The 46,065-nt window shown below is 56.1% G+C and carries 40 protein-coding genes and 1 pseudogene; 10 read left to right on the top strand and 31 right to left on the bottom strand.

The features are described from left to right. Positions 1 to 71: 71 nt before the first annotated feature. Positions 72 to 200 (bottom strand): hypothetical protein, encoded by a 129-nt coding sequence (locus tag MJ257_RS24830; RefSeq protein WP_275693868.1) that lies wholly within the window; start codon positions 198 to 200, stop codon positions 72 to 74. Positions 201 to 464: 264 nt separating this feature from the next. On the opposite strand from MJ257_RS24830, the gene MJ257_RS16935 reads away from it, so the two are divergent. Next, a complete protein-coding gene (locus tag MJ257_RS16935) occupies positions 465 to 1,376 on the top strand; it encodes a transposase (protein ID WP_240270345.1) in 912 nt (303 codons plus the stop codon). 306 nt (positions 1,377 to 1,682) lie between these two features. Here the strand turns inward: MJ257_RS16935 and MJ257_RS16930 are convergent, their stop codons facing one another. The 7 genes from MJ257_RS16930 to MJ257_RS16900 form a co-directional block, all read right to left on the bottom strand. Further along, the gene (locus tag MJ257_RS16930; RefSeq protein WP_240270344.1) at positions 1,683 to 2,321 is read right to left on the bottom strand and encodes a ThuA domain-containing protein; all 639 of its coding nucleotides are present in this window, start codon (positions 2,319 to 2,321) and stop codon (positions 1,683 to 1,685) included. 19 nt (positions 2,322 to 2,340) lie between these two features. Then, positions 2,341 to 3,318, bottom strand: a complete 978-nt coding sequence (locus tag MJ257_RS16925; protein ID WP_240270343.1) for an aldo/keto reductase — start codon at positions 3,316 to 3,318, stop codon at positions 2,341 to 2,343. Positions 3,319 to 3,367: 49 nt separating this feature from the next. Then, the gene (locus MJ257_RS16920) at positions 3,368 to 4,096 is read right to left on the bottom strand and encodes an SDR family oxidoreductase (protein WP_240270342.1); all 729 of its coding nucleotides are present in this window, start codon (positions 4,094 to 4,096) and stop codon (positions 3,368 to 3,370) included. Positions 4,097 to 4,255: 159 nt separating this feature from the next. Next, positions 4,256 to 4,687 carry an L-fucose mutarotase gene (fucU, locus tag MJ257_RS16915; RefSeq protein WP_240270341.1) on the bottom strand — a complete coding sequence of 144 codons (432 nt, stop codon included), beginning with the start codon at positions 4,685 to 4,687 and terminating at the stop codon, positions 4,256 to 4,258. Further along, positions 4,681 to 6,237, bottom strand: coding sequence for a rhamnulokinase (locus tag MJ257_RS16910; protein ID WP_240270340.1), 1,557 nt, complete (start codon positions 6,235 to 6,237; stop codon positions 4,681 to 4,683). The genes fucU and MJ257_RS16910 overlap by 7 nt, the downstream gene beginning before the upstream one ends. A gap of 16 nt (positions 6,238 to 6,253) precedes the next feature. After that, positions 6,254 to 6,913 (bottom strand): class II aldolase/adducin family protein, encoded by a 660-nt coding sequence (locus MJ257_RS16905; RefSeq protein ID WP_240270339.1) that lies wholly within the window; start codon positions 6,911 to 6,913, stop codon positions 6,254 to 6,256. 33 nt (positions 6,914 to 6,946) lie between these two features. After that, positions 6,947 to 8,737, bottom strand: a complete 1,791-nt coding sequence (locus tag MJ257_RS16900) for an L-fucose isomerase (protein WP_240270338.1) — start codon at positions 8,735 to 8,737, stop codon at positions 6,947 to 6,949. 208 nt (positions 8,738 to 8,945) lie between these two features. On the opposite strand from MJ257_RS16900, the gene MJ257_RS16895 reads away from it, so the two are divergent. After that, positions 8,946 to 9,788, top strand: coding sequence for an AraC family transcriptional regulator (locus MJ257_RS16895; RefSeq protein WP_240270337.1), 843 nt, complete (start codon positions 8,946 to 8,948; stop codon positions 9,786 to 9,788). A gap of 265 nt (positions 9,789 to 10,053) precedes the next feature. Here MJ257_RS16895 and MJ257_RS16890 read toward each other — a convergent pair whose 3' ends face one another. From MJ257_RS16890 to MJ257_RS16810, 17 genes and pseudogenes are all read right to left on the bottom strand, one after another. Next, complete coding sequence (locus MJ257_RS16890; RefSeq protein WP_240270336.1) at positions 10,054 to 12,363, bottom strand: glycoside hydrolase family 3 C-terminal domain-containing protein; 2,310 nt, start codon at positions 12,361 to 12,363, stop codon at positions 10,054 to 10,056. A gap of 52 nt (positions 12,364 to 12,415) precedes the next feature. After that, a complete protein-coding gene (locus tag MJ257_RS16885) occupies positions 12,416 to 14,074 on the bottom strand; it encodes a response regulator transcription factor (protein ID WP_240270335.1) in 1,659 nt (552 codons plus the stop codon). Further along, on the bottom strand, positions 14,064 to 15,866 hold the full coding sequence (locus MJ257_RS16880; RefSeq protein WP_240270334.1) for a cache domain-containing sensor histidine kinase: 1,803 nt from the start codon (positions 15,864 to 15,866) through the stop codon (positions 14,064 to 14,066). Before MJ257_RS16880 ends, MJ257_RS16885 begins: the two co-directional genes overlap by 11 nt. A gap of 234 nt (positions 15,867 to 16,100) precedes the next feature. Continuing rightward, positions 16,101 to 16,868, bottom strand: a complete 768-nt coding sequence (locus MJ257_RS16875) for a carbohydrate ABC transporter permease (RefSeq protein WP_240270333.1) — start codon at positions 16,866 to 16,868, stop codon at positions 16,101 to 16,103. An 81-nt stretch (positions 16,869 to 16,949) separates the two neighbouring features. Then, positions 16,950 to 17,825 carry a carbohydrate ABC transporter permease gene (locus MJ257_RS16870; protein WP_178025032.1) on the bottom strand — a complete coding sequence of 292 codons (876 nt, stop codon included), beginning with the start codon at positions 17,823 to 17,825 and terminating at the stop codon, positions 16,950 to 16,952. Positions 17,826 to 17,966: 141 nt separating this feature from the next. Continuing rightward, a complete protein-coding gene (locus MJ257_RS16865; protein WP_240270332.1) occupies positions 17,967 to 19,295 on the bottom strand; it encodes an extracellular solute-binding protein in 1,329 nt (442 codons plus the stop codon). Between the two features lie 325 nt (positions 19,296 to 19,620). Continuing rightward, a complete protein-coding gene (locus tag MJ257_RS16860; RefSeq protein WP_240270331.1) occupies positions 19,621 to 20,640 on the bottom strand; it encodes a glycoside hydrolase family 130 protein in 1,020 nt (339 codons plus the stop codon). A gap of 404 nt (positions 20,641 to 21,044) precedes the next feature. Further along, positions 21,045 to 21,758, bottom strand: a complete 714-nt coding sequence (locus MJ257_RS16855; protein ID WP_240270330.1) for a GntR family transcriptional regulator — start codon at positions 21,756 to 21,758, stop codon at positions 21,045 to 21,047. Between the two features lie 11 nt (positions 21,759 to 21,769). Then, positions 21,770 to 22,789, bottom strand: a complete 1,020-nt coding sequence (locus MJ257_RS16850; protein ID WP_240270329.1) for a sugar kinase — start codon at positions 22,787 to 22,789, stop codon at positions 21,770 to 21,772. Continuing rightward, positions 22,782 to 23,538: pseudogene (dagF, locus tag MJ257_RS16845) on the bottom strand (2-dehydro-3-deoxy-phosphogluconate aldolase). Before dagF ends, MJ257_RS16850 begins: the two are co-directional and overlap by 8 nt. 1 nt (position 23,539) lies before the next feature. Beyond that, a complete protein-coding gene (locus MJ257_RS16840; protein WP_240270328.1) occupies positions 23,540 to 24,643 on the bottom strand; it encodes a DgaE family pyridoxal phosphate-dependent ammonia lyase in 1,104 nt (367 codons plus the stop codon). Continuing rightward, the gene (locus MJ257_RS16835; protein WP_240270327.1) at positions 24,609 to 25,721 is read right to left on the bottom strand and encodes an amidohydrolase/deacetylase family metallohydrolase; all 1,113 of its coding nucleotides are present in this window, start codon (positions 25,719 to 25,721) and stop codon (positions 24,609 to 24,611) included. The genes MJ257_RS16840 and MJ257_RS16835 overlap by 35 nt, the downstream gene beginning before the upstream one ends. Before the next feature lie 85 nt (positions 25,722 to 25,806). Continuing rightward, on the bottom strand, positions 25,807 to 27,396 hold the full coding sequence (locus tag MJ257_RS16830) for a DUF4127 family protein (RefSeq protein ID WP_240270326.1): 1,590 nt from the start codon (positions 27,394 to 27,396) through the stop codon (positions 25,807 to 25,809). A 180-nt stretch (positions 27,397 to 27,576) separates the two neighbouring features. After that, positions 27,577 to 27,789 (bottom strand): hypothetical protein, encoded by a 213-nt coding sequence (locus MJ257_RS16825; RefSeq protein ID WP_372489838.1) that lies wholly within the window; start codon positions 27,787 to 27,789, stop codon positions 27,577 to 27,579. Positions 27,790 to 27,882: 93 nt separating this feature from the next. Further along, positions 27,883 to 28,164, bottom strand: a complete 282-nt coding sequence (locus MJ257_RS16820; RefSeq protein WP_240270325.1) for a holin — start codon at positions 28,162 to 28,164, stop codon at positions 27,883 to 27,885. Between the two features lie 14 nt (positions 28,165 to 28,178). Beyond that, positions 28,179 to 29,111 (bottom strand): peptidoglycan recognition protein family protein, encoded by a 933-nt coding sequence (locus tag MJ257_RS16815; protein ID WP_240270324.1) that lies wholly within the window; start codon positions 29,109 to 29,111, stop codon positions 28,179 to 28,181. A 433-nt stretch (positions 29,112 to 29,544) separates the two neighbouring features. Further along, positions 29,545 to 29,826 (bottom strand): hypothetical protein, encoded by a 282-nt coding sequence (locus tag MJ257_RS16810; RefSeq protein ID WP_240270323.1) that lies wholly within the window; start codon positions 29,824 to 29,826, stop codon positions 29,545 to 29,547. A 298-nt stretch (positions 29,827 to 30,124) separates the two neighbouring features. Between MJ257_RS16810 and MJ257_RS16805 the strand changes: the two genes are divergently transcribed. The 3 genes from MJ257_RS16805 (at position 30,125) to MJ257_RS16795 (ending at position 31,572) form a co-directional block, all read left to right on the top strand. Next, positions 30,125 to 30,478 (top strand): helix-turn-helix domain-containing protein, encoded by a 354-nt coding sequence (locus tag MJ257_RS16805; RefSeq protein ID WP_059044468.1) that lies wholly within the window; start codon positions 30,125 to 30,127, stop codon positions 30,476 to 30,478. Positions 30,479 to 30,595: 117 nt separating this feature from the next. After that, positions 30,596 to 31,195 carry an ImmA/IrrE family metallo-endopeptidase gene (locus MJ257_RS16800; RefSeq protein ID WP_240270346.1) on the top strand — a complete coding sequence of 200 codons (600 nt, stop codon included), beginning with the start codon at positions 30,596 to 30,598 and terminating at the stop codon, positions 31,193 to 31,195. A gap of 2 nt (positions 31,196 to 31,197) precedes the next feature. Beyond that, a complete protein-coding gene (locus MJ257_RS16795) occupies positions 31,198 to 31,572 on the top strand; it encodes a hypothetical protein (protein WP_240270322.1) in 375 nt (124 codons plus the stop codon). On the opposite strand, the gene MJ257_RS16790 is transcribed toward MJ257_RS16795, so the two are convergent. Then, a complete protein-coding gene (locus MJ257_RS16790) occupies positions 31,563 to 32,783 on the bottom strand; it encodes an oxalate decarboxylase family bicupin (protein WP_240270321.1) in 1,221 nt (406 codons plus the stop codon). The two genes, MJ257_RS16795 and MJ257_RS16790, sit on opposite strands and share 10 nt — an antisense overlap. A gap of 234 nt (positions 32,784 to 33,017) precedes the next feature. Here MJ257_RS16790 and MJ257_RS16785 point away from each other — a divergent pair, with 234 nt between their 5' ends. Next, the gene (locus MJ257_RS16785) at positions 33,018 to 33,998 is read left to right on the top strand and encodes a glycoside hydrolase family 43 protein (RefSeq protein ID WP_240270320.1); all 981 of its coding nucleotides are present in this window, start codon (positions 33,018 to 33,020) and stop codon (positions 33,996 to 33,998) included. A 54-nt stretch (positions 33,999 to 34,052) separates the two neighbouring features. On the opposite strand, the gene MJ257_RS16780 is transcribed toward MJ257_RS16785, so the two are convergent. After that, positions 34,053 to 38,852 (bottom strand): X2-like carbohydrate binding domain-containing protein, encoded by a 4,800-nt coding sequence (locus MJ257_RS16780; protein WP_240270319.1) that lies wholly within the window; start codon positions 38,850 to 38,852, stop codon positions 34,053 to 34,055. A 449-nt stretch (positions 38,853 to 39,301) separates the two neighbouring features. On the opposite strand from MJ257_RS16780, the gene MJ257_RS16775 reads away from it, so the two are divergent. Together MJ257_RS16775 and MJ257_RS16770 are read left to right on the top strand one after the other, a co-directional pair. Continuing rightward, positions 39,302 to 39,679, top strand: coding sequence for a MerR family transcriptional regulator (locus MJ257_RS16775; protein WP_240270318.1), 378 nt, complete (start codon positions 39,302 to 39,304; stop codon positions 39,677 to 39,679). A 15-nt stretch (positions 39,680 to 39,694) separates the two neighbouring features. Next, on the top strand, positions 39,695 to 40,705 hold the full coding sequence (locus MJ257_RS16770) for an oxidoreductase (protein WP_240270317.1): 1,011 nt from the start codon (positions 39,695 to 39,697) through the stop codon (positions 40,703 to 40,705). 123 nt (positions 40,706 to 40,828) lie between these two features. Here the strand turns inward: MJ257_RS16770 and MJ257_RS16765 are convergent, their stop codons facing one another. Further along, entirely contained in the window at positions 40,829 to 41,665 is an 837-nt protein-coding gene (locus tag MJ257_RS16765; RefSeq protein ID WP_275693869.1) for an MBL fold metallo-hydrolase, read from the bottom strand. Between the two features lie 107 nt (positions 41,666 to 41,772). Between MJ257_RS16765 and MJ257_RS16760 the strand changes: the two genes are divergently transcribed. Together MJ257_RS16760 and MJ257_RS16755 are read left to right on the top strand one after the other, a co-directional pair. After that, a complete protein-coding gene (locus MJ257_RS16760) occupies positions 41,773 to 42,654 on the top strand; it encodes an AraC family transcriptional regulator (protein WP_240270315.1) in 882 nt (293 codons plus the stop codon). A gap of 108 nt (positions 42,655 to 42,762) precedes the next feature. Then, positions 42,763 to 44,046, top strand: coding sequence for a glycoside hydrolase family 27 protein (locus tag MJ257_RS16755; protein ID WP_240270314.1), 1,284 nt, complete (start codon positions 42,763 to 42,765; stop codon positions 44,044 to 44,046). A gap of 61 nt (positions 44,047 to 44,107) precedes the next feature. Here MJ257_RS16755 and MJ257_RS16750 read toward each other — a convergent pair whose 3' ends face one another. The 3 genes from MJ257_RS16750 to MJ257_RS16740 are packed head-to-tail and all read right to left on the bottom strand — an operon-like array spanning position 44,108 to position 45,976. Continuing rightward, complete coding sequence (locus MJ257_RS16750) at positions 44,108 to 44,473, bottom strand: GntR family transcriptional regulator (protein WP_240270313.1); 366 nt, start codon at positions 44,471 to 44,473, stop codon at positions 44,108 to 44,110. Beyond that, positions 44,470 to 45,126, bottom strand: a complete 657-nt coding sequence (locus MJ257_RS16745) for an ABC-2 transporter permease (protein ID WP_240270312.1) — start codon at positions 45,124 to 45,126, stop codon at positions 44,470 to 44,472. The genes MJ257_RS16750 and MJ257_RS16745 overlap by 4 nt, the downstream gene beginning before the upstream one ends. Further along, positions 45,119 to 45,976, bottom strand: coding sequence for an ABC transporter ATP-binding protein (locus MJ257_RS16740; protein ID WP_240270311.1), 858 nt, complete (start codon positions 45,974 to 45,976; stop codon positions 45,119 to 45,121). Before MJ257_RS16740 ends, MJ257_RS16745 begins: the two co-directional genes overlap by 8 nt. Positions 45,977 to 46,065: the final 89 nt, after the last annotated feature.

The following is a 46,065-nucleotide window of genomic DNA, read 5'->3' as shown; positions in this document are numbered from 1 at the left end:
TTGTCTCCTTTGTCTCTTTCATCTCTTTCATCTCTTTCATCTCTTTCATCTCTTTCATTCTTTCATCTCTTTCATTCTTTCATCTCTTTGATCTCTTTGATTTCTTTCATCTCTTCCGCCCCATTCGTCCCGATCGTTGCTTCTCTTTCCTTCAAATTATTCATTTCCGTCATTTTCTTCATTTTCTTCATTTTCTTCATCTTTCACTTTCTTCTTTTCTTAGCTTTTTTTCATTTTCCTCTTATCATTTCATTCGCTAAGGATTCACGAGGCTGTAGTATCCCTTTCGTTAAGGAGTTAGGGCATATAAAGCGTGATTTTCCAGTGAGAAACGATGAACTTATTGTTTTGCTGAGAGAAAGAATGAATTTGGAATTTTCTTCTTGAATTAAGAACGTATGTTTGGTAGAATAAAAACACGAACATATGTGCTTATTTTTTTCTTATCAGGGAGGTTCATGGTCATGGGAGTTAATATGGAGCAGGAGATGCAAAAATTCAACAGTTGCTACCATAATGAAGAGGACTGCCTAGAAGCTTTAGTCGCTGTGAAGTGGCCGAACGGCTTCATTTGTCCCCTCTGCGCATACACCCGTTGTACCCGTTTAACCTCCCGCCGGATCCCATTATTTGAGTGTAGAAGTTGTTCACATCAGACATCCCCTTTGGTTGGTACGATTTTTGAAGGGACACATTTGCCCCTGTTGAAGTGGTTTCAAGCTCTGGAGTTATTCCTGCTCCCCGACGGCATCTCGGCGATGCGGCTGAGTCAGGTGATTCGTGTCACCTACAAGACCGCTTGGTTAATGCTTCACAAAATTCGATACACCCTCGGCGAATTTGATGCTAGGGAACTCTTGAGCGGAGAAGTGAAGGTGACCAGCGATCACTATGGGGTAGATGCGTTCCGGCACCAACGGCTTCCTCACTCCTATGCCACTGCGGTTGTGGTCGGCTGTACGGTTACGGAATCGGGAGAGCCGGAGCATGTGAAGATCCATTTGGTGTCGCAGAAGAGAGGGGACGGGGTAGAGGCAAACCGTCACGAAATTGCCACTTTCATAAATAGGTATGTAGATGCCCAGAGCTCGGTGTTTCAGGCTTTCCCGCTGACTTTTCGCCTATATCTTCCCTTGCGGAGAGTCGTAAGAAAGGCGTGGGAATCCCTGAAGAGTACGTATGTGGCCTTGGGGATTAAGTATTTGCAAGCTTATCTGAACGAGTTCACCGTACGCCGCCGACTTTATCAAATCCACTCGGGAGAAATGCAACAAATGTTACCAAAGTTGCTTCACATGTGTATGGAGATTCCGTCAATCTCTTACCACGAACTGATCGTACGAAAGACACAAACGCACCTTACAGCTGTGGCCTAGTTAAAGCGCTGTTCAGATCAGTGGTGGTGTGTGCAACTTAGTTTAAGTAGTTTTGAGTGAGGCATAGAGAAGATCCAGGGAACCTACAGCTCAATAACAAGTTCGCCTATATATCCAACATCGTCTATCTGCCCTAATCAATCTATCTATATCTATCAATCTATCTCGATCTCCTTAACCTTTTTACTTCTCTGAGCCTGTCTGTTACTTCATTAACCTGACCTAACGGGATAATAGTTAAAAGGCGACAGAACAGAGGGGAATGTCCATAAAAAAAGAACTGGTCCAAGACCAGTTCTCCCTTACTTATCTAGCCGCCCACTTCGCCCCGCCCCGCAGCAGCTTCGCCACTTCGGGATGCTGGAACGAAGGCAGATGATGCCCCGGCATCAGGAACACAACCTTGCCGAGTCCATAGGAATGCGCCCAGGCCGCCGGCCAATCCTGGCCCTCATGGCGGTATGTGAGCAGCACCACTTTGGCGCAAAACGGATCGAATTCGAAGCGGTAAGGTTCTTCCGCCAGCACAAACGGTTCGATCCCGTCCACGAGCGGATGCCCGGCGCCGGACACGACCTGAAACTCAAGCTCCGTGTAAGGCGGATGCTCCGTAAACTTGGCGCCGATCAACTGGGCTAGCTCCGGACGGACCTGCAAAGAAATGCCGTTATGCACGACAAGCAGCCCGCCGCCGTTCGCCACGTAAGTGAGTAGCCCCGCCGCCTGCTCCGCGCTCACCGCGTCCTCCCAGCGGTCCGTATATGAGATGCAAAGGTCGTACTCCTCCAGTTTTCCAGCGGCCAGCATGCCGTAATCCAGGCTGGTCGTAAGCTGAAAATCCTCCTGCAGGATCCGTCCCAGCTCTTCTTCCACCGCGTTCAGCGGATGGTAAGGCGCATCGGCGTTATTCCCGATCACCCATGCTTTTTTCCGCGAATTGCTCATGTCCGTCGGTCACTCCTTTTTACCAAGCGTAAGCTTGAGGTGCCGAGCCGCCCGGGCCCGGGAAAATCTCATCGAGTCTCTTCAGCACGGCCTCATCCAGCTTGATGTCCACCACCCGCAGCGTGTCCTGGAACTGCTCCAGCGTACGCGGTCCGATAATCGGCGCGGTCATGGCCGGATGCACCAGCGTCCAAGCCAACGCTACGTTGGCCTCGCTTTCGCCCAGTTCCCGGCATAAAGCCGAGAACGCTTCAAGCTGCGGCCGGAACTGCTCGTAGCGGTTGTCGTTCGCCGTACGCGAGCCGACCTGCTTCTTCGCCGCGTTGCCGCCGAGCAATCCGCCTTCGAGCGGGCTCCAGGCGACGACGCCGATCCCGAGATGCTCGGCCGCGGGCAGCACCTCCAGCTCCGGCACACGGCAGAGTAGGTTATATTTGTGCTGCTCCGAGACGAGGCCAAGCATGTGGCGGTTCTTGGCCTCATATTGCGCCTTCACCAGGTCCCATCCGGCAAAGTTACTTGAGCCGACATAACCGATTTTTCCTTGCGTAATGGAAACCTGGAACGCTTCCCATAATTCATCCCAAGAAACATTGCGGTCGATATGGTGCATTTGGTACAGCTCGATGTGGTCGGTTTGCAGCCGGCGCAGCGAGCCCTCCAGATGCCGGCGGATTTTGTAAGACGACAACCCGGCCGGGCTGTTGGGTCCATCCAGGGGATCGCTCATATCGCCATGAACCTTGGTGGCCAGCACGACTTTCTCGCGGCGGCCTCCGCCTTGGGCAAACCAGCGGCCGATGATTTCTTCCGTCTTCCCGGCGTTTTCGCCCCATCCGTAAATATTGGCCGTATCAAAAAAGTTCACGCCCGCATCCAGCGCCGCGTCCATAATCCGGAACGCTTCCTTCTCGTCGGTGTTCACCCCGAAGTTCATCGTGCCCAGGCATAACTTGCTTACTTTTAATCCGGAACGTCCCAAGTACGTATATTGCATTTGTCGATTCCTCCATCATTCACTTAGATTCGGATTCCCAACTACCGATCTACCACGGTAAGATATGTCCATCCACGTCAAGAAATACCGGTGCCTCCGACGGTCCGCCCTGCCGCTCCATCGCCTCGCGGATAATCCCCCAGAGCCTGCCGGCCGATTGCTCCGGCGTAAGGGTAGCGGCAGAATCCTTCTCCCCGCGCATAAACGTCTGCACCCAGCCCGGATGCAGCACCAGCACTTGCCCGCCTTGCGTTTTCACGCCGTTATGTACGACGTTCGAGTGCATATTCACCGCCGCCTTCGACATCGTATACGCGAACCAACTGTCTCGGTAGCACTGACCGATGCTTCCCGCCTCCGAGGAGATATTGGCGATCGTGCGCGCTTCGCTGTTTAGGATCAAACCGATCAGCGCATTCGTCACCCGAAGGCCGCCTAAAGCGTTGACGTTAAAGACCTGCAGCATTTCTTCGAAGTTTAACTCGCCGAGCACCGTCGTTTCGATGTCCCCCAAAATCGCCGCATTATTGATCAGCAGGTCCAGCGAATCCGTATGCTCCCGAACCTTGGCGGCTGCCGCCTGCACGCTGGCATCGCTGCCTACGTCCAGATCCACGAGGATCAACTGTTCGCCGTACGCCGAAACCAGCTCTGGCAGTCCCTGATCCGCCGAGTTGAACCTCCCGGCAAATACCCGGTGCCCTTCCTCCAGCAGCTTGCGCACCAGCTCGAGTCCGATGCCGTGATCGGCGCCGGTCACCAATGCCGTATAACTCATTGCCGTCCACTCCCCTTCTCCGAAGCCTACCTGCTCCTGCTCATCCTGTTCGAGGCCGCGGTCTCTTTATTGTAAACGCTTTTTCCCAGCGATAAAAGGGGGCTTGCCCTTCGGCTGCCCCCTGCTAAATGCAATATTTTTTTGTCTGTAAAACCTTACTTAAAGCGTGACTACGCCTTTTTTCAGGATCACGTTGGCGTACAACGCTTTTTCCCCGGTGGAGACGATCGCATACGCCCGTTTGGCCCGTTCGTAAAAAGCGAACCGCTCGACCTCCTGAATCGGCTGATCCGCGGCGTGGTGTCGGCCGACGATCCTGCGGTACTCGTCCCAGATCGGCGTCTCGACCGGATCGCCGGGCATAACCGCCATCAACGCGACCGGCCGGTCCACGTAAACGTCGAGCGGAAACAGCGGCAGGATGGCTTCCAGCAATTCGGGGATGCCGTGGCCATCGCAGCGGACTAGCCGCTGGGCATGGCTTGCGGCCGGAAAATTACCGTCGGCGAGCACGATCTCGTCCGAATGCCCCATTTCCATCAAAATCTTCAGCAGCTCCGGCGAAAGGAGGCTGGATATGCCTTTTAACATTTCATCGACCTCCCGAGTCGTTCGAATCGCTCATAGGCGGCGGCCCACGCTGCTTGGCGCTCCTCTAGCCCCGGCTCGTAAACCTGGAGCGGGAACGATGCCTTCACCAGCGCGAGGCCTTCCTGCAGGTCCTTGAGCCAACCGCCGGCCCGCAGCTGTACCAGCAGGTTGCCGATGGCGCTGGCTTCCACCGGCCCCGCCCAAACCGGGCGGCCGATCGCTTCCGCCGTAAACCGGCAGAGCAGCTCGTTCTGTATGCCACCGCCGACCATGTGCAGCCCGGCAAACCGCGAGCCGGTCAGCTCCTCGGCCTGCTCCAGCACCTGGCGGTAGCGGAGCGCCAGGCTTTCGAGGATACACCGGGCAAAAGCGCCGGGCGAATCCGGTACCGACTGGCCGGTTTCCCGGCAGTAGGACCGGATCTCCTCCGGCATGTCGGCCGGATTCATGAACCTCAGATCATCCGGGTCGATCAGGGCGTACAGCGGCTCGGCTTGTTCCGCCAATTGCACCAGCTCGGCGAAGGAATAGGCTTCGCCGTCCTGCTCCCATTTGCGTTTGCACTCCTGCAGGATCCACAGGCCCATGATGTTCTTGAGCAAATGGTAGGTGCCGTCCACGCCGCCCTCGTTAGAGAACTGGCGCTCCAGCACCGCCGGCGTCAACAGCGGCTTCGCCATCTGCGTCCCCAGCAGCGACCATGTGCCGCTAACGAGGTAAGCGAACGCCGGCGAATCCGCCGGCACGGCCGCAGCCGCGGACTCCGTGTCGTGGGAGGCAGCTGCGATGATCTTGATCGGCGGGACGCCGAGCTCCGCACAGACCTCCGCCGTCAGTTCGCCGATCACGGTACCCGGTGATACCGGGTCGATGAACATTTCGCCCGGGATGCCTAACAGCTCCATCAACGAGACGTTCCAGGTGCCCCGTCCCGGGTCGAACAACCCTGTTGTTGTCGCCATCGTAAATTCGCAAACGCGCCGGCCGGTCAGAAAATAGCTCAACAAATCCGGCGTCAACAGCAGCGTTTCGGCCAGATCGAGCTTAGGCGAGCCGGCTTTTTTCATGGCATACAGCTGATATAACGTGTTAAAGGGCATAAACTGCAATCCGCTTTCGCGGAACAAGCGCTCCGCGCCGACCAGGCCGGATACCTCCTCGACCAACCCCTCCGTTTGGCGGTCCCGATAATGATACGGGATGCCGAGTAGCTCGCCGTTTCGATCCAACAGGCCAAAATCGACGCCCCAGGTGTCGATGGCGCAGCTCTCCGGCCGGTACCCGGCCTGGAATGCTTTGCGGATACCGGTTTTGATCTCCCGCAGCAGCATCGGCGTGTCCCAATGCAGGTGCCCGCCGATTTGGACCGGAACGTTCGGGAAACGGTAGATCTCGGTGATGTTCAGCTTCCGAACGCCCGTCGTTCCGGGACCGGCACCGGGGCTATCTCCAGGACTCCCGGGGACGATCTCGCCGACGAACGCCCGGCCGCTGCTGGCGCCCAAATCAAACGCGAGGACGCAAGGGAAACGTTGTTGTTCCGATGACATGATCTTCACCGTCCGATCACTTCATTTTTTGCAGCAGCGTGATCCGGTAGTCTTCGCTTTCGAGCGCGGCGATGTCCGCGACCTCCTGATCCGTCAACGGGACCGGCGTTCCCGCCGCCTTCGCGCTTAAGTAAATTTTTGCGCTCTCCTCCACGACCTGGGTCCGGTAGTACGCCTCCCGCAGATTACGGCCCGTCGTCACCAGCCCATGGTTCCCGAGCAAAATCGAACTCGCCTCGTTCACCTTTTCGGCCACCGCGTTCGCCAACAGATCCGTCGTCGGGATCAAATACGGGATGAACGCCGTCCGCCCGACCAATGCAGCCTGATCCGGGAACATGATCGGCAAGTCGCGCTCAATCAGCGTAAAAGCGATGCAATGGGACGGATGCGTATGCACCATGGCTCCCATGTCGGGCTTTTGGCGGTAGCCGTATAAATGCATCAGCACTTCGGACGACGGACGCAGGCCGATATCGGTCACCTCTCCCGTCGGAATGTCCACCTCGATCCACTGCTCCGGCTCAATCTCCTCGAGCGCGAAGCCGCTAGGCGACAGATACATCTTATCGCCGGCCCGGGCGCTGATATTGCCGCCCGGACCTACGACTAACCCGCTATTCACGATTTTGCGGGCATACTTGCAAAGCTCTTGGCGTGTTTCCATGTTCTGCATCGCGATCTTCTCCTTCTTCGCTTGAGTAGCTGTTTACTGATACAGCGGCCCGAATGCGGTGCAGGCCCGGAAGTCGGCGCTCTCCGCATCCTCGGTGCCGAACAGGCCCCAAGCCCGCGGGCGGAACACCTTCTCCTTCGGCACGTTGTGCATGCTGACCGGAATGCGAAGGATCGACGCCAGCGTGATCAGGTCGGCGCCGATATGGCCGTAGCTGATCACGCCGTGGTTCGCGCCCCAGTGGTCCATCACGTCATAGACGCTGGCGAACGCGCCGCTGCCGGTCAGGTTTGGCGCAAACCAGGTCGACGGCCACGTCGGGTCCGTGCGTTTGTCGAGCGTGTCGTGCACGTGCTCCGGCAGGTCCACCGAGTACCCTTCGGCGATTTGCAGCACCGGCCCGAGCCCTTTGACCAGGTTCAGCCGGGTCATCGTCATCGGCATGCCGCCGCGGGTCAAATAATCGGTGGAAAATCCGCCGCCGCGGAAATACTCCAGCGAAGCCGACCGGAATTGCGTCGCTTGCAGCATGCGTTCGACTTCCTCCTCGCTGATCTCCCAGAACGGCTTGATGACGGGGGCGCCGTCTTTCATTTGCTCGCCGGTCCCGTCGAGCGCGGCCGATCCGGAGTTGATCAGGTGCAGGATGCCGCCTGCTGCGCGGCCCTCCAGCTTATGGCCGGTCACCCGCTCCACGGATGCCGGGCTCCAGTACGTGCGCACGTCGGCAAAAATCTGCGCCGTATTCGTCAGCAAGTACCCAAACAGCATGCCGACGCCGTTCAGGCTGTCGTTCTCCGTCGCCACAAGATAAGGCGCTCTCGTGCCGTTCCAGTCGAACGTCGAATTCAGCAGCGTCTCCATGAAATCGCCGTTCGGGAAGTGATCCGTCCATTGGCGTTGCCCCTGGAAGCCGGAGGCGATCGCGTGATGGCCTTGCGCCTCTTCCTCATAGCCCAATTCGGCGAGGCGCGGGTTGCCGATCATCAGATCGCGCGTGATCAGCGTCATTTTGACGACCGTCTCCCATTCTTGGTCCTTACGCTCCCGCGTCGTCTGCAGATGGGCCGGATTATTGTCCGGGCCTTCCTGGCAATTTTCCTTCACCCAGGCCAGCGCCGCTTCGTATTCCTCGGGGTCGTAGATCCCTTCCTCCATCCGCCGCGTGAACTCGGTCATGTCGATATACTCGTTGCGCATGCCCAGATACTCTTGGAAAAAGGCATCGTTCACCATCGAACCCGCGATCCCCATCGAGACCGAACCCATCGACAGATAAGCCCGGTCGCGCATCAATGCCGCCGCCAGCCCGCCGCGGGCAAACCGCAGCAGCTTCTCCTCCACGTCGGCCGGGATCCGGTCGTCGCCTTCGTCCTGCACGTCTTCGCCGTAAATTCCGAACGCCGGCAGCCCTTTTTGCGCATGCGCGGACAACACGGCCGCCAAATACACGGCGCCGGGACGGCCGGTGCCGTTAAAGCCCCATACCGCCTTCGGGATCTGCGGATCGGTATCCATCGTTTCCGTTCCGTAGCACCAGCACGGCGTCACGGTGATCGATACGCCCACCTCGGCCGCCTTGAATTTCTTCGCTGCGGCCGCCGCTTCCGCTACGCCGCCGATGCACGTATCGGCAATTACGCATTCTACGGGCTGCCCGTTCGGGTAGCGGATCTCCGCCTCCAGTAGCCGGGCCACTGCCTTGGCCAGGTTCATCGTCTGTTCCTCCAATGATTCGCGCACGCCTCGTCTTCTGCCGTCGATCGTTGGACGAATGCCGATTTTCGGAAATCCGTCCCGCCATCTGTAACCGTTTTCAACCATACCCATTTTGCCTCCTTGGACAATGAATTATAGTCCCATTCTAAAGTTGGTCCGGTACGTTCGGGAACCTACTATATTGCCCTCTTGCCGCCGCAACATCGCAAAATAGTGAACCGCCTTCCCTCACGTGCAATTTTCCTGCAATCGCCTCCCATCCGCCTCCACTTCCGCTATAATGGGATTATCCAACGTTCGGGAGGAGCTTACCGTGCCGAAAATCGAAATTCCCCATCGCAAAAGCGACCGCTTCCGTTTCAAAAAGACGCCCGAGCTGCTGTACGCCGGCCAAGTCGTGGACGAACGCCGTTTCTACGCTCCGCCGCAAATTCACGACTATTGCGAGATCATCTATATCGTCGACGGCCGCGGGGAATTCCGGATCGGCGGCACGACCTACGAAGTGCATCCCGGCGACGTTGCCGTCTATAACGCCGGCGTTCCGCATGAGGAACGTTCGGTTAGCACGGAACCGTTCAAATTAATTTACTGCGGCGTAGGCAACGTGCATGTCGACGGCGTACCGCCGGGGCAACTGCTGCCCGCTTCCGTCGACCCGGTCATCCCGTGCGAGAAATACGCCTTCAAAGTGGAGAGCTACCTGTCGGAAATGCTTCAGGAATGCGACTCCCAGGTGCTCGGCTACGAGACGCTGAGCAATAACCTGCTCATGTCGCTGATCACGCTCCTGTACCGGATCGTCGACGTGAAGCATCCGTTCGATCCGCTGAAGGACAAGAATGAAATCACCGTCCGCACCAAGCAGTTCATCGATAAAAATTACACGCGCAGCATCACGCTCAAGGAAATCGCCGATACCCTTTACGTCAGCCAACACTATCTATCCCATCTGTTCAAAAAGGAACTAGGCGATTCGCCCGTCAACTACCTGATCAACCGCCGGATCGAAGAAGCGAAGCGCTTGCTCCGCGAAACCCATGCGCCGATTCATGAGGTCGCCGCCCGGGTCGGCTACGGGAACGACAAATATTTCTCCATGCTGTTCAAAAAAGTAACCGGCCAATCGCCCAGCGCTTTCCGGGAGACGAAATAGGCTGGGCGCTTTGTGCGCTCTGCAGGCGTTTTTCACCATTATCCCTTTTGTTCAGGGGCGTAAGTTTGTTCACCCGAGTTAGCCCGTTTCTTGTTGTAATCTTATCGTCTGATTAAACGGGATCATACAGCAAAGCGTCCGACAAAAGGTATTCTCTGGCGCCAAAGCCGCTTACCCTTCCCCATCAAAACAAACAGCGCAAAGTACCGGGGGGCTGTCTGCCCTCGGAACCTTGCGCTGTAAATTACGAACTTGTCTCCTATAGTTACACTGTCACGGTCAAATCAGCGGATAGCGTATCGCGGCTGTCGCCCCCGACTTGAACAGCGACTTTGCATGGTACCGCCGCAAAACGCATCTTCCGGTTCCAGATCCCCAGCTCCTCCCGGCCCAGCATGAACTCGACGACACGGCGTTCCCCCGGGTTCAGCTCGATTTTGCTAAAACCCTTCAGCTCGGCGATCCGCCGGGTGATGCCCGATTCCCGGGCCCGGATGTACAATTGGACTGTTTCCGCCCCACTCCAGTCCCCCGTATTTTCCACCTCGACGCGAACCGTCACCCGCTCCCCGTTCTCCAGCTCCGCCGCCGAGACGACCTCTCGGGACAAGGATAAATGGGCATAGGCAAACTGCGTGTAGCTCAGCCCGTAACCGAACGGGTACAACGGCGCGGAGGGCATATCGACGTAATTTCGGGTTCGACCGGGATCCTTTTGGTTGTAATATACGGGGAGCTGGGCAGAGGATCGCGGCAGCGTCACCGGCAGCTTGCCGCTCGGATTCGCGATGCCGAACAGGAGCTCCGCGATCGCCCGGCCGCCTTCCGTCCCGGGATACCACGCGCAGAGGACGGCGCCGCACAAATCGACGACATCGGCGAGCGCATGCGGGCGGCCTTGAATGATCAAGGCGACGACGGGCGTGCCGGTGGCGGCGACGGCCTCGACCAGCTCCTGCTGCACCCCGCCGAGAGACAGGTCGGCCAAGTCGACGCCTTCGCCGCAGTCCATCTCGGACGGGCTGCCCTCTTTGACGATCGCCGCGCCATTGTCTTCGAAGTCGCCCCCGAATTCCCGGGCGCTGCTCCCGCCAAGCACGAGGATCGCGACGTCCGCGCCCTGAGCGGCCTCGACCGCCTCGGCGATGCCCGCCTTGGACCGGTCGCGGATGCCGCATCCCAGGGCGTACACGACCTCGGTGTCTTCCGGGGCGCAAGAACGGATGCCCTGCAGCACCGTCGTGCCGGTCCCTTCGCGCTGGACGCTCGTGTAGTCGCCCAGCTGGTTGTACAAGCGGTCGGCATTCGGGCCGATCACCGCGATCCGCCGCGGCCGGCCGACGATCGGCAGCAAACGGCCTTCGTTCTTGAGCAGCACGGCCGATTCGCGGGCGACCTGCAGGTTCACGTCCCGGAATTCCGGGCTGCCGACAACGGAAATCGCCCGGAGCTCCGGCACGTAAGGCCGGTCGAACAGCCCCAGCCGGAATTTCAGCCGCAGCACGCGCCCGGCCGCACGGTCAATATCGGCTTCCTGTACCAGTCCTAGGCGTACCGCTTCTTCCAGCGTGGAAAAAGCGGTATCCCATAAGCTAAGATCGACGCCCGACGCCAAGGCGAGGGCCGCCGCAGACTCATGGGTACCGGTTAGCGCCAGCAGCCGGTCTACCGCGCAGCCGTCTGCCATCACCAGTCCTTCGAACCCCCATTCCTCCCGCAGGATGCCGGTCAGCAAATCCCGATTGGCATGGCATGGCACGCCGTCGATTTCGTTGTAGGCCGCCATGAAACCCTCGGCTCCGGCGAGCGCTCCCGCCCGGGCAGCCGGGAGATGGATCTCCCGCAGCTCCCGCGGCCCGATGGCCGCCGGACCGGCGTTGCGCCCGCCTTGAGCCGTCCCCTGCGCGCATAAATGCTTCAAGACGACCGCGACGCTGTCCGGTGCATCCAGCTTTCGCGGGTCGTCGCCCTGCATGCCGCGCACCGCCGCTTCCGTGAAGCGGGCGGCCAAATAAGGATCCTCGCCGTAACATTCCTCGGAACGCCCCCAGCGCGGTTCCTGCAAAATATCGAGCGCCGAGACCAGTCCCACGTGCGCGCCGCGGCTGCGGATTTCCGCCGCCACATGGGCGTACGCGCGCGTCATCAACTCCGGATTCCAGGTTGCTCCGGCGCCGAGATTGACCGGCAGCAGCGTCCCGTCGAGCGCCTGGTGGCCGTGCGGACATTCTTCCGTCAGCAGGACGGGAATGCCCAATCGGGTATGCTCCAGCACGTACCGCTGCACCATGTTCGCCACCCTGGCGCTATCCGCCGCGGAGATGCCGTTCCCGTAATTCACGCCCGACCAGGGGTCGCTGCGGAACAAGCCGTACAGCGCCCCCATCCCGCCGCCTTTGGCCACTTCTTCCCTAAACGCATCGGTTAGCTCGAACGTATCGCCCTTGCGAACGTAGGCGTCCCAGCCGTACATCCGCTGATTGAGTTGACCCACCTTTTCCCGGAGCGTCATCCGGGCCAGCAAATCCGCCACCCGCTCTTCCAACGGAGCGGACGGCAGTTTGTAAGTTTCCATCCGTGTTCCCCCCGCTTATCGGCCGGTGGCCCAATCGCCATCCGGCCGCCTCCTAGTCTTTGGCCGGTTCCATGCCGGCCGTCATATCCCCGCCGCCCTCGGACGCCTCCTTGCAGACGCGCAGGCCGCGGTATTCCTTCGGCGTCATGCCCGTATACGTTTTGAACACGGACACGAAATACTTGTATTCCTTATAACCGACCTTGTCCGCGATCTCAAACACCTTATCTTGCGTCGTGGCCAGCAGGTTTTTGGCCTGATCGATCCGCATCTCGTTCATGTATTCCGTAAACCCTTTTCCCGTGCTTTGCTTAAAAATATAACTGAAATAGCTCGGCGTGATTTTCAGCCAAGCGGCGACCTCGGAAGCCTTGAGGTCCGTGCGGTAACGGTCGATGATAAATCTTTTCGCTTTTTCGACGATCCAGTAGGATTTGTCGAGTCCGTTCTGATCGATTAACCGCTGCAGTTCCTCCATATCCTCCAGAACCACCGTTTCGAGTCCGGCATAGGAGTTGAAAATATTCGGGTCCGGCTGCCCCCGGCGGGCGTAATCCAACCCGGTCATGCCGCTTTTGCGCAAGCGTTGGCGGAGCAGCGCGTACAATTCCTCATACAGGTTCCAAACTTCCGGCAGCAGATAACCCGATTCCCGGCAAAAACGGAACAGGTCCTCCACCGTCCGGCGAACTTCCTCCCGACCCTGCTTGAAAAACGCGGATACGAGTCCTTGCACCGTCTCCGTGATGTCGAAGCCCGGCAGCGTTCGGCCGGACATCGCCGCTTCTCCGTAATCAGCCGTCAGGACCCGGCAGCCTTCCAGCACATGAAGCGCCAGCAGACGCACCGCTTCGGCGCAGCGGTCCGCGGTTACCCACAGGTCCTCGTACACGGCGGAAGCGCCGCCATAAATGCGTACTCCCGCTCCCGGGTCAAGCGAACCCAAAGCCGAGGCCAGCCATTCGTCCCACCCATCCGGTTCGGCTCGTTCCGCCGAAGCCAGCAAGGTGATTAGCAAATTTTCATGGTCGAAAACGGACACCGCCCGAAGCGGGCCTCCCTCCAGATTGCGATGCAATCCGAGCAACCAAGCCTCTTGAATCGTTTCGTACCGATCCGCCTCCATATCGGCAAAGCGTTCGTGGAAGTCGGCCATCTGGGTCGCAACGATGCGGAATTGGACGCCATCCAGCGAAGGTGGTGGCTCTTTGCCGTACGCCGAGCCGTGCCGGGCCATGCCCGAAAGCCACAGCTCGATTTCCCGGGCTTTCTCTTCCATGTCGCCGGTGCGGATGCCGGCAACGATTTTTTTCACGACGGCGCTCAATTCTTCAATGTCGACCGGCTTCAGCAGGTAGTCTTCCACCCCAAGCCGGATGGCCTGACGCGCATATTCGAAATCCTCATAGCCGCTGATCATGACGACCTGCACCGCGGGATGCCGTTGCCGCAATTGCTTGGCCAGCTCCAGCCCGTCCATGCCGTCCATGCGGATATCCGAAAGCACCAGTTGGACTCCGTGCTCCTCGATCAGAGCCAGCGCCTCTTTGCCGTCATACGCCTCGCCTACGACTTCCACTCCAAGCTTCGTCCAGTCGATCGTATAACGCAGCCCCTCGCAGATGACCGCTTCGTCGTCGACGATCAGCATTTTCACGCGTTTGCCTGCGCCGGCAGGATCTATACTCGCGTTTCGAAATTCAGGATTCATGGGGTTCACCTCCGGGATGGCAAGCCTCGGCAAAAGGGAAACGAAGCCGTACCCACGTGCCTTCGGCCGAAGTATCAACGATCTCCAGACCGTAGTCTTGTCCGAAAAAGATCGATAGTCTCTCGTGAATGTTATGCATGGCTCCCTCCCTGGTTCCGCCGGTCCCCGACCGTTCCAGGGCGCTCCGGACGGCTTCCGCCTTGCCGGGATCCATTCCTTTGCCGTTATCGATGACGTCCACCCAGATTTCGCCTTCGCGGGCGTAACAGCGCACGTTGACCTCTCCGTACGGTTTGCCGCGGTCCAGGCCATGCTTGATGAAGTTCTCCACCAACGGCTGGATCGTGGCTTTCAACGTCACGGCCTCCTCGATGCCCGCCTCGGCATGGAGGGAATATTTCAACTTCTTCTCCCCGAGCCGGCGCTGCTGCAGGTACAAGTAGGATTGGGCGAATTCCAGCTCCTTGCGCAGCGTGGTTTGATAGCTTCCGTTATTCATGCTGGACCGGAAAAACTTCGACAGCATTTCGATCAGCTGGCTCGACTTCGAGGCCTGCTCCAATCGCGCCGTCCAACGGATCATATCCAGCGTATTGTACAGAAAATGCGGGTCCATCTGGTTTTGCATGAGCTTCAGCTCGGATTCCCGTTCCCTTAGCTCCAGCTTGTATTTATGCTCGATGAGTTGCTGAATCGTCGCGACCATCTCATTGAACTTGCGGTTCAATTCGGAAATTTCGTCGTTGGAATTGACCGGAACCCGAGCGTTGAAGTCGCCGTACGTGACTTTGCTGGTTTCCTTTTTGAGGCGCAAAATCGGACGGATGATCGTATAGTGGAACCCGATCAACGCGGTCAACCCCAGCAGCATGATCGCCGTCAGGATGACCAGCATCGTCATCTTGATTCCGCGGAACTCCTCGGATACCTTCGCCTCGGGAATCATGGCGACCACTTTCCAATCCGTATTTTCCATTCGATTATATAAGGTTAAATAACGCTGGCCGTTCACCTCGTACGTCAGGTCTCCCCGTCCGGACGACAGCTTGTCCAGCAGCGGTGCTCCCGGCTGGAGCACATCCGGCAACGGATTCGTCGATCCCAGGATCACCTGGCCTTCCGCGCCGACGATGAACACGCTCCCGGCCCCGTCCTTGAATATCCCTTTCTCCAGCAGGCCGACGATACTCGCTTCATCCAAACGGATGATCAGCCTTCCCAGCGGTTTGGTGATCTGGCTGAAGGAGTTGAGGACGCGGAACATCGAGAAGACGCGAACCTCGCCGTTCCAATCGCTATGGAGCGCATACCCTTCGGTCCAAGTAATCCCGCCTTTGCGCGCTTTGGCGGCCTGTTCCCATCTCGACTCGTCGCCGCTGAACGGCTCGCCCATTTCGATAAAGCTGCCATTAAAGCCGTAAATTTCGATGGACCGAATGTAACCCTTCGACATCAGCTGAAACGTCAGGAAGTCCTCGATATTCCGCTTTAGGACGGCTTGCTGCTCGCTGCTGAGCGGAGGCGACGTGCGCAGGAAGTTCCGCATGTCCGGGCTCAAAATCAAATAATTGGCGATATCCTCGACCATTTTGGTCTGCTCGCCGAGTTGGCCGGCGACGTTGTCCAGATTTCGCTTGGTCGAATTGATGAACTGTTCCCGCAGCACCTCGTTGAATTGAATTTGCACGACCACGCCGACGCCGAACGTCGGCAGGATGACGAAGATCAGGAAGATGACAAGCGCCTTCCGCTTTAAGCCAAAGCTGCCAAGTACCCTTCTATAGCCTGTCATCGCCTTCACCTCCGCCTAGTCGTGGTGTATTTTGGGAGCAAGTAATGTATGAAAATAAAAGTTAAAAAGTCAGGTTTTCAGCACCGAGAAGGTTGGATGAAGCTAGGGACTGAGTAGCGCAGCGTAGTTGGAGGCTACGTGAGCAACGGAAGGCCCGGCTGAATTCAAGATTCGAAGTCGACTAAGCTTCCTGTACTTGCTTCGTGATCAAAAGATGACTTTTTAACATCCCCACTAGCCTTTGACTGCTCCTGCTGTCATGCCGGTGACCAGCTGCTTCTGCAACAAGAGATAAAAGATAATGATCGGAATGAGCGCCATCGTCAGCGCCGCCATTTGCAGGGTCAGGCTCGCCGTTTCGATGCCGACGAAGTTGGCCAAGCCCAGCGGCAGCGTCTTGAGTGCGGAAGAACTGATCAATACCAAGGCGAACAAGTACTCATTCCAGTTGTATATGAAGTTGAGGATAACGACGGTGGCCATCGCAGGTCTCGTGATCGGAAGAATGATCGACCAGAAGATCCGGAATATGCCCGCGCCGTCCATCACGCCCGATTCCTCCAAGTCCTTGGGGAATCCCCGCATGAAGCCCTCCAGTATAATGATCGTTAATGAGAGATGGAACGCCGTGTACGGCAAGATTAACGATAAATGTGTATCCAGCAGGTGCAATTTTTGCATGATCAGAAAGATCGAAATCAACGTCGCGTGGATCGGCACCAGCATGCCGAGCAGAAAGACGCCGTAGGTGATGCCGCGAAGCTTGAATTGAAACCGCGATAGGAAATAGGACGCCAAGGCCCCGAAAAATACGGTCACGATCAAGGACGCAAACGTGACGAAAAGGCTGTTCAGAAAATATACGTTCATATTCGCGACCTTCCACGCCTCCGCGTAGTTGGAGAAATGCAAAGCCTCCGGGAGCGAAAACGGATTGGCCGCGTATTCCTGTTCATTTTTGAAAGAGTTGACGACCATCCAGAACAGCGGGACTATATTCATCATAGCGAATAGGCTTAAGAAAAGTGTATGCAAATATTCGGAAGCCGGCAGACTTCTTATTCATGGGTATATCCTCCTTCCTTAAGCTTCTTTTTCCCGGCCCAACCGGTTCACCAGCGAGATGACGATCAAGCTGAACAGCAGGATCAGGATCGACACCGCGCTGCCGTATCCGTAACGCATGTTCATGAAGGCGCTGTTGTACATGTGAATCGTCATGACTTCGGTTTGATGCGCCGGGCCGCCGCCCGTCAGGATCTGAATCAGGTCGAAGACGCGGAAGGAGTTGCTGATGCTGTAGACGACCCCAACCATAAGCGTGCTGCGAATCATCGGGATCGTAATGCGAAAGGTGCGTTTGAGCCCGGTGGCTCCATCCAGTTCGGCTGCTTCGTTGACCTCGTCGGGGATGTTTTGCAGCGCGGCCAGGAAAATCACCATGTACAATCCGCAGTTCTGCCAGATGTACGCAATGCTGATCGACAGCATCGACCACCGGTCGTCGCCCAGCCAATTTTGCTTCCAGCCGTCGAGGCCGACGATGCCCAGCAGATTGTTCAGCATCCCGTACTCCGTGTTATAAACCATGCCCCAGATCAGGGACACCATGACGGATGAAATCACGACCGGCATGAAGCCGACCGTCCGGAAAAATCCGGAGCCTTTGAGCCCGCGGTTCAGCAGAAGCGCAAGTAATAAACCAAGCGGAATTTGGCCGATCAGGCCGGTTACCATGATGATGACGTTATTTTTGACGGACAGCCAGAAGGTGTCGTCGCCCAGGATCTTCACGAAATTATCAAGGCCGACGAACTTCATCGAACCGATGCCGTTCCAATCCATCACCGAATAGTACAGAGACATTCCGATCGGAACGATGGCAATGCCCAAATAGATGATCAACGCCGGAAACAACCCGATAAAAATCGCCAGTTTCGTGCCTCGTAACGTTTGCACCAGAGGTTCCCTCCTTTTCCTTTATGTCGAATCCAGCTTCAAGCCCGATGAATGAAGAAAACCCGGGAATCGGGTTTTCTTTCACGCATCGATTTTGAAAGAAGTAAGCGCGTGTTGTTTAGTGACCTAAGGATGCCTTCGTTAATTGCTGCTGCTATAGTTCTCCATGGCTTCCTGAACTTCCTTAGCCAGCTCTTCCGGCGTGCCGCGGCCCACGGTCAGGGCTTGCAGTCCATTTTGCAGAACGTCCACCACTTGCGTAGGAATGACGCTATCGAATACCGGAGCCGTGCCGTTGCCGGTCAGCGACAGCATTTCTTTCAGATAAGGGCTGGCGTCTTCGGGAATTTCCACCTTAGCCGGCACGACCACCCCGTTGCGGATCAATTCTTTATACAAATCTTCGCTCACGAAAAACTTCAAGAACTCCTCGGCAGCCGCTTTTTTCTTCTCGTCGAGCCCGTTCTTGATGGCGATGCCGTATTGCACGATCCCGGCGCTCTTCTTCGGATCGCCTTTGCCGCCTTCTACGCTCGGGAACAGGGCGATGCCGAATTTGTCTCCCTCCTCGTTGTTGATCCGAACTCGTCCATCGACGGTCGCGGAGGAAATATGCATGGCTGCTTTGCCTTGGATAAAGTAATCCTGGCCTTGAACGGAGTCCATGTTGTTGGCGTCCGTATTGAAGGCGCCCAGCTTCGTCAGCTCATCGATGACCGAAAGCGCCTTGACGAACTCGGGGTCGGTGAACTTCGCTTTGCCTTCAAGCACGGCCGGAAGGAAATCGCTTCCGGTGAACCGGTCGCCGATAATGGAAATGTAAGACGATTGCAATGGCCATTGTTCCTTATTGCCAAGCGAAATCGGGGTAATTCCCGCCGCTTTCAGCTTTTTCACCGCATCGATGAATTTGTCGTAGGTGTCGGGGAATTGATCGTAACCCACTTGCGCGAACATCTCTTTGTTGTAATAAATGATGTCTACGAAATTTTGCTTGGTCGGTACCGCATATTGCTGTCCGTCCACGTTAAATCCGGCTAGCGCGGCTTCCGGCAGAATCGAACCCCAGTTGTCCATCAGATCGTTGATCGGCTGAAGCAAATTACCGGCAACAAGCGGCGACAAATCCGCCCCAGGCCATACGACGTTGATATCGGACAGGTTGTTGGCGGCCGCTAACGTACGCAGCTTGGTCTTGTACTGGGCGGATGGTACGCCGTCCTGCTTGATCACGATGTTCGGATGCTGCTTTTCGAACTCGGCGATCCGCGCTTTGTAGACTTCGTTGTCCACGTTCGGGGAAGTCCAAGGATGCATCATGTTCAGGGTAATCGTCTCCGCCTCGCCCGCGCCGCCGGCGTTGTTGTTGCCGCCCGCTGCGTTTTCGTTGCCGCAAGCCGCCGCGAACAGCGTCAGCACCGCAATCAAACCGAGCAGTACCGCTTTTTTGCCTCTGTGTGTTTTGCCCATAATCAACCCTCTTCTCTTGGTATTTGGATCAGATCCATAAACATAACAGGCAATGATCGTTTTCGTTTCCCTACCTGTTATATTACCTATTATAAAAGCGGTCTTGCTTTGACTATATCCCACAAATCTTCGATTATATCCGAAATATTCAGATGATTTTCAGGTCGGTTAAGCGTTTCCCACGAATCTATGTCACATATTGTAACATTTAAAATCCGGCTTTTCGCTTGGAGGTGCGATTTTCCTTTTCCGTCTGTTTCAGTAAGCGCTTGCAGGAGTTGCTTTTTGAATAACCGCCTTATGCGGTCATTCAAAAGCAAGTAACTTAGGCCTGCAGCTCATTCAGAATATAGTCGACGAGTTCTTCGACCGGCACCGTAGCTAGCGCGATCGCCGTATCGGTCACCCCGTAGTAGATGTAGAGCAATCCGTCTTTGACGACGTTCCCCGTCGGGAAAATGACGTTCGGGATCTGGTAGCCGAATTTCTCGTAATATGTTTCCGGCTCCATGATGAAGTTTTTCGTGCGGGCGATGACTTTCTCCGGATTCTCCAAATCCAGCAGCATGGCGCCGACGCGGTAGACCACCTCGTCGTCCACTCCGTGATACAACACGAGCCACCCGCGATCCGTCCGTACCGGCGGCGTCGACCCGCCGATTTTGCGCGATTCCCACGTCATGTTTTCCGCTTTCGCCAGCAGCTTCGGTTCCTCCCAGTGGATCAGATCGTCCGAATAGGTGATCCACATCGCCGCCTTCTCCGTACCGTACGCTTCGCCCACATATTCCTCCGGCCGGCGCAACAACACGAACTTGCCGTTGATTTTCTCCGGAAACAGGATGTTGTCGCGGTCGTTGATCTCAAGCGGCGTCGTGTCGGCCACGAACTCCCAATCGATCAGGTTTTTGGAGGCGAGGATCGACGAACGTGTCAACCAGTGGCCTTCCTGTTCGCCCCACCCGTCCGGGTACTCGGGGATCGAGCGCTCCGGGACCCCCCGGCCTGTCGGGTAATAGCTCATCGCACATGGACGAAGCGCATAATTCAGGTAAAACGTATCGTCGATTTTCACGATCCGCGGATCCTGTACGCTGCCATACGGGAAACCGAGCATGTCCGGCGTAACGATCGGCTCGTCCTTCACGTGCGTGAAATGCACGCCGTCTTCGCTTTCCAGCAGACCCAGATAGTTTTTGCACGGCGTCAGCGATCCTGCCGTCCGTTCAATCATATAGAATTTACCGTTATCGATGATCACCGCCGGATTGAATACGGTTACTTTTCTCCATTCGAAACCTCCCGGTACCACGATCGGATTTTCCGGATGCCTCGTTATCTTCATCTGTGCTCCTCCTCATGAAACCCTATAGATATGGATCTTTATAGTTATTATAGCCCTGGCCTTCCGACGGAAATATCCCATAAACTTTCGAAAACATCTGAATAATTCGGATGGGCTGGCGCCGGCCGTAGAAATTTCTTAAACCCGAAGCCAAGGGTCGAGATGTACTCGGTTTTTCATATACATTTAGCCGCTAACGCCAAAAAAGTACGGATTCTATTCGAAATTTCATCTATAATCACGACTTTTGTGCCCCTGGGACTTCAATCTGTATGAAATTTCATATATATCCCGCGAAATTCACCGAAACTGGCGAATTGTATTCGGTTTATCACATAGAAAACCCCAGACCGTTGCGATTCCGGGCAACGATCTGGGGTCTAGAGTTCAATCGACCAGCCGCGTTATGCGTCATAATCTACGATGTAAGCTTGCAGCTCCGTATTGTAGTAGCCGACGCTGTATTCGGCCAGTCTTCCCTGGACATCCCGCGAATACCGCGAGCGCTTCAGCACGGGCACGCCGTCGGCCACCCGCAAAAACCGCTTCGCCTCGGCTGGCGGAAGGGACACCGCAAATTCGTCCCTGAGCTTGTCCAGCGAAACGCCCCACTCCTCCAGCACCTCATAAAGCGAATGATCGCGGAAATCCTCGAGATCCGGTTCTTTCCGGGCGGTCTTCACGAAATGCTCGTAAAAAATATACGGCTGGCCATCGAGATAATACGCGCGTTCCAGCTTCAAGCAACGTTCCCCGAACAGCCCGTGGAGCTCGGAGCCCGCCTCGTTTTGCACCGTTTCGGCGCGGAGCCATTCCTTGCGGATTTGATGGTTTTCCTCCACTAAGATCTCCGTGAAGTGCTTCCACTTGGACCATTTGGAGGCCGCTTTATTGCGGATCACTTTAGTGCCTTTGCCGCTGCCCTTCTCCAAATACCCTTCCTGGACGAGCTCCTGAATCGCGCCGCGGACGGTGATTTTACTGACGGCGAATTCTTGCTCCAGCTGAGGCTCAGAAGGGATATTCGCTCCAAGCGGGTAAACGCCGTACAAAATGCGTTCCTTCAGGATGTTTTTGATTTGCAAATACAACGGTCTATCTTTGCGGGACAAACTCACGACCCTGTTCCCTACCTTTCCACATCGCCGGCGGCGGATTGCTCCATCGCCCGGAGGATTTCCGCCTCCGTCGCCATCGGGGTATCGCCCGGCACGGTATGCGCCAGCATGCCCGCCGCCGCCGCGAACCGGACGGTTCGCTCCGGGGCGAAGCCCTCTAGCTCGCCGTGGATAATCCCGCTCGCAAAAGCGTCCCCCGCCCCTATTCTATCATAGACGGAAAAGGTCAGCCGATCGGAGAAAACAAACCGCTCCCCCTTGTACAGAAACCCGCGCAGCGAGTGGGAGTTGTCGCCGTGGATCCGGCGATGCGTTCCGGCAATCGCGGAAATGCCGTAGCTTTCCGCTACGGCCGGAATCAGCTCCGCCAGCTGATCCTCCCGTTCCTGCCGGGCCGTGGTCATCCCCAGGGTAAGCATCGCGTCCTTTTCGTTCATCATCACGATGTCCGCCAACCGCAGCATCGCTTCGTAATGCGGTTTAGCTTTGGCATATCCGCCTTCCCCCCAAAGGGACGGACGGTAGTTGCAGTCGAAAATCACCATGCCCCCCCGCCGCTTGACCGCTTCGGCGAACGATTTCATGTGCGCCCGCACGCCGTCGTTCATCGCCAGCGTAATCCCGCAGAAATGGACCGCATCGACGCCGGCGGCGATTTCCTCGAAATCATAGGTTCCTTCGGGCGCGGTATTAAAGCTGCTTTCCAACCGGTTCGAGTACGTCACGCGGCTGGGCCGCACGCCAAAGCCGTTCTCCAAGAAGTACATGCCAACGTACTTGCCTCCCCGCAGAACGCGAGCGGTATCGATGCCCAGTTTGCGAAGGTAGGCGGAAGCGGCGTCCCCAAGCGGATTGTCCGGCAACCGCGTGACCAGCGAACCGGCATGCCCGTAACGGGACAAGGCCGATGCGACGTTGACGCCGGTGCCCGAAAAGGAATATTTCAACGTATCGCCCTGCGCCAACGTTTCGTAACCCGGCACCTGCAGGCGCATCATGACTTCGCCGAAGGCTGCTATGCGTTTAGGCATAAGCATCCGCCAGCTTTTTCATGATTTTGGTCAACAGCAGCACGTCTTCGGTGCGGGTGTTGCCGGTCGCCTTGTCGATGATGGAAGTGTAGACGTGCGGAATCACCTGCGGAACGCCGGCTTCCAAGGCGATCCGCAGGATCGCTTCGAAATTGGCCAGATCGATGCCGCCGGTCGGCTCCAGCGCAAAATCCGCCTTGGCACAAAACCGCCGCTACGGCGCGAAGCTCCTCTTCGCGGCTGAGCCCCTGCATCGGGAAGTATTTGAGCGCATTGCCGCCCATATCGCGCACCAGCGCGATCGCCGCTTCGACCGGAACGATCGCCTGCTTCTCCTGGGCGGCGCTGACCGGGCCGGTGGAGATGTTCACGTATCCCGCTTGGCCCGTCGGCGAAACCAAGCTGTTGATCCAGCTGTCTTGCGCACCGAGATTGGCCCGGGTTGCCCCCACAGCCGGGAACACCTGATTGATGTGGCTGCCGGGATAATGCTTGGCGATTTCCGCAACGACCGCCGCCTGGCGGTTATCGCCTGCGCCAAGACCGATCGACACCGCGTCGTCGATTTCCCGGCCGTACGCTTTCATCGCCGTTACGGCTTCCTGGACCGTGGGGTAGTCCTTGGAAAGAACCCCGACGAGAACGTAACCGTCCGCGGCTTCGAACACTTCCTTCGCGTTCGGAATGTCTTTGGCCAATACATTGAGAGCCACCCGTTTTTTATAAAATCGTTTTGCGATCTGCGACATCTTAACGTCCCCCTGCCAATTCGCGTATTTTTTCGGCAATCACCTGGATATCGTCCCCCATCAGCGGGCGCGGATCGATATCGAAATACCCTTGTCTGACTCCGTAATCCCGGGTATAAATCGCGATATCTCCGGTTTGCAGCGCATGAACCATTTCCTTCGCGCCGATGCCGGCCTGCTGCGGATCGACCTGCACACGGGCCCGGTAAATCGCCCGGCCGGCTTCGTCCTGCACGATCGAAACCCGGATTCCCGTAAGTTCGCTGAGGGGCATCAGCGTCTGCAAAGCCGCTTTTTCCCGCTCGCTGTTATCCGGTTTGACGGCGTACTCGTCCAAGGCCTGCAGCAGGCCGAAGGACGTTTCCTTGCCCACCTTCATGCTCCGTCCGATGCCGTGCAGCTGCACCTTCACCCATTCGATAAAGGTGCGTTTGCCGGCGACGATTCCGGAGGTCGGGCCTTCGATCGCCTTGGAGCCGCTATAAATCGCCAAATCGGAGAATTTCACGTACTTCTGCAGGTCCTCTTCCGCCGCAGCGTCCACGATCATCGGCACGTTATTCCTTTTCGCCACCTCCCACGCTTCTTCGACGGAGATCATGTTCTTCTGCACGGCATGGTGCGATTTCACGTAGAGGATCGCCGCCGTTTTTTCGCCGATCGCATCTTCGAGATGTTCCGCCCGGCCTTCGTTGGCATAGCCGACCTCCACTAGTTTGCCACCGCCAAGGTAAACCATCGTTTCTACCGGAGCGCCGTACTGCACATTATGGCCCTTCAGGATGAGGATTTCGTTACGGGGAATCTCCTCTTGATGCAAACGCAAGCTCTTGCGCCGGTCGCCCCGAGTCACGATCGCCGCTACCGACAGGGCGATGCCGCTCGATGCCGAATTCACGATCACCGCCGCCTCCGAACCGACGTGTTTGGCGACATAGTCCCCCGCCTTATCTACGAGATCGGCGATTTCGACGTAACTTTGGCCGCCCCGCTTCATCGCCTCCATCACGGTATCGCTCGGCGCGGATACGCCGAGGATGCTCATCCGCCCGCTGGCGTTGATGACGCGCTTAAGCCCGTACTTCGCATTCAATGAACTTTCCATGGATGATCACTCCTTTTGCTTCAATATGGCGGTTCGAGACACGCCGTTCTCCTTCCGAATCGGTTAACTCCGTCGGTTCTTCCTTGACGGCAAACAAGGTTAAATGGGCCGGGTCCCCGACCCGAATGCGGCCGAGCTCCGGCCTTCCCAGCCACTGCGCGGCGCGCGAGGTCACCGCCGAGATGACCTCTTCAAGCGAATAACCGAGATAGAGGAATTTGCTTAGCACGTTCGCCATGCTGTACACCGGACCGTTCAGGCGGTTGCCCCGGTAGATGTCGGTGCTGATCGTATCCGGATTGATGCCGTTCCGTTTTGCCGCCTCGGCGACCCGGAAGGAGAAGCTCGCCGTGCCGTGGCCCACGTCGAGATGCACGCCTCGCCCGATAGCTTCAGTCAAAATCGGGAGCGGTTCGCCCGATGCTTCGAACAGATTGTTCGCTTTGCCGTTGAGATAATGGGTAATGATATCTTTTCGCTGCAGCAGCGGAATCACCTCCCGGATATCGGGCGGCGCCGAACCGATATGCACCATCAACGGCAGTCCCGTCTCGAGCGACAACTCCCGCGCGATGCGCAGCGGCTCCACGCCGTTCTCCCGGACCACGCTTTGGCTGATCCTCGCTTTCAGGCCGACGATGGAGTCGCTGTAATCGGAGATCGCTTCTTTGACCCGATCGCGATCGATCCAGGCCAACTCGGACAGTTCGTCGACGCGTTTCAACCCGATCCGCGAGATGTTCAAGAACGCCAACAGGTTGGTGGCGGACGATTTGCCGCTCGCCATCAGGTCGCCGATCCGGTCCGCACCGCAGCTGCCGGCGTCCACGATCGTCGTGACGCCCTGCTTCACGCCGATCTCATCGATTTCGTCGCCATACGGGTCGAATTCCGGAAAAGCGTGGACATGCATATCGATCCAGCCGCTGGATACATAAAGGGAGGATGCATCCCATTCCTGATCGCCGCGAGCCTGGCCGGCTCCGGTGATCTCGGCGATTTTTCCGTCCTCGATCACGATGTCGATCTCTTCCCCGTTCACTCTCTTCAGATGATGGAGAACCACTTTTTCCTTCACTATGCTCGCCTCTTTTTAATGGATCGTTGTCATGCTTACGATTGGGTTTAGCATAACACGGAAAATTCCTCTTGAGAATATAACGTTATAATGTTTGTTTGCGAAGCGCGCCGAATCCTTCGATCGTCAGCTCGAAACCTACCTCAAACATGCGCCTCCACGGAAAATGCAGCCCGCTTAGCCGAATCTTGCCTTCCTTCTCCGGGATATCCGCAAAATAATTCGCCGCCGCTTGGTTCATTTTGTCCGCCAGAATCGCCTCAGCCTGCTCCAAGCAATGCTCCAGCACATAGTAGCTCGCGCTCAGCCGGGGAAGATCGTTCGCCAGCATGTCTTGCCGCACCAGCGATTGATACAGGAAATCCTCCGCCAGACGGTGGTAATAAAAGACACGGCTCGCCTCATATGCCTTCGCCAACTCGCCCTGCGTCCATCGATTCGCGTAGTACGAAGCGATCACCAGATGAGCAACCACCGTCCCCAGCGAGTTCCCGGAGGTATTCCAGCCGGCGTAGGCCGTTAATTGGTCCAGCAGCCCTTGCTGCTGCAGCAAGTTCATCAGCACCGGATCACCGCCGTTGCAGGTCGCCACGTCCCCTAGTGCTACCAGCTTCCCTTTACGCAAGTAGGCCCCCATTGCTTCGGCAAACTCCCGGTAATGGATTTCCGAAAAGTAGGTGCGATGCCGTTCCTGGAACGGGATTTGCTCGGCCATCCCCGCCTGGTCGACCGCCGGCGAGTGGACGAGGAGCACTAAATCCGTCTCTGCGGAATGGTCGGCTAGGACCGCTCCCGACGCCGTAATATGCGATTTGACGCTTTCGTTTAGGCTGCGATCTTCGTATTTCGGTTTGATCCGCGGACCCTGGGTTGAAGAATAACGCACAAAAATCTCCGGCTTGTACTGTTTCAATTCCCCGAAAATGCGGGCAAACATCGTGCAGCCGACCTCGTCGGCGCCCGGGTAGATCAGGACCTTATCCAGCACGTTCAGCGCTACCACACGACCAACCATCATTTGCTGTTCCGCCCGGGAGAAGCCGTATTGGGAATTGTCGTCCAGCGGGACGACCAGATGGTCGATCACGCCTTCGCGAACCAGGGTTAACGCGTGCTGGTTCACTTGCTGGTTAACGGCACGGCGCTCCAGAAAATCGCTCAAGTAGGCTTCAGGGATCAACCGAGTGACGTCTTCCAGTTCCCGTTGTTCCGCCGGAGTTAGCACCTCCTGCTCCGCTTTGTCCGTCAGGTAACTGTATTTGAAAATTTGCCCGCCGTGAAATTTGTAATAATCCGGTTCTTCTTCGTCTTTGTTGTTGTTCGGCACGCGCATGATCAGATTAAAGGCATGGATCTTAACGCCGGGATACCGGCGCTTGATTTCTCCTAAAACGGCCAGCCGGCGCAAGCACTCCTCCAGAGATAAATGATGCAGCCGGGACGGCACGATCCCCCCGTAAACGAGCAGATCGATCGATACGAGCACATAATCCGCTCCTTCCGCGGCCTCGATCATCCATTCCCGAATCGCATGCGTATCCGCCGGGCGTTTCTTGTCCCCGAGCATCGAACGGTCCGGAACGACGAGCGTTACGTCCGTCATCCGCGCCAGCTGCCGGGGAAACTCCTCGTTGCACGGCCTTTCGTCCAGCGGCACATATACCACCTTCGCCATAAAGCTGCTCCCTCCCGTTAGCCTGATTTCCATCGAAAAACAGCGCATAACTCATCGTACGCTTAATGTAATCTTAGCCTTCCGGGAGTTCAGGAAATATCCCACGGATTTACGATAATATCCGAAAAATGCAAAAAGGGCCGTTCGCCAAGGCGAAACGGCCCAAAAACAAGGAGAGGCTCAGGAAGCATGATGCCGTCCTTTTGCCACGGGAACCCAAGCCAAAATATTCTCCATTCGAAAAGCCCGAGGCGCGTTAGAAGTCAGGCAGGTTGCCCTAACTATGCCATCCCGCACATCGTGTACCTCGATCCGCCGTTGCGTGATCTTGCCCGCACGGTCGACGTAGATGATTTCTACCGTCCGGCCGATGTATTTTTTCACCAGTACCATCTCCAAATAGGAACGTTTGTTTGTATTATATGCAAACATACGTTCTTTATTCAACTGGTAAATAAAACAGGGGGGGAATGAATCGGGCTAGGTTCATCCCTTCTCCTTCGTCTTCCCCTGACGGTTATTCCCGAGCTCGAATAGCCCGGTGGCCGACAAACCGGCCAAACCTCCCGCCCACAGCCGCAACACTAATTCCATTTCCGTAAAAGGGTAAGCCGCGGCTCCGACCAATACGCCGATGACGACTCCGATGAAGGGGATCAGGTTTTTGGGCAGGTTGATGGTCGTTTTGACGAGTTGGACCAAAGCTAATACGAATACGGACAAAACCGAGGCAAAGGCCAACACATTGGTTAAAATCTCGTTTTGCATGACTTCCCTCCTTGTTATTGTTCCGGGATGCCCGCGGCCCGGCGCAGATAATTCGCCAGGTTGTTAAAATGCTGCGCCCGTGCCGAATTCCCTTCGTCCCGCGCCTTAAACCAAGCCGGCGACAGCCAGCGGAAAATGATCTCCTGGGCATTGCTTTTCGGCAGCGGGATCAGCGGACCGGGAGAGGATGAGGAGGCCAGCGGAATCCCTGAGGCCACCCGAAGATTGTTTGCCAGATTGTGAAAATGCGTCATTCCGACCTGATCTCCCTTGGTTTGCGAGGCGAACCAGGCGGGAGAAACATAGTTGTCGATCAGCGACTGCGCGATGGTTGCGGGGAGCGGCGTAAACGACGTACTCGAGTTTGGGGTCGGGCTAGGGGTACGTACCACGTTGAGTTCGGTCGAGACATCGTCCAGCAATTGGTTCAGTGATTTCCCGCCCGTGGCCAGAGCCTCATCGGGGTCCCTCCTTCTCGCCGGATCCAGTTGTCGGTGGGATGGGATAAAGACGTAAGGATTTTTGTTCCATTTGCTGCAGCAATAAGCCAAATACCAGACATACCGCTTGTACGCTTCGATAAAGTTTATGCGCCCGCCGTAGCAAAATTCCACTCCGATGGCCGCATCGTTGGCATCATAGCCAAACAAATCATTGTCGGTCGTGACGTCGTACAGCACGTGCCAGGCTTTTTCCGCCGGTTCGGGACCGGTGCCGGTCGGTATGATTTCAAGAATCTTCGTATCGTCGATAAACACATGGGCCGAGGCGGAGCGATTCGTTAGCGAGTTGAAATAGGCATAGTGATTGTCCGCCGTTGCTCCCGGATTTCCCGAGTCATGGGCCACAAAAAACTCCGGCGTTCCGGTCGATAACCTCGTCCCGGGCCTAACGTTCGGCCGGATCGCGACGTACCGCCTTTCAATTCGGTATTTTCGTGTATCCATATGCACTTTCACCCCTTCCATTCATACTATTCCGTACGGGTGCTGATTCGCCTGTGCGCTTGTTTGTCCGATTCCAGGGCACCTCAGAATAAAAGAAAAAGAGCCTGCGATAGATAGCAGACTCATGGTATAATTTAGCATGTAAAACTGAACTTGGGTGGGACAGTATCGCCTCCGGATGGGAGGTGATGCGTATGAAATTTTCGTTTTCGGAAGTGATCATGCTTGGCATGTTTGTCCTGGCACTGCTTACTTACCTGAATAAACGAAAATAACCCGCCCAGGTTAGCGCCAAGGTGCGGGTTATTCTCTGCAGTCTTATCTTGGAGGTTTCCCACCCAAGTGTTGTACCGGGGAGGCTGTGGCGCAGCCTCCTTGTTTCTATTGTTATCTTAGCATACTCTGCCATATACCTCAATCATTCACAGGGCGTTTATTCCTCCAGCCGATCGATCCGCTTATGGGCTTGTTTGGCCGATTCCTCGACGCGCGTCAGCCGCTCGGAGAAGGCTTCAAATCGCTGGCCTTGCAGCTTTTGTTCGACTTTCATGTCATCAACGAGACGTGTGATGTTTACTATTTCCGTCTTCCTTATCGCCTCCGCTTCGGCTACGTCCTCAGCTTCCTGCCGAGTTGCTTTTGAACGCCCCGCCCACCCCAATGCAATTCCGCTAATCGCCGCCAGTACCGAAGTGATCGATGTAATAGCAGCCATATCCATTATCCTCACCTCTCTTAAGTTCATCCTACGCAACAATAAATTACCGTATTGGAAACATCAATTAGCTTCACATTTCACTTAGGCTTGTCCAAAAACAATCGAAAATGAGAAGATCACCCTCTTTTTTACCAATTTGGTAACCGTATCCTGATTATAGATTGCCATTTCGGTAATGTCAAGCCGCATTATTACCAATTTGACAATATAAAATCTTACCATTTGATTCGCCTACTCTTTACCAATTTGGCAACTTGTGCTACACTGAATGAAACGGCAAGGAAGAGGAGTAACCATGCAAACGCTAGGCGATCGGATCAAATATCTTCGTGAACAACGTCAGCTCACGCAAAAGGACCTGGCCTCCCAAGCGGACATTTCGGTCGTGCAATTGTCCCGGTACGAGACGAACGACCGCAAGCCGGATCCGGAGGTGCTGCGCAATATCGTCGACGCTCTGGATACCAGCGCCGATTACTTGCTGGGCCGGACGCCCGACCCGTCACCTGCAGCGGAAAAAGGCATGAGCTTGTCTTTTTTCGGCGGTCCCGAAGCGTATACGGCGGATGAAATCGCCATGATGGAGGCCGCTTTGAAAGCGTACCGGGAGCAGAAGAAGAAGCTGCTGAACGGGGACGAAGCGAAGTAGATCCATTTAGATCGAAGTTAACCAACCTATATAAAGCCAGCAACGACGGCCCTGATTCTGAAGGGCCCTTATTTCGGACTACAAACCGAACATACATTCTGATTCGGGGTGATTTGGATGTTATATGCCTATTATCATGAGACCCATCTGGAACAATGGATGAACGCCAAATATCTGAACCATGGGATATCGGCCCCCGCCGATCTCGACATCGAGCGAATCGCCGAAGCCTTCGGCATCGGGCTGGTTTACGGGAATCACCCTTCCTTTTCGGATAACGAGGAGAACGTGATTTTTCTGAACAAAGGGTTGGAGGCGGTTCAAGCCCGGGTCGTCTTCTTTCATGAGTTATGCCATGTGCTGCGCCATGCCGGGGATCAGCGCCGGATGACGGAGCTGTTCATGCATGCCCAGGAGACCGAAGCCGAACAGTTCGTGCTCTACGCCGCCATCCCCTTTTATATGTTCGCCAAGCTGCCGGTGCCGGACCATCGCAGCGAGGCGGTGTTTTATATCGCCGAGCAATTCCAAGTTCCGCCGGAGCTGGCGGAGCAGCGGCTGGATCAGATCCAGCGGCGGGTGCTGCACGGCAGCCTGATCGCGGCAGCCCAGGAAGCAACCCGCCGCCAGCGCGAAGCGGAGAAAGGCTGGTCGCCGGAGACCCGGCGCATGTTATCCCAACTGGAGCGGCAAATCGGCGGACAGGGAGGGCGGTGACGATGCGGATCGCGGCGTATTGCGATTTTTACGCGGATTCCACCCGGCCGTTGCAACTGATTGTCGATGCCCGGCCGGGTGAAATGGATTGGTCGAAGACGCTCTACATCCCGGTTTCCGGTCCGTTTGAGCCGTTCGCTGCCGAAGACTTCGGCGATTTGCCGGGCGTATCTGTCTTGCTGGAAGACCTCGTACGGCCCAAAGAACCGCCGGAGTTTTCCGACGTTTCGGAGCTCGGCCTAGCGCTTTCCGTTCCATCCCGGCGGGTTCTCGGCATTCGTCTCCCGCAAATTGCCGCCCGCTGCGGCGATACGGACGAGATCCAGCGCCTGGTGGTGCAAATGGACGATGTGGAGGAAGTCTTAGGTTATGAGTGAGGTTTAACCGGACGATCGTATTCCACCACCGGCCACTTTTGCTTCCGCAGCGCATCCATTAGCAGGGGGCCGACGTGCAGATTGTCCTGGACCAGCTCGTGCGGCGTCAGCGCCATCCATTGATTCAGCGACACATCAGCGAAACGGTCACTGCGGAACATTTCCAAGAACCAGATGCTGCGGTCGCCGGTATTTTGAATATAGTGGCCGTAAGCGAACGGGACATACCCCACATCCCCTGCCCGGACGTTGAACGTGCGGGCGACGCCGCCTCCGGCGAACACCGTCATGCGCCCTTTGCCCGACAAATAATATTGCCATTCGTCGTTATTCGGGTGCCAATGCATTTCCCGCATGGCGCCGGGTTTGATTTCCACGAGGGCGGCCGCAATCGTCTTGGCGATGGGAAAGTTCGAGGAATCCGCGATGCGCACGGTTCCGCCCGGCGTTCGGATCGGTTGCTGGGCCAGCAGGCTATGCTTGAAGCTGACGGGAATCTCCCCGTAAGGCGAAGTGACCTTCTGGCTGGCGATCGGCCCCGGAACGCGGTCCTGGTAGATGTATACCTGCTTTCCAGGGATATGGTCAAACGCTTTGCGCGGCACGCCAAAGTTCGCCGACAGCACCTCCTTAGGCGTGTGGGCGAACCAGTCTGAAATCGACAGGGTATTCAAATCGGAGAAATGCCCGTCATCGAACACAAGCAGAAACTCGCAGCCTTCCTCCAGCCCTTGGATCGAATGGGGAATCCCCGGCGGAAAATACCACAAATCCCCGACGCCTACATCGGCGATGAAGTTTCTTCCATCCTGATCCACCGCGGTGATCCGGGCTTTTCCCGAGATCATGAACGACCATTCCGCCTGCTGATGCCAATGCAGCTCCCGCACGCCTCCCGGCGTCAGGCGCATATTCACCCCTGCCAGCGTCGTGGCGATCGGCAGCTCCCGAATCGTGATTTCCCGCGACCAGCCCCCTTGGTTCAACTGCATATGCGTATCCGAAAAAGAAAATTTCAGATTCGGAATCAGTCCGTTATCGGTCACCGGAGGAACCAGCATATCGGGATTTTCGCGATCCCGCATCACGTCCCGAGGTCCTGTATCGGTCGCGCCGCTGCCGTCATCCCTTATCGGTTCGGGCACAGCGAATGCCCCGGCAGCATGATTTTCCGGCTGCCTTGAAGCGGATGGATCCAAACGATCCGTCATCGACAATCACTCCTTATCCTGGACATGCTAATGTTAATTTTTTCCACATTATAATCATACAGTGATCCTATTCCCTCAATCGCCGAAATATGTGCTGGTAAAGCCTTTCGTTTTCCAATAAAATCCGACGATTTCGGAGAAAATAACTTCAAGAGCTTGATAGTTGTCCAAGCTTCTGTATAATTAAAGTTAGTAAGTTTAGTCAACAAACTAACTAGGTAAAGGGGAATCCTCGTGGAAAAACCTGTACGTCCGAATGAACCGCTCGTTACGCACATTTTTACGGCTGATCCATCCGCCCATGTGTATGACGGCAAAATTTATATTTATCCATCCCATGACCTCGATCACAACGGTCCCGACAATGATAACGGCGACCAATACGCGATGGAAGATTACCACATCCTCTCGCTGGACGATTTCAACTCTCCGTGCGTCGATCACGGCGAAGCTCTCCATCTGCGGGATATCCCTTGGGCGAACCAACAACTGTGGGCTCCGGATGCGGCATACAAGAACAATACGTATTACCTCTATTTCCCTGCTCGGGACAAAGATGGCATTTTCCGCATCGGCGTAGCGACCAGTTCCTCGCCTGCAGGCCCGTTCACACCGCAAGAAAGCTACATTCCCGGCAGCTTCAGCATCGATCCGGCCGTACTCGTCGACGACGACAACCGCGCTTATATGTATTTCGGCGGACTTTGGGGCGGCCAATTGGAGAAATGGCAAACCGGAACCTTCAAACCGGACGCCGAAGGACCGGCACCGGATGCGCCGGCACTGGGGCCGCAGTTCGCCGAATTAACCGACGACATGCTCAGCTTCAAATCGGCGCCGCAGGAGATTTCCATCGTTGACGAAGACGGAAATCCGCTGTTGGCCGGGGACGAAGACCGGCGGTATTTCGAAGGACCTTGGGTGCATAAATACAATGGCTACTACTACCTGTCCTACTCGACCGGTACTACCCACACGCTGGTCTATGCGATCAGCAAGAACCCGCAAGGACCTTATGTCTTTAAAGGCAAAATCCTGACGCCGGTCATCGGCTGGACCACGCACCATTCCATCGTGCAATTCCAGGACAAATGGTACCTGTTCTATCATGACAGCTCGTTGTCCGGCGGCGTGAACCACAAGCGCAGTGTGAAATACACCGAGCTGCATTACAACCCGGACGGCACGATCCAAACGATCGATCCGTATAAATAAGCAAAGCAGGGGAGCACCTCCCGGCTGCATTAAGCCGGAGGTGCTCCCCTTTTTTTATTTGCTCAGCTCTTCTCCGCCCTCCGCTCTCGGCTTCGCCACATGTTCCGTCGACGCCTCGGCGATATCGTGGAAAGCCCAGTGGTCCTGCGGTACGTCGCGCCAAACCGGGAGCTCATCGCTGCTTCCGAACAGCGGCCCCCGGCCCAATGCCCGGTTGATCACGGTCACTGCCTCGGCCCGCGTGATGAAAGCCGCCGGTCGGAACTTGCCGTCGGCATAGCCGCTAACGATCCCTGCCGCTTGGGCGGACCGGATCGCCTCCTCCGCCCAATGGCCGGCGGTGTCGGAGAAGCCGGTGCCCTGCCCCGCGGCCGACTTCATGAACTTCACGGCGATGGCCGTGATTTCCGCCCGCGTGACCGGTTGTTCCGGCTTGAAGCTGCCATCGGCGTATCCTTGCATCAAGCCCATGCGGGAGGCTTTGGCAATCGCCTCGGCAGCCCAATAGCCTGCCGAAACATCGCTGAAGCCTAACGCCTCCGTCGTCTCCTTCAGGCCGACGGCCTTGGACAGCATGGCGGCCATCTCCGCACGGGTGATGCGGTTCTCCGGTTTGAACAGCCCACCCGGATAGCCGCTGATATAGGAGTTATGCGTTGACGACAACGCTTCGGCCGTTTTCACCAGGGCGAAGGTGCTGAAATGGTCTACCTTGAATTTCAACCCTTTGCCGTTCCCCAAAGGAACAACCTCCCCGGTCAGAAACTCCGTCGTCCCGTCGGAGTGTTCGATGTACACCCCCAGTTTGGACGGGTCCGCATCGTTCAGCGCCGAGCCGGTCAGCGGCAGAATGAGCTCTACCTCATGGTTCTGCAGGTTCGTTTCGATTTGAACCGGACGGCCGATGACGGTCACCTCTTGCCCCCCTGTGGCCGCAAGTACCGACTCGGCCTTATTGGCGCGTCCTTCGACTTCCTTGCTTTGGTCAGCCGTCTTCACGGGATGGATCGTCACGGTCAGATCGCCGGTCGAACCCTGCAAGGAGGATACCGGAATCGTGATCTCTCCGCTTGCCGTTTGGAGCTTCAGTTCCAGATCTCGTTCCGTCATCAACTGGATAACGTCGTGGGCGAGCGAGAACTTGACGGAGGTCACTTCATCCTTGGCGTCCGGAATCGTAAGGTTCAGCGAAGCGGCGCCTTCGGCCGCCAGCTTGTCGACGGCAGCGCGAAGCTGGGCATCGGCCTTCAGTTTGACTTCATCCCGCTTCGTTCCGTCGGTTAACGTCGTCCGAACGATGTCCACCGGGATCCGATTTGCCGGATCGCGGACGATTTCCGTTCCCGCCGGACTAGGCGGCGCCGAAGGGCCGGACGGTCCGGATGAGGACGACGGCGGGTTGGACGGATTCGTTGGCGTGGTTGGCGTCGTCGAGCCGGGGGCAACGTGGAAGATCAACTGATCCGCCAGCATCAGCTCGCCGGATTTTTTTACCACTTTGACCGTATGCTGGCCGGCCGGCAGGTTGGAGATGCCGAACAACGGATGCTGGGCGCTGCGGGACTCGGCATAGGCGTCTACGGTTGCTTTCAGTTGCCCGTCGATGTAAACCTCCATTTCCCCTAGGGCCGGACCTTTGGGCATATGCAAATCAATGCCCGTTCCTTTAAACGTATACTCGAAGGAATCCCCATTCGCCTCTGTCGCATGCACGTCATCGTAATAATCGCCTTTGATGTGGAACGTCAGCTTCAAGCTTCCCGATGCCTGTGCGGCAAGGTATTCCTTCTTGATCGTCACGATGTTCCCCGTTACGATGTAGTCCGTGCCCTCGACCAACGGCACTTGACCGTTCCGAATGCTCCCGAGATTCCCGATGCCGCCGAGCACTTCGACTTCAATGTCGTCCTGGGCGGACAGATTCTTATCGAATGTCGCTCCGGTGAGGTTAATCAGGTCGGGAATTTGCACCTTGAGCGCGTCCAGCAGCATGAAGCGGCCCGATTTCTTCACCAGCTTGAGGGTATGCAGACTATCGGACAATCCGGAAACGCTGTAGACCGCTTGCATCGGTTGTCTGGCATCGGCACGGGTATCCACGGTACCCGCGAATGCGCCGTCCAGATAAACGTCGACTTCTCCCTGGGAAGGGTCGATTTCCGTGATGTATTGGATCCCGGTACCCTTGAAGGTGTATTCCAGGAAATCGCCGTTCGTCTCGGCATAATGCACGTCATCCTGGTAATCGCCGAAGTTGCGCCCCGTGCTGCGGTTCCAGGACCCGGTATATCGAATGCCTGGATCGTTGTTGTTGATCATGAGGAAACGGCCGGACGTATTTACGATATCGATCGTGAGCGTTTGCGGCAGCCCGGCGCTGAACTGGAACGTCAGCTCCGTTGCGCCGGTTGGCTGCGCGGCCAAGTACGACGCATGGATGCGGACCGTATCCCCTTCGATCGAAAAATCCGTCCCTTCGGCCAAGGCTTCCGCCCCGTTGGCGATGCTGACCAGCGTATTGCCGTTTAAGGTCATCGTGGTCGTGACATTGGCTTGCGCGGATGCTTTCTGATCAAACTCCGCCTTCTTCGGATGGATCGTGCTGTTCACGATCGCCGGTCCGGTGATGTCCACCGTAAACGTCTGCGTGTCGCCGCCGGCAAAGCCAAACGTCAAGGCAAGCGGGCCGGGCGGCTGTTGGGCCAAATACGCTTTCTTGATCGTGACGTTGTCACCGGAAACCGTATAATCCGTGTTACGCACCAGTTCCGCTGAACCGTTCGCAATACGGGTCAATGTATCTCCTCCCAGCGGCAGCGAAACGGGAACGTCTTGCGGGTTTGTCGTTTCAAAGCCGGCCGTCGTTGCCCCAAGCAAGCTGTCCGCGTAAACCTTGAACCCGTCGACGATCAGGTAGCTCCCGCCCTTCATCACGCCGGAGACCGTATGCTCGCCGAACGGCAGGTTCCGTACGCTGTAAATCGGGATCTGTCCCTGTTGAATCGGGGCATTGGCGCTTACCGTTTCTTTGAATTCGCCATCCAGATAGATGTCGATGTCACCGCCAGATTCAGCCGTTTCGGTCAGAAAATCTACGCCCGTACCTTTAAACGCAAGTTCAAAGCGTACCTCGCCTTTTTCCCCGTAATGAACGTCGCCTAAATAATCATTCCAGTCGGGATTTCTTCCCGAGCTGTATCCCCAGCTGCCGCCGCTTCCGTAAGTATCGTACGTCACCGACGGGTGGTTGTCGTTGAGGATCACCCAATGCTCGCCCGCCTCTGCGGCGGTCGAACCAGATGCTGCCTGCTCCGAGGTTTCCCCTCTAGTGTCTTCATTGCCCGCAGCCACGTCATTTACTACCGCGTTCCCTGGCGCGGCCGCGCTCGAATCGACGATCGTCACGTTCAGGTCCTGCGCGTCCTGCACCAGTTCTTTACCGCCGTTGCGCGTCCACGTTCCGGCATATTTCACGCCGGTATCGTCATCATTGACTTTGGATGTCCCGTTCTTCGCCGTTACTTTAAACAAGCGCGAAGCATGCGGCTCCAAATCAATGTCGTCCATGCCGGCCGCAAACTGGCCGAGCTCCGTATGGCTCCACAAATCGCGGACGGAAGCCGCGCCGTCCAGCCCGATGTCGCTCCATTTGACGTCCATCGCAGCGCCTTTGTTGCCGAGGTTGAACAAGGCAACGGTATACGTTCCGTCCCCGTTATTGGCATACCACACCTGCTGATTGGTAGCCATCGATACGGGATGTGCCGGGCGGCCGGCTTGGTTGACGGCGATGACCTCATCGTTGGTCAACAGCTCAAGGCCATAGCTGTCCAGGTTGGTTAAATCATCGCCGGTATAGAATTGCGCGCTGGCGATCGCCCACAATGTCGTCGCCGTCTGCCGCTCGTCCCGGGTCAAGCCGGACGTTTGCCCGTTGCCGACATTCAGGGAGTCGAAATCGTTCCAGCCGCCGGGCCCGGCGTCACGCCACCATAAAGCGGCATCCGGAAACAGCCGGGCGATGTTCGCCCACTGCGTCATGCCGATGTTGCGGTCATAAGCCTCCACGTCCCAATTGACGCGCCAGCCGTTGGCATATTTTTTCCAAAAGTCCACGTAGTTATGGTCCAGCGCCCAGGACAGCTCCAGCCAGATCCCGTGCTTGGACAGCGCAGTGGACCAAGCTTTCACGTCATCGCGCGCGTCGATCGACAGGTCGTTATGGCCGGACCCCGGGGTCACGCTGTCGAACTTCACAAAGTCGACGCCCCAGGAGGCGATCAGATCGGCGATCGAATGAATGTATTCCTGCGCCCCCGGCTTGGAGAAATCGATCTTGTAATCGATGTCCCAATAGTCCGCTTGCCGGAGCGGCTGGGCGGCGATGTCTTGCATATGGTATTCCGTTCCGTAAATCGGCAGGTTAAGCCGGTAAGCTTCCTTGGACAAACCCGGTATCAGGTAGATCCCGACCTTCTGCCCGTTGTTATGAATATAATCCACCAAATTCTCAAAACCGTTCGGATATAACGTTTCGCTCGGAAGCGGCCGGCCGTATTCGTCCATGCTGCCGTTCCAGCCGGCGTCGATATTGATGTATTCGTATCCGTGGGCTTGCAGCTTCTCGTGCATGGCATCGGAGATCATTTTCAGCTTCGCTTCCGAGGTCCAGTTCCCCTCCGGCCCGTCGTACACCTGCAGGCTGTAGCTGCTCCAGCCCATGTAAGGCTTCATCGCGAGGCCATTATCGGCGGCATGAGCCACCATGCTATCCGGTCCAAGATAAGCAGAGGGCACTAGCGTAATGGCTGCCGCCAACAAGCAAGTCATCGTCTTTTGCAACAAACGGATCATCAATTCATCTCCTTTGGTAGAATAGGTGTCCCTGTTCGTGGTCCAGTGAAATTCGGTGCTCTCCCCCCCTATCTGCGCCAGGCCTGCATTTTGGCAACGCTTTCAAAACGATCGGTTGAATCATCTCCTGATCCGCCCTGACCATCGCCCACGTGAAAACACCCTTGGTATTCCCACATTTGGTTCGCGTTTCCTTCGCGATGAGTATAGAAAATTGCCGAAGGTCCCGCCTAGGTACACTTCGTCGTTTGGCGTACATTTCCACCTGTTTTGGATAGATCATCCAGCGAATCCAGCCAACCATTTTTTCGTACAAGGGACAATTCTCCGTGAAAAGAAGATTTTCCGCCATATGCGTGCAGGAGAAGGGATATGCGCTTGACTTGGAGTATACTCTAAGCGGTAATGTTGATGCTGCGGCCTTCGATCCCGCGGGAAAGGAGTTTTTCATGGACCAAAACGAGCAACGAACTTACACTATCTCCGAGGTTGTGGAGCAAACCGGCCTTACCGCCGATACGCTGCGTTTCTACGAGAAAATCGATCTCCTCGGCTCCCCCGAACGGGGCGGCGGCCGCCAACGGATGTACACCAGCATGGATATCGGCAAAATCCGGTTTGTCTCGCACCTTAAACGAACCCATATGCCGTTGAAAAAAATCCGCGAATACATCCGCCGTTACAACGAGCAGGACGAAACGGGGTGTTACGATTTGCTGGACGAGCACCGGCAATCCATAGAACGGCAGATCGATGAATTAAAGGAGACGCTTCAGATCATCGGTTTCAAGCTGGAGCATTTTCAAGATATCAAAGACGGAAAATAAGAGGAGGAGATCCGAGTGAACTTAACTGGCAACCTGGAACGCACACCGCAGCGGCCGCTCCCATCGGGATACGGCCCGCGAACGACGGCGGAGGAGATCATTCGAGGTATGGATTTGCGAGGGAAGGTCGCGATCGTCACGGGAGGTTATTCCGGTCTTGGCCTGGAAACTTCGCGAGTCCTGGCAAACGCCGGCGCTAAGGTCGTCATCCCGGCTCGGACGCCGGACAAAAGCCGTAAAGCCGTCGCCTCCATTCCCGGAGCAGAACTGGAGCAGCTCGACTTGACCGACCCGGAATCCATAGACGGCTTCGCCCGCCGATTCGTGGAATCGGGACGTCCCCTGCACATCTTGATCCACAGCGCCGGAATTATGGCTACGCCGGAGCAACGTGACGGTCGAGGATACGAGCTGCAGTTCTCCACCAATCATTTGGGCCACTTTCAACTCGCCGCCCGGTTATGGCCCGCTTTGAAACGGGCCAACGGGGCGCGGGTCGTCTCTGTTTCCTCCGGCGGGCATCGATTGGGCAACGTAAACTTCGAGGATCCAAACTATCGGCATCGCCCCTACGACAAGTGGGAGGCTTACGGGCAGTCCAAGACGGCGAATGTCTTATTCGCGTTGGAACTGGATCAACGAGGCCGCGATCATGGGGTACGCGCATTCTCGGTCCATCCGGGATCGATCGTCACGGAATTGTCCCGGCATCTCACCGACGAAGAAATGAAAGCCATGGGTGCTCTTGATGCCGAAGGCCGCCGGGCCTATACTGATTATTCGGATGAACGCAAGTCCGTGCCGGAGGGAGCGGCGACCCAGGTGTGGTGCGCGGTTAGTCCGCAGCTTGATGGCAAGGGAGGCGTCTACTGCCAAAACGTGGATATCGCCCCCCTGATTCCCGCTGAGGATGTCGGGACCCTCAACGTAACCGGTGTGTCCCCTTGGGCCGTCAATGAATCCTCGGCCCGCCGGTTATGGGAACTGAGCGAGATGTTAACCGGCGTAACCTTCACCCTTGCATAATTTGGATTCCTTATGTTTACTTCTTAAGCACCTCATTCATGCAAAAGCCGGCGATTGCAGCAGCAATCACCGGCTTTGTTCTAAGAGGACGATGCGGAACGACGCCGACGGAGTTCCGGAAGCTCAATGCTTCACGTATTTTCCGTAATCCGGGATGGCGATACGGTCGAACTCGTTCGCCAGTTTCTGCAGGCCGTCCGTCAATTCCGGGCCGGATACAGGCCTGCCATGTCCGGTAATGGCAACCGCAGGCTGTAAAGCCGCTAATTTCTTTACGGATTCCCAAGCCGCCGTCCAATCGGTCGTCAGATATCTGGGTGGACCGCTGATTTCCATTTCCTGCGTCAGCACTTTATATAGCGAATCCTGCCTGACCGTTACGAAGGCGTCCGCCGCAATTAATGCGCGATCTTCGTCCCTGAATAACGACACATGCCCCGGCGTATGCCCCGGAGTGTGAATCCAGCGAAAACCGGCTAAATGCGGCACGCTCCCGTCCGGCGGAAGCGGTTGAACCTGATTCCCCAGCTGAATAGGCTCATTGGGGAACAAAGGGGACATTTTGGCAATCAACCCGCCTTCTACGGTGGGATCCGGTTCCGGGTAACTTTTTTGTCCCGTCAAATAGGGGATTTCCAATTCATGAGCGTATACGGGCACGTTCCAGCGCTCAACCAGCTCGATCACCGCGCCCACATGATCAAAATGGCCATGCGTCAAAAGGATGGCTTTGGGGGGGCGGCCGGCTCCATATCGAGCTTCCGTAACGGAGACGATCTCGTCCGCCGATCCGGGCATGCCTGCATCCACCAGTACAAACTCCTGCGATTTCGGATTCCCCACAAGGCAAATATTCACGATTTGGAGGGTATGGCAATACACATCCGGCAGCACCTCAACGCCCAGACCGCTTCCTACCGAAGTGGCAGGGATATATTTATAGTCGCTCCCGTACTCCATTTGTTTGTCCACCGTGTTTTTTCTCCTTTTAAGTTATGGGATAATGGCCTTATCGTTCCATTCCCATGGCAGGGTTATTCATTCCCGAAGGAGGAAGGAGGATCCCTATGGACATTCCCAAAGGGACCTACGGCTTCAGATTCGCTGAAGATCAAGAGCTTCAACTCTGCGTATTATTTGCCGCCGGCTTCGATTCGATCACCGATCCCACTTATCGATGGGACGGATTGGAGCGGACCGACGGGCCTTTGCTGCTGTTCCAGTACACGTTCTCCGGTGAAGGCGTGTTTGAGTTAGAGGACCGGTCATACCGCGTTACCGCTGGACAAGCGTTCCTCGCCGAAATTCCGGGGCCTCATCGGTATTACTTCCCCCCGGAGTCCACAACGCCGTGGGAGTTCCTTTTCCTGCTGTTTCGGCCGGATCCTGTTTTGCCCCTTTGGCGCAAATTCCTTCGCGAAGCCGGAGTAGTCCCCTTTCTTCCCGCGGATTCCGCTCCGGTCCGGTTGTCGCGAATGATCGTCGCCGATGCGGGGGCGGGCCGAATCTCCGATCCCTTCATCGCGTCATCTTGCGTTTACCAGTTTGCGACGGAACTGGCCAGAATGCAGGTCTCGACGCGGAAAGAACGGGAGAACTGGCCGGAGAACATCCAGCGCGCCGCGGAGTTTATCGAAAGCCATTATGCACAGATGGTCAGCATCGATCAGCTTTCCGAGCAGGTCTCCCTATCCAAATACCACTTGATCCGCCAGTTTTCGGCCAGTACGGGACTAACGCCGGGCGCTTACCTGACCCGGGTCCGTATCGAGAAAGCGATGGAGCTGCTTCGCGGAACCTCACTTAATATTGAGACGATCGCCGGGCAGATCGGCTACTCCAGCGGAAGTTATTTGATCAAAGCGTTCCGAAGCTTGACGGGGCTTACACCTGGAGAGTTCCGCAGCGGGGGCGAAAGCCTGGTTTATCGCAAGCTGTTCTTCGATTGACCGCAATATTTTACTATCCCCGTTGTTAAGTTACTATAGATATCGCACTACTCCTTCTCTAAGATGAACATGGACAGAGCAATAATCATCTGTAAAGGAGCTTATGAAATGGACCAATCGCTTATTGCGCCTACGCCGCCGCTGGGCTGGAACAGCTGGGACTGTTATGGCGCGGCCGTCACGGAAGAAGAGATTCGAGGCAATGCGGAATACATGGCGAAGCATCTCAAAGCTTATGGCTGGAGCTATATCACCGTCGATATTCAATGGTATGAACCGGGGGCCCAATCTTCGCAATATCGGCCGTTTGTTCCGCTCGTGATGGACGAGTACTCCCGGCTCATGCCCGCCGAGAACCGCTTCCCCTCCGCGGCGAGCGGCCAAGGCTTCAAGCCGTTAGCTGACTTTGTGCATGACCTCGGGCTTCGATTCGGCATTCATATCATGCGCGGCATCCCGCGCCAAGCCGTTCACGCCGCTGCGCCCATCCTGGGCACAACCGCGACGGCTCGCGACATTGCGCATACGAACTCCATCTGTCCCTGGAATACAGATATGTACGGCGTGGATGCTTCAAAGGAGGGGGCGCAAGCCTATTACGATTCGCTCTTTGAATTGTACGCCTCGTGGGGCGTTGACCTGGTAAAAGTGGACGACATTGCGGCTTCCAGACTATATGGCACCCACCAACCGGAAATCGCGATGATCTCCGAAGCGATGAAGCGCTGCGGCCGGCCTATGGTGCTGAGCCTGTCCCCCGGGCCGGCTCCGGTGGAATCCTCGGCCTTCTTCGCCCAGCATGCCAACATGTGGCGGATGACGGACGACTTCTGGGACCAGTGGCCGCTTCTGCGGGACATGTTCGACCGCTGCCGGGCCTGGCAAGGCGTGCCGCAAGCCGGCTCGTGGCCGGACTGCGACATGCTGCCGCTCGGTCACATCGGCATCCGCTCGGTGGATGGCGGCGGGGCGAACCGTTGGACCCGGTTCACAAAGGATGAGCAGTTGACGATGATGTCGCTCTGGAGCATCTTCCGCTCGCCGCTCATCTTTGGCGGAGAATTGCGGGATAACGACGAATGGACCCTCTCGCTGCTGACCAACCGGGAGGTGCTGCGCATGCACCGGGAGAGCCGAGGAGCCAAGGAAGCGGTCCGGGAAGACGACCTTATCGTTTGGACGGCCGAACATCCCGAAGGGTTCAACTATGCCACCGTATTCAATGTCGGCGAGAGCCAGCTGCCGCTAGACCTCCCGCTGGAGCGGATCGGGCTGCCGGGAGCCGCCGCAGGCACCGAGCTGTGGAGCGGTATTCCTGCAGAACTTGCGGCGGCAGGCAAACTTCGAACTACGGTGCCGCCGCATGGGGTTCGTTTATATCGGTTAGGTTAATAACAAAGAAGAGATCTGCCCGCGATGGGGCAGATCTCTTTTTGCATCTTGATATCCGAAATCAATAAACCTTTTTCAACAACTCAATCACTTCATCCAAGGTGAGACCAAAGGACTTGTAAAAGGACACCTCGCCTGCCATTTGTTCTGTAACCATTTCATTTCGGATACGCAGCATCTCGTCAGGCGAGAATTCGGCCACAAAGCAGCCTTTGCCGGTGACCGTATGGATCAAACCACGCCGTTCAAGTTCTTCCCATGCCTTCTTGACGGTGATGACGCTGACCCGCAGCTCATGAGCGGCTTGACGGATCGGCGGTAGACTGTAGCCGCTCTCCAGCTCGCCCTTCAAGATTTGAGCGCTGATTTGCTCAAACAGCTGCTGATAAATCGGTTTCTCCGAAGTGTTCGAAATCGCTACGTTCATTGGATCTCCACTTGAAGGAAGCGTTTGACCGCCATCCGGTAGGCAATAGCGGTAAGTGCTAGGAAGATCAAGATTCCCGCGATCAGAATATAGGCTTGAAGCGCCACGCTATTCGCTTCTGTACCATAGAAAATGCGGTTCATCGCCCCGTTCTGAATCCCGACCCACTGGGTGATCCCGGCGAACAGCGTTGCGGCCACGGTGGAACCGAGCAGCGCCATGCCGAACTTGTACGCCGTCTTGTAATACATCGGAATAAAGACGAGGTTAAAGATCGCCAGCATGGCAAAACACAAACCGAAGAAACCCAAATTCGGCGGGAAGAAAATGTAGGTCAAGTCCGGATAGATCCGCGAGGAAATCATCCCAAAGATCAAGGCTACCACAATATGCATCAGTTCCAATCCAGCGACCACGAATACCCGCGCTTTCACGATGTCCCGTTTCGTGACAGGCATCATCGAGGTAAACATCAAATCATTTTGCGATCGAAATTGGTTAAACATATTCGGTACGGTGATCCAGCAGAAATACAGGATAACAATGAAATAGATCCAGCCGGGAATGAACATTAAAGCGCCAGTCAACAGCGGCATGATCAGGAACAGGGGATGTACGCCCAGCTTGATGTCTTTCTTAATCAAGTTAACCATGGATTGGCTCCCCCTTCTTCGTATAATAAATCAAAATATCCTCGAGGCTTGGCGTAGCGGATTTTATGCCGCAGGACGGATCGAAGTCGCTTGCGTGAATCAATCCCGTAAACCCAAACGAATTCGTCTTATAAGCGATCATCTGGTCCTTCACCCGGTCCAATTCGCTCGCGGAACCGTTCAACAAGAAATAAGATTCCTTGAATTCTTCCTTCTCGCAACTAAGAATAATTTGCCCACCTGAAATAAAAGTAATGTAATCCGCACACTTCTCCAAGTCGGAGGTAATATGCGTGGAGAAAAGAATGCTGACTTCGCCGTCAACGATCAACTCCTGGAAAATGTCCAGCAGATCGTCTCGCGAGGCTGGATCAAGCCCGCTTGTCGGCTCGTCGAGGATCAGGAGCTTTGCCCCGTGGGACAAGGCAAGAGCAAGGCTGTATTTGACCTTCATCCCCGTCGACAGATCGGCGATCTTCTTATTTTCATCCAATTTGAATCTCCGCAGATAGTAGGAATACGTTTCATCGTCCCAATTTCGATAGAACTTCTTGATGGTATCGGTCAACGTCTTGATTTTACTGCGCGTGTAAAAATCGATGCCGCCGAAGGTGAATCCGATGTCCTGTTTCAATTCAAGCTCGTGGTCGTTCATGTTTCTCCCCAGAATATGAACCTCGCCGCTATCAATATGAGTCATATTCAAAATCGATTTGATCGTGGTGGTTTTCCCCGCCCCGTTGACCCCGATAAAGCCCATGATGTACCCCTTCTCCAACTGAAACGAAACATCCTTGAGCTCAAAGCTCGGGTATTTCTTATTTAGGTTTCGAATATCTAACGCCAGCATGCGGTACCTCCTCAAAAAAATTGTGCATATCGTGTATGCACAATATAACATCGAAAACGGGTAACGTCAATAACTCCGAAGAATAAAAA

It is taken from the genome of Paenibacillus timonensis, assembly GCF_022427145.1.
Taxonomy (GTDB): domain Bacteria; phylum Bacillota; class Bacilli; order Paenibacillales; family Paenibacillaceae; genus Fontibacillus; species Fontibacillus timonensis.
Note: the sequence above shows the minus strand (reverse complement) of the source record. Positions and strands in the feature narration are given on the sequence as shown.

What these genes read in the sequence shown, in the direction of transcription:
- MJ257_RS24830 (WP_275693868.1), bottom strand. Translation starts at nt 200, where the DNA reads ATGAAGAAAATGAAGAAAATGAAGAAAATGACGGAAATGAATAATTTG.
- MJ257_RS16935 (WP_240270345.1), top strand. Translation starts at nt 465, where the DNA reads ATGGGAGTTAATATGGAGCAGGAGATGCAAAAATTCAACAGTTGCTAC.
- MJ257_RS16930 (WP_240270344.1), bottom strand. Translation starts at nt 2,321, where the DNA reads ATGAGCAATTCGCGGAAAAAAGCATGGGTGATCGGGAATAACGCCGAT.
- MJ257_RS16925 (WP_240270343.1), bottom strand. Translation starts at nt 3,318, where the DNA reads ATGCAATATACGTACTTGGGACGTTCCGGATTAAAAGTAAGCAAGTTA.
- MJ257_RS16920 (WP_240270342.1), bottom strand. Translation starts at nt 4,096, where the DNA reads ATGAGTTATACGGCATTGGTGACCGGCGCCGATCACGGCATCGGACTC.
- fucU (WP_240270341.1), bottom strand. Translation starts at nt 4,687, where the DNA reads ATGTTAAAAGGCATATCCAGCCTCCTTTCGCCGGAGCTGCTGAAGATT.
- MJ257_RS16910 (WP_240270340.1), bottom strand. Translation starts at nt 6,237, where the DNA reads ATGTCATCGGAACAACAACGTTTCCCTTGCGTCCTCGCGTTTGATTTG.
- MJ257_RS16905 (WP_240270339.1), bottom strand. Translation starts at nt 6,913, where the DNA reads ATGCAGAACATGGAAACACGCCAAGAGCTTTGCAAGTATGCCCGCAAA.
- MJ257_RS16900 (WP_240270338.1), bottom strand. Translation starts at nt 8,737, where the DNA reads ATGGTTGAAAACGGTTACAGATGGCGGGACGGATTTCCGAAAATCGGC.
- MJ257_RS16890 (WP_240270336.1), bottom strand. Translation starts at nt 12,363, where the DNA reads ATGGAAACTTACAAACTGCCGTCCGCTCCGTTGGAAGAGCGGGTGGCG.
- MJ257_RS16885 (WP_240270335.1), bottom strand. Translation starts at nt 14,074, where the DNA reads ATGAATCCTGAATTTCGAAACGCGAGTATAGATCCTGCCGGCGCAGGC.
- MJ257_RS16880 (WP_240270334.1), bottom strand. Translation starts at nt 15,866, where the DNA reads ATGACAGGCTATAGAAGGGTACTTGGCAGCTTTGGCTTAAAGCGGAAG.
- MJ257_RS16875 (WP_240270333.1), bottom strand. Translation starts at nt 16,868, where the DNA reads ATGAATATAGTCCCGCTGTTCTGGATGGTCGTCAACTCTTTCAAAAAT.
- MJ257_RS16865 (WP_240270332.1), bottom strand. Translation starts at nt 19,295, where the DNA reads ATGGGCAAAACACACAGAGGCAAAAAAGCGGTACTGCTCGGTTTGATT.
- MJ257_RS16860 (WP_240270331.1), bottom strand. Translation starts at nt 20,640, where the DNA reads ATGAAGATAACGAGGCATCCGGAAAATCCGATCGTGGTACCGGGAGGT.
- MJ257_RS16850 (WP_240270329.1), bottom strand. Translation starts at nt 22,789, where the DNA reads ATGCCTAAACGCATAGCAGCCTTCGGCGAAGTCATGATGCGCCTGCAG.
- MJ257_RS16840 (WP_240270328.1), bottom strand. Translation starts at nt 24,643, where the DNA reads ATGGAAAGTTCATTGAATGCGAAGTACGGGCTTAAGCGCGTCATCAAC.
- MJ257_RS16830 (WP_240270326.1), bottom strand. Translation starts at nt 27,396, where the DNA reads ATGGCGAAGGTGGTATATGTGCCGCTGGACGAAAGGCCGTGCAACGAG.
- MJ257_RS16825 (WP_372489838.1), bottom strand. Translation starts at nt 27,789, where the DNA reads ATGGTACTGGTGAAAAAATACATCGGCCGGACGGTAGAAATCATCTAC.
- MJ257_RS16820 (WP_240270325.1), bottom strand. Translation starts at nt 28,164, where the DNA reads ATGCAAAACGAGATTTTAACCAATGTGTTGGCCTTTGCCTCGGTTTTG.
- MJ257_RS16815 (WP_240270324.1), bottom strand. Translation starts at nt 29,111, where the DNA reads ATGGATACACGAAAATACCGAATTGAAAGGCGGTACGTCGCGATCCGG.
- MJ257_RS16810 (WP_240270323.1), bottom strand. Translation starts at nt 29,826, where the DNA reads ATGGCTGCTATTACATCGATCACTTCGGTACTGGCGGCGATTAGCGGA.
- MJ257_RS16805 (WP_059044468.1), top strand. Translation starts at nt 30,125, where the DNA reads ATGCAAACGCTAGGCGATCGGATCAAATATCTTCGTGAACAACGTCAG.
- MJ257_RS16800 (WP_240270346.1), top strand. Translation starts at nt 30,596, where the DNA reads ATGTTATATGCCTATTATCATGAGACCCATCTGGAACAATGGATGAAC.
- MJ257_RS16795 (WP_240270322.1), top strand. Translation starts at nt 31,198, where the DNA reads ATGCGGATCGCGGCGTATTGCGATTTTTACGCGGATTCCACCCGGCCG.
- MJ257_RS16790 (WP_240270321.1), bottom strand. Translation starts at nt 32,783, where the DNA reads ATGACGGATCGTTTGGATCCATCCGCTTCAAGGCAGCCGGAAAATCAT.
- MJ257_RS16780 (WP_240270319.1), bottom strand. Translation starts at nt 38,852, where the DNA reads ATGATCCGTTTGTTGCAAAAGACGATGACTTGCTTGTTGGCGGCAGCC.
- MJ257_RS16775 (WP_240270318.1), top strand. Translation starts at nt 39,302, where the DNA reads ATGGACCAAAACGAGCAACGAACTTACACTATCTCCGAGGTTGTGGAG.
- MJ257_RS16765 (WP_275693869.1), bottom strand. Translation starts at nt 41,665, where the DNA reads ATGGAGTACGGGAGCGACTATAAATATATCCCTGCCACTTCGGTAGGA.
- MJ257_RS16760 (WP_240270315.1), top strand. Translation starts at nt 41,773, where the DNA reads ATGGACATTCCCAAAGGGACCTACGGCTTCAGATTCGCTGAAGATCAA.
- MJ257_RS16755 (WP_240270314.1), top strand. Translation starts at nt 42,763, where the DNA reads ATGGACCAATCGCTTATTGCGCCTACGCCGCCGCTGGGCTGGAACAGC.
- MJ257_RS16750 (WP_240270313.1), bottom strand. Translation starts at nt 44,473, where the DNA reads ATGAACGTAGCGATTTCGAACACTTCGGAGAAACCGATTTATCAGCAG.
- MJ257_RS16745 (WP_240270312.1), bottom strand. Translation starts at nt 45,126, where the DNA reads ATGGTTAACTTGATTAAGAAAGACATCAAGCTGGGCGTACATCCCCTG.
- MJ257_RS16740 (WP_240270311.1), bottom strand. Translation starts at nt 45,976, where the DNA reads ATGCTGGCGTTAGATATTCGAAACCTAAATAAGAAATACCCGAGCTTT.